Consider the following 44398-nt stretch of genomic DNA (forward strand, 5'->3'; position numbering starts at 1 on the left):
TGCCTGGGCTGGCCTCATCGCCGGCAAGCCAGCTCCCACAGGTACTGCACAGGGCTTGAGGCCTATGCGGTCGAGGTGGGAGCTGGCTTGCCGGCGATTGGCCCTAACAGGCAACTACACGTACCGCAGCCTGCACTCACCGCTGCGACTTCTACAGGGCTTCGCCTGACGGCCCTCCATCCAATGCCTGCAGGGCCTGGCGCGCATGGCCGCCTTCCAGATAGCGCCCTATCAGCAACGCCAGCTGCCCGCCATTCAAGGCCTTGCCATCCACGCTCCAGCGCCCCAACGCCAGGGTCACCTGCCGGGTCCGCGTATCGAACTTGGCATCGGGCTCCCAGAACCTGCGCTTGTGGAACATCGGTAACGGCGCATCCTCGGCCAGTTGCAACACCACCGCCAGGCCCGGCGAAACTTTGACCTGGTATTGATCGAAGCAATGCAGCGCGATCGGCTCCGAGGCATTGGCAAAGCGCACCGTGTCCCGCGTCAGCACCAGCGCGGGGGTGGCCGCACGCTTGATGAAGCGCCAGCCGAACACGCCCAGCATGACCCCGGTGCCGGCAATGGCCACGGCCAGCACGCGGAAGAAGGTGATCAGCCCAGGCTTGGCGCCGTGCACGTCCACGCCCAGGAGCAGCCACGCCGCCGCGACCATGCAGCCGAGCGCCACCACCAGCAGAAACCGACCGCGCAACTGTGCACCCTCGCGCACGATACTTTCGCTCGGCACCGCGTGGGCACGTTCTTCCAGCTCGCGGCGGATGTCCTCGCGCTGGCGCGCCAGGAAGTCGCCGAGGGCCGTCGTCAGCATGCCGGACAACCCCGGTACGTCCGGGACATCCTCGGCCAGGCGGGCCAGCGCCTGATCGACCAGCACCGGCCGCAGCGCCTGGCCATGCCGCGCATCCTCGGCGGACATGCCCAGCGCCTGGATGCGCTGCAAGGTCGGTGGGTGGGTATCGGTGGGGTGGGGCAGTTCATCCGCCAGCTCGGCGTCCGGCAGGACGATAGGCTGCTGCGCCAGGTGCGTCAGCACCGAGCCCAGCAAGTCTTGCGGCCACAGTGCCGGCTGGTCGCACAGGTGCCGGTGGTGTTCATCGATCAACGGCTCCAGCGCACTGATCCGTACCAGCGAATCGACCACCGCCTGTGGCCCGTCGATCCGTGCGCCTGCGGCATCGGCCAGCAGTTCGCGCTCGCGGCTCCAGTGGCTGACGGCATGGTCGAAGCGCTGCATCGAATACACCGCCAGCGCGTAGGCCGGCAGGGTCAGCAAGCCACGCAGAAAGCCTGCTTCCATATGCTCGCCAAGCACCCCGATGCTGCGCCACACCCCTTGGTAGATGGGGGCGAAACGCATGCTGTAGGCGGTGTCCTCGCCCGAGAAATGGGCCAGCTCATGTGCGATCACCGCATCGCTTTCTCGGCGGCTGAGCACCGCCAGCAACGGCAAGGGCAGGTACAAGGTGCGCCCCTGCAGGCGACGCTCGCCCGGCTGCAGCAGGACCTCGGCCGAGGTCACGTAAAAGCCTTCGAGGCAGCCGACCACGATGTTGTCCGGCTCCAGTGCATCGAGCCGTCGCGCCAGCGAGCGCACCCGGGCCCACAAGGCAGGCGCCTGCTGCTCGGTCAGCGGCGTGCCGAAAACGTCGTGGGGTTCGGGCTTGAACAGCTGCAGCATGGTTTTCAGCTGCCCAGGCAGGCGGTACAACGGCCAGAGCATCGCCAGCATCAGCAGGCCCACCAATAGCTGCAGCTTGAGCACCCCGGCCGAAGTTTGTTTCAGGGCGAACAGCCAGAGCGCCTCGTAGGCGATTTCCAGCACGGCGGTCAGGGTCAGCAGCACCATCAGCGCGGCCAGCGCCAGCGGCAACAACTGCCGCACCCGGTGGAACAACCGCACCAGTCGGGCCCGCGAGGCCAGTGCGGCCTTGCCGGCCCAGTGCAGGGTCACCAGGGCAGCGACGCCCAGCAGCGTGAGCACCGCCGCCAAGGGCAGCGACCACTGCGCCAGCACGGAACCGATGCGGGCGAAGGTCAGCTCACGCTCGGTCTCGTTCAGGCGCAGCACCGCCATGCTGTTGGCCATGTAGGGGTCGACCGAGCGCCCGTTGAACTGCACGTCGCGGTGGTCGCGCACGCGCTGCATCTCTTCCACCTGGGCGATGAAGACGTGCAGTTGGCCGCGATCCTCCAGCAGCAGGGTGCGGTGCTCATCGGCGCGCTGGCCCTGCCAGAGGGCCATGGCCCATAGCAGCAGTGGCAGCAGCACCAGCCGCCAGGCAAGAATGCGCGTGTCGCGCGAGGTCATATCAGGCTCTCCATGCCAATGCTCGAGGGCGCTCATCCTAACCGACAGGAGAGTGCTTCGAAAGCGCGGCCCGACTCAGTCGCGCTTGACCAGCCCCGGCAACTGCGCCACCAGCTTCTGGTTGTTGAACGGCGCCCGAATGAACCCCCGCTGACGCCCATCCGGCCCGATAACTGCCAGGTTGCCGCTGTGATCCACGGTATACCCCGGCTTGCTGGTATCCGCTGGAATGAACGGAATGCTCAAGGCATTGGCCAGCTTCTGGGTATCCTCGATCGACCCCGCCACCCCGACAAAGTCCTTGTCGAAATAGCCCAGGTACTGCTTCAGCTGGTTCGGCGTGTCGCGGTTCGGGTCCACACTCACCAGCACCACCTGCAGCCGATCCAAGGCCTCCTTGGGCAGCTCGCTCTTCACCTGGCGCAGTTGGGCCAGGGTGGTCGGGCAGATGTCCGGGCAGTAGGTGTAGCCAAAGAACAGCAGCGACCATTTGCCCTTCAGGTCATCCAGCTGCACGGGTTGGCTGTCCTGGTCGGTCATGGTCACGTCGGCCACGGCGCGGCTCTGCGGCAGCAGGATGATGCCGGCATCGATCAGCTCGGCCGGGTTGAGCTGGTCGCGGCCATTGAGCACCTTGTTGACGGTCAGGCCCAGGATCAACGCGACCAGGGCGACGAGGATGAAGACGGTTTTCTGGGTTCGGGTCATAGGTTCAGCAACAGGTAGTGGTCAAGGAGCAACGCGATGAACAGCGCGAACAGGTAGCCGATAGAGTACTTGAAGGTGCCGATCGCCGCGTGCGGCCGGCTGCCACGGTACAACACCCAGGCCCATCGCAGGAAGCGCAGGCCCAGCACCAGGGCACAGGCCAGGTACAACGGGCCGCTCATGTGGATGGCATACGGCAACAGGCTCACCGCCAGCAAAACCAGGCTGTACAGCAGGATGTGCAGCTTGGTGTAGCGCTCGCCGTGGGTCACCGGCAGCATCGGGATATCGGCCTTGGCATACTCCTCCTTGCGGTGGATGGCCAAGGCCCAGAAGTGCGGTGGGGTCCAGGCGAAGATGATCAGCACCAGCAGCAAAGGCTCGGCACTGACGTGGCCGCTTACCGCAACCCAGCCAAGCAGTGGCGGTGCGGCGCCGGCCAGGCCGCCGATGACGATGTTCTGCGGCGTGGCTCGCTTGAGAAAGCCGGTGTAGAGCACCGCATAGCCAAGCAGCGAGGCCAGGGTCAGCCAGGCGGTGAGGGCGTTGGTGAACACTAGCAACAGGGCCATGCCCAACAACGCCAGGGCCAAGGCGAACAGCAGGGCCGCTAGTGGCTCGACCCGGCCCTGGGCCAGCGGGCGCTTGTGGGTACGCGCCATCAACGCATCGATGCGCCGGTCCACCACATGGTTGACCACCGCCGCAGCGCCGGCGCACAAGCCAATACCCAGGTTGCCGAACAGCAGCACGCCCCAGCTGACACCCGCACGGGTGGCCAGGAACATGCCCGCCAGCGAGGTGATCAGCATCAGCACCACCACCTTGGGCTTGGTCAGCTCCAGGTAATCACGCCAACTGGCCCGTCGTACGCTCAGAAGCGTCGCCACGAATCGTTCCTCATGTGATGGGAGACGCCGACACCAGCCACCGGCCGCAGGCGCCAGCCGTGGCCGACACCCACGCGTACCTTGTCGACCACACGGATGCGATAGTTCACCAGCACCATGCTCAACAGCAGCAGCGCGCCACCGGCGTTGTGCGCCACGGCCACGGCCAACGGCAGGTGGAACAGCACGTTGCTGATGCCCAGGCCGACCTGCACCGCCAGCGCCAGCAGCACCAGCCGCGCCAGGCCGGGCAGACCGCAGCGGTGCAGCTTCCAGCTGAGCATCAGCAACACACCGGTCACCAGCAGCGCACCCAGGCGGTGGCTGATGTGGATGGCCGTACGTGCATCGCTGTCCAGTTGCCCCCCCAGGTAGTTGGGGCCGACGTGCTGGGTCAGGTGGAAGCCGTTGCTGAAGTCCGCCGCCGGCCACCACTGGCCGTGGCAGGTGGGCAGGTCGATACAGGCCACGGCCGCGTAGTTGGCGCTGACCCAACCACCCAGGGCGATCTGGCCGATCACCACCAGCAAGGCCAGTGCGGCGATCCGGCGCAGGCTCAGCGGCAGTTTTGGCAAGGGCGCAAAGGCGCGGGATAGACGCAGGGACAACAGGAACAGCAGGCTCAGGGTAGTGAAGCCACCGAGTAGATGCGCGGTGACCACCTGCGGCCACAGCTTCAGGGTGACCGTCCACATGCCAAAGGCCGCCTGGGCTAGCACCACGCCCAGCAACAGCACGGGCAAGCGATAAGGCTGGCCATCGCGGGCATGCCGGCGCACCGCCTGCAAGGCGAGCAGGGCGATCACCACGGCCAGGGTACCGGCGAAGTAGCGATGGACCATCTCGGCCCAGCCCTTGGCTGCTTCCACCGGGTGCTCAGGGAAGTGCAGTTCGGCATGGGCCAGCTGCGCTTCGCTCTTGGGCACGCTGATGAAGCCATAACAGCCCGGCCAGTCGGGGCAGCCGAGGCCGGCGTGGGTCAGGCGGGTATAGGCACCGAGCAGGACGACTAGCAGTGCCAGCAGGGTGGCGAACACAGCGAGGCGAAATCCGGGTCTGGCCATGGCAGGCTCCTAGCCGATGTTGGACAGCTTGAGCAGGTGGCGCAGGTCGTCCAGCACGTGCTTGCCGGTGACCTTGCCGTCGTAGCGCAGCACCAGGTTGCCGTGCGGGTCGACGATCCACAGCTGCGGGCCGGGCTCACCGACCTTCTCCAGGTAGCGTTGCGCATCCAGCGGGTAGCGTTGCAGTTGCGGATACTCGCGGCCGAGCAGCGCCTGGTAGTCCGCGCTCAGCGGTTGGGCGACGGCCAGCGCATGGCTGGCACGGCTGGCATCGCGGCCCAGGCCGACCTGGATCTGCCGAGCCAGGTACACCAGGCGTTGACAGTCCTCGGCACAAGCCTCGGGCGCGCTCACCAGTAACTGCCAGTGCTGGTCCTGCCCAGCCACGCCGATATCGGCACGGCTCTCACCATTGCCGATCATCGCACCGTGGTAGCTGCGGCCTTCCGGCACCCAGAACTTGAGCTTGTACATGCTGGTGGCCAGGAGCATCGGCCCGAGCACCACCAGCAGGATCAGGATCAGTTGCAAACGCCCGCGGGCTCTGGGTTTGCTACGTTCAGGCACTTCCAGTGGAGTGGCGGTGGCCATGGCGTTTCTCCTTGTTGTGGTGCCAGCCGAAGTAGAGGTAAAGCAGTACCAAAGCGGTCGCCAGGGCAAACCACTGCACGGCGTACCCCAGGTGTTTTTCCGGGCCCATGGCGACGACCGGCCAGTCCAGGCGGTAGGTCGCCGGGCCGGGTTCCAGGCGCAATTCATGGGCGAAACCTTCGCGGTCGAGCTGTTGCCAGAGCTGCGCGGCATCAATGGCAGTGAGCAGGTGGGGCCATTGGCCGCCGACCGGGTCAGGGTGCAACTGGAAGGGACTGCCCGGCGCGACATACACCGAAGCGTCCAGCGCCAGCGGCTGGGCAGGGGTATCGAATTGCACCGGCACCCGGCGGTCTGGCCAAGGCAGCCAACCGCGATTGACCAGCAGCCACAGGCCACTGGGCTGATCATGGAACGGTTGCAACAGCTCGACCCCGGCCTGCCCATCGCGCATGCGGTTGTCCAGCAGCAGGCTGTGCTCGGCGTCGAAACGGCCATACAGGTGCAGGCGGCGGAAGGCATTGTCCTGGTTCGCGGCCAGCTGGGTCGTGGCCAGGGGCGCCTCGATCCGCCGCTCGGCGTAGGTGGCCAGCAGTACGCGCTTTTCCTCGGCACGGCCGAGTTGCCAGCAGCCAAGCGCGATCAGCCCCGGCAGCAGCGCAAGCACCACCAGGGTCGGTACCCAGCCCGGGCGAAACGGCCTCATCGGAGCCTCGCCAGGTCAGTCGCTATACTTATCCACATCACCGCATCCCCCCGGAGTATCGCCATGCTCAAGGCCGCGATTGTCCTGATGCTGTTGGCCACGATTGCCAGCCTGTTCAGTGGCCTGGTATTTCTGGTCAAGGACGATGAAAGCTCGACCCGTCTGCTGAAAGCGCTGACCGTGCGGGTGACCCTGGCAGCCCTGACCATCGGCCTGGTCGCCTGGGGCTTCATCAGCGGTCAGCTGGTTTCACATGCCCCTTTCTGAATCTTCATTTGCTTTGATGGCCTCATCGCCGGCAAGCCAGCTCCCACAGGTACAGCGCCAGCGTCAGGCCTTGTGAAATCCCTGTGGGAGCTGGCTTGCCGGCGATGAGGCCCTAGAGCACATACACAAAGATGAACAGCCCCACCCACACCACATCGACGAAGTGCCAATACCAGCTGGCCGCCTCGAAGCCGAAGTGTTTCTCCGGGTTGAAGTGCCCGCGCAAAATGCGCACGAACATCACGATCAGGATGATCGTGCCCAAGGTCACGTGGGCACCGTGGAAGCCGGTAAGCATGAAGAAGGTCGCGCCATAGATCCCCGACCCCAGCGTCAGCCCCAGCTTGGTATAGGCCTCGTGGTACTCGAAGGCCTGCAAGGCGATGAAGCTGACGCCCAGCAGGATGGTCAGCGCCATCCAGAATTTAAGCGGCCCACGGTGGTCACGACGCAGCGCATGGTGGGCAATGGTGATGGTCACGCTGGAACTGACCAGCAGGATGGTGTTGATCAGCGGCAGGTGCCACGGGTCGATCACTTCCTTGGGCGGCGGGAACAGTTTCGGGTCGGGTGTGTGCAGCAGGGGCCAGGTGAACTCGAATGTAGGCCACAGCATGTGTGCGACCCCTTTGGCGCCTTCGCCACCCAGCCACGGCCCGGCCAGCACCCGCACGTAGAACAGCGCGCCAAAGAACGCCAGGAAGAACATCACCTCGGAGAAGATGAACCAACTCATGCCCCAGCGGAACGAGCGGTCCAGCTGCGCGCTATACAACCCGGCGCGGCTCTCCTTCACCACCGCGCCAAACCAGCCGAACAGCATATAGGCGAGGAACAGCGCGCCGATGAAGAAGATCAGCGGCCCATGCGACTCCGGGTGGCCGGCCTTCATGTCGTTGAACCAGGTACCCAGGCCGAACACCGTGATGAACATGCCGATGGTGGCGATGATCGGCCACTTGCTCTGCGCCGGGACGTAGTAGTGCTCATGACTTGCCATTGCTGTTCTCCTTCCCTTAACGGGCGCCCTGGACGTCCTGGGCCGCGACATGCGCGACCGGCGGGTGGCGAGCGGTGATGTCGAACAAGGTGTAGGCCAGTGTCAGGTGCTTCACGCTGGCCGGCAGGTCACGGTCGACGATGAAGCGCACCGGCATCTCGATGCGTTCGCCAGGCTGCAGTACCTGCTGGGTAAAACAGAAGCACTCGGTCTTGTGAAAGTACGCCGCGGCCTCGGCCGGGGTGATGCTGGGGATGGCTTGCGCACTCATCGGCCGGTCGGTCGGGTTGTGGGCGATGAAGATCATCTGGTTCACCGCCCCCGGGTTGACCTCCAGCTGGTCGGCGGTGGAGTAGAAGTCCCAGACCATGTCGCTGGCGTTGGTCGACATGAACTGCACCCGCACCGATCGCGTCGGGTCGCTGACCTGGCTGCCCTGGTACTGCCCGCCGGTCTTGCCATTGATGCCGAAGGCCTTGCACATCACGTCGTAGATCGGCACCAGGGCGAAGCCGAAGGCGAACATCACCACCGTCAGCATCAGCAGGCGCGTTACCAGGCGTTTCAGCGACAGGCCGTTCATGGCAGGTTACCTATTTCACTTCCGGTGGCGTCTGGAAGGTGTGGTAGGGCGCAGGCGACGGGATCGACCACTCCAGGCCCTCGGCACCATCCCAGGGTTTGGCCGGTGCCGGCGCGCCGCCGCGGATGCACTTGATGACGATGAACAGGAAGAAGATCTGCGTGGCGCCGAACATGAAGGCACCGATCGACGACACCATGTTGAAGTCGGCAAACTGCAGGTTGTAGTCGGGGATCCGCCGGGGCATGCCGGCCAGGCCCACGAAGTGCATGGGGAAGAAGGCCATGTTCATGCCGATGAACGACAGCCAGAAGTGCAGCTTGCCAAGGGTTTCGTCGTACATGTGGCCGGTCCATTTCGGCAGCCAGTAGTAGGCCGAGGCAAAGATGCCGAAGATCGCCCCGGGCACCAGCACGTAGTGGAAATGCGCCACCACGAAGTAGGTGTCGTGGTACTGGAAGTCCGCCGGGGCGATGGCCAGCATCAACCCGCTGAAACCACCGATGGTGAACAGGATGACGAAGGCGATGGCGAACAGCATCGGCGTCTCGAAGGTGAGCGAGCCCTCCCACATGGTGCTGACCCAGTTGAACACCTTCACCCCGGTGGGCACGGCGATGAGCATGGTGGCGTACATGAAGAACAGCTCGCCGACCACCGGGATGCCGACCACGAACATGTGGTGGGCCCAGACGATGAACGACAGGAAGGCAATGGCGCCGGTGGCGTACACCATGGAGGTATAGCCAAACAGCGGCTTGCGCGAGAACGCCGGGATGATCGAACTGACCGCGCCGAAGGCCGGCAGGATCATGATGTACACCTCGGGGTGGCCGAAGAACCAGAACACATGCTGGAACAGCACCGGGTCACCGCCGCCGGCGGCACTGAAGAAGCTGGTACCGAAGTGGATGTCCATCAGCATCATGGTCACCACACCAGCCAACACCGGCATCACCGCAATCAGCAGGAACGCGGTGATCAGCCAGGTCCAGACGAACAACGGCATTTTCATCAGGGTCATGCCCGGCGCACGCAGGTTGAGGATGGTGGCGATCACGTTGATCGCGCCCATGATCGAGCTGATGCCCATCAGGTGGATGGCGAAGATGAAGAAGGTGACACTGGCCGGCGCATAGGTGGTGGACAGCGGGGCGTAGAAGGTCCAGCCGAAGTTGGGCCCGCCGCCGGGGCTGAACAGGGTCGAGACCAGCAGCAGGAAGGCTGCCGGCAGCAACCAGAAGCTGAAGTTGTTCATCCGTGGCAGGGCCATGTCAGGCGCGCCGATCATCAGCGGGATCATCCAGTTGGCCAGGCCGACGAAGGCCGGCATCACCGCGCCGAACACCATGATCAGGCCATGCATGGTGGTCATCTGGTTGAAGAACTCCGGCTGGACGATCTGCAGGCCGGGCTGGAACAACTCGGCGCGGATCACCATGGCGAACGAGCCGCCGAGCAGGAACATGATGAAGCTGAACCACAGGTACATCGTGCCGATGTCCTTGTGGTTGGTGGTCAGCACCCAGCGCATCAGGCCCTTGGCCGGGCCGTGGGCATGGTCATGGCCGTGGGCGTGGTCGTCGATCACTGCACTCATGTCCTGTCTCCTGCAATCCATTGATTGCCGCGAGTAACCCGGTTCATTGCGCTTCTGCCTGCTTCAGCGCCAGCACATCCTTCGGCGTGACCATGTCACCCTTGTTGTTGCCCCAGGCGTTGCGCTCGTAGGTGACCACGGCGGCGATGTCGACTTCCGACAGCTGCTTGCCGAACGCTGCCATGGCGGTGCCCGGCTTGCCGTGGTAGACGATGCCCAGGTGGTCTTCCTTCGGCCCGGTGGCGATCTTCGAGCCTTTGAGCGCCGGGAACATCGGCGGCAGGCCCTGGCCCTCGGCCTGGTGACAGGCCACGCAGGTGGTGTGGTAGACCTTGTCGCCACGCTCCACCAGCTCTTCCAGAGTCCACTCCTTGCTGGTCAGCTCCTTGAGCTTGGCGGCTTCAGCCTTGCGCTCGTCCAGCCAGGTGTCGTAGTCGGCCTTGGACTTGACCTCGACCACCACCGGCATGAAGCCGTGGTCCTTGCCGCACAGTTCGGTGCACTGGCCACGGTAGATGCCGGGCTTTTCGATACGGGTCCAGGCTTCGTTGACGAAGCCGGGGATGGCGTCGCGCTTGACCGCGAAGGCCGGCACCCACCAGGAATGGATGACGTCGGCGGCAGTCACCAGGAAGCGCACCTTGGCGCCCACCGGCAGCACCAGCGGCTGGTCGACTTCGAGCAGGTAGTGCTCGTCCTTGGGTGCCTTGTTGTGGATCTGCTCGGCGGGGGTGGCCAGGTTGCTGAAGAACTCCACGTCCTGGCCCAGGTATTTGTAGTGCCATTTCCACTGGTAGCCAGTGACCTGGATATCGATGTCCGACTCGCTGGCATCGTAGATATCGATCAGGGTCTTGGTGGCCGGGATGGCCATGGCCACCAGGATCAGGAAAGGAACCACGGTCCAGAGGATTTCCACCCAGGTGTGCTCGTGGAAATGCGCGGCCTGCTGGCCGGTGGAACGGCGGTGGATGACCATCGACCAGAACATCGCGCCAAATACAACTATGCCGATGACCACGCAAATCCAGAAGATGGTCATGTGCAGGTCGAAGACGGCGTTGGAGACTTCCGTCGCCCCTGGGTGCATGTTCACGGTCCAGGCGGCGTTGGCCTGACCAAAAACTGACCACAACAGCAGGCCCATCCAGACATGTGGATGTCGCATCATTGCGGGTTCCCCTTCTCGTTCTTGTTGTCCCGGAGGCGTGGCCTGCGGCAAGAGGAACGGCGGTCAAGACTGCCTGGCTTCGACGACCGAGCCCCTGCTAAAAGCAGTCGGGCCTCATCAACGAATCACGTTCACCGGGAGTATAGACAGCGACCAACGGCACGCAATGAAGCCTGTGAAATGAACTTCACCAAATGGCTGAAGGCCCTGAAAACCGCGCGCTTGACCGGGTGTGGCGCAATAATGGCACTTCGATATATCTGCGCATGCACACGTTTGCGTGGCTTATAACAAATACGTCTTAGGTATTCTGTATACCGAGCTAATTTAGTGTCTTCCGTTTGAAACGTAATGTCCCTGGAGTTGTCATGAACATCGCTGCTGTACGCGAGCAGGTAAGCCAAGCCCATCAACACGAAGGCCAGACTGGCCAATTGAAACAGCGTCTCGAGCTGCAACTGCCCCACCTGCACCCCTCGATCCAACTGCCTGAGCAGGACGCCCAGGGTACTTTGGCGCGCTTCGTCAGCGCCTACATCGATCAGGTTCCGGAATTGCTGGAGGCCGCGCACGAGGTCGCCCGCGAAGCCGGCATCGAATCGCAGATCAAGCCGGTACTGAAGATCGCCGAGGCCTACTTCCTGCAGCCGCCTAGCGTGATGCAAGGGCATGTAGGCCTGGACTGCCTGCTGGATGAGGCCTACCTGGCGCACCGCCTGGTGGAGGAGGTGAACGACCTGTACATCCGTCATTTCCAGCAGCCACTGATCCCGGTCGACACCACCGTCGCCAACCTGATTGCCCACCAGTTGATTGGCGAAGAGTTTGCCAACCAGCTGGATGAAGTGGTGCATCACTCGGTCGATGAAATGCTCAATGACGAAAGCTTTGCGGTGGAATCGGTGGAGGCTTACCGCGAAAAGCTGAGCAGCCCGGAAACCGGCGCCGCCTGGAAGCGCTGGCCGTGCCTGTCGCGGCAGCTGGGTGTGGAGCTGAGCCAGCCGGCCTGATACTCCTGTCCCCGCCTCTTCGCGGGCAAGCCCGCTCCTACAGGTACAACACAGGTTTCAAAGCCTGCGCAGTACCTGTAGGAGCGGGCTTGCCCGCGAAGAGGCCGGTTCAGGCCATACAACATTCGATTTCAGGCCCCAACCCCCGCCGTGGTCCGCATCCGCCCCTCGATCCGCCGCTTCAAGCGCCGCTGCTCGATCAGCAACCGCGCCCCATTGACCGAGTTGCTGCGCCCCCAGTCCTCCAGCAGCTCCAAGCACGAGTGGTCGATATAGCTCAGGTTGCCCAACGGCACATGCAATGTGGTCCCCGCCGGCACGGTATCCAGCACCTGGGTCAGCGCCGGCACCTTGAGGAAGGTGGCCGCACCGCTAAGCCGCAGCTCCATATGCCCAGCCTTCTCCAGGCTGACCAGGTTGATCCTCAGCCGCGCCGCCTTGAACGCCAGCTTCAGCACGGTCAGGGCAAAGCCCAGCAGCACGCCGGTCAGCAGGTCGGTGAAGATGATCGCCAGCGCCGTCGCCGCGTAGGTGAACATCGGCATGCGGCCATAGCGGCCCAGGCCACGAAATGCCTTGAAATCGACCAGCTTGACCCCGGTGAATACCAGCACACCGGCCAGGCTCGCCACCGGGATCTGCTGCAGCACGCTGCTCAACGCCACCACGAACGCCAACAGCCACAGGCCATGGAAGATCGCCGAGGCGCGGGTCTGCGCACCCGCCTGCACATTGGCCGAACTGCGCACGATCACCCCAGTCATTGGCAATGCGCCCAGTACTCCACACAACATGTTGCCGATGCCCTGGGCCGACAGCTCACGATCGAAGTCCGAGCGCTGGCCGCTGTGCATGCGGTCGACCGCCGCGGCCGACAACAAGGTTTCGGCGCTGGCGATGAAAGCCAGGGCAAAGGCGGCGACCAACAGGGCAGGGTCGGCCAGTTGCATCAGGTCGTCCGGGCGGATCCAGTCGATGGCCTCGGACAGGTCTGCCGGCACCTGCACCCGGTTCACCGGCAGGGCCAGCCACAGGCTGATGGCAGTCATGGCCGCCACGCCCAGCAGGGCGCCGGGGATGAAACGTAGCCGTTGTGGCCGCAGGCACTCCCAGCCCCACATGATGGCGATGGTGCCCAGGCCCAGCGCACCGGCCTGCCAACCCGAGCCTGCGCTTTCCAGCGGCAGCGCCGCGGCCACGGTCGCGGGAAACGCCAGCAGGTTTTGCATGCCGGAAGGCTGCGGCGCGGTGTCGAACAGCACATGCACCTGCGACAGCACGATCAGCACGCCAATCCCTGCCAGCATGCCGTACACCACCGCCGGCGCGGTGACACGGAACCAGCAGCCCAGGCGCAGGCGCCCCGCCAGCAACTGCAAAAGCCCCGCCAGCAGCAGGATCGGCCCGAGCATCGCCATGCCATGGTGGCGCACCAGCTCGAACACCAGTACCGCCAGGCCGGCCGCCGGACCACTGACCTGCAGCGGCGAACCGGCAAGGAAACCCACGACAACGCCGCCGATAATGCCGGTAATCAGGCCTTTGGCCGGTGGCATGCCCGAGGCGATCGCAATACCCATGCACAACGGCAGGGCCACCAGGAAGACCACTACCGACGCCAGCAACTCACGCGGCAGGGCCGCTTTCAACTGTGTAATGTTCACCGTGTTTCTCCTTTCTCTGTCACACGGCCATTCCCCTGGCCGTGGGCACGTTGGCCCCTGACGAGCGCGCAGGCGCGGGCCGCCAGCGGGCGGGCCGGCAGGGCAGTCAGGGAATTCAAGGCAGCCGAAGGCCGCGCCACACCCCTGCAGGGTGCAGCCGGCTATCAAGGTTCTAGCGGTGGATGGGTCGCTTAGTAGCGGCCTCTCGGTGTAGCGCAGGGGACCGGCTCGCCAGCAGCCAGGGGCAGGAAGCTGTCGCTGGCGGCGTCATAGGCTTCGATCTTGCTGGTCTCGATGTCGTAGACCCAGCCATGGATGTACAGCTCACCGGCTGCCAGGCGCGAAGCAACCGAAGGGTGAGTACGCAGGTGGTGCAGTTGGGCAATGACGTTTTCCTTGGTCAGCACCTGCATGGTTTCGTGCTCGCTGCCGCACGAACAGTTGTTCTCGACCACGGTGCGGGCCACTTCGGCGTGGCGCAACCAGGCGGAGACGGTCGGCATCTTGGTCAGCGATTGCGGGTTGAGCACCGCACGCATGGCGCCGCAGTCGGAGTGGCCGCACACGATGATGTGGTGCACGCCCAGTGCCAGCACCGCGTATTCGATGGCGCTGGAAACGCCGCCGTTCATCTGCCCATAAGGCGGTACCACGTTGCCCACGTTACGGGTCACGAACAGATCGCCTGGCGAGCTTTGGGTGATCAGTTCGGGGACGATGCGCGAGTCGGCGCAGGTGATGAACATGGCGCGTGGCGTTTGCGCAGTGGCGAGCTTCTTGAACAGCTCTTGCTGCTCGGGGAAGACGTCATGGTGAAAGCGCAGGAAGCCGTCGACGATGTGCTTAAGGGCGGCATCGGCGCTCTCGGCGGGTACATCCGGAACGACCTTGGATGGGTCCTTGACGGGCATGATTCATCCTCTTGACGGTGTGTAGGTAAATCCATTTTACCGGTGAAAGATTCTGGCTATGCAGGGATTTAGATGACACGCACGGGCCATAGATCACAGTCGGTGTGGACTGATTGCCTACGCTAGCGAGGAAAACTTAACTGAAACTTAATTCGAAGGCTCTAGAACGGACGTTCCAGGCCGGAAGGGCAGAACTGGATAATAGCAAAAAAACATCAACTGCCAATATATATTAGCGTGATTATTGGCTGCCATTAGTTGAGCTATAAGCAAAGCGCGGACTTTGTAGGAGCGGGTTTACCCGCGAATGCGTCGGTGGCTTCACAAATGCATTCGCGGGTAAACCCGCTCCTACACCCTTCGAACATCAAAACAGGGCCATCTGCCCACCCGGCGGGCAGAACGCCGAGCAATCCAGCACCTGCGCTTCCCGGCCAGCAAAATCCAACCGCTTCATCGCCTTGGCAAAGCGCTGCGCCAGCAGCTCGGCAAACACACCCTCACCACGTATGCGCGCCCCGAACCGGCTGTCATACAGCTCGCCGCCGCGGCTCTGGCGGATCAGGCTCAATACATGCGCCGCCCGCTGCGGGTAATGGTCCTGCAGCCACTGCTCGAACAACGGCGCCACTTCCAGCGGCAGGCGCAACATCATGTAGGCTGCGCTCTGCGCGCCAGCCTCCCTGGCCGCTTCCAGCAGGCGCTCCAGCTCACTGTCGTTGATCATCGGAATCATCGGCGAACACAACACGCCCACCGGCACACCCGCCTCGCGCAATACGCGAATCGCCCTCAAGCGTGCCTTGGGCGACGCCGCACGCGGCTCCAGCACCCGCTTGAGGTCGTCGTCCAGCGTCGTCAGGCTGATCATCACCCGCGCCAGGCGCTGGCGGGCCATTTCGGCTAGCAGGTCGAGATCGCGCAACACCAGCGAACCCTTGGTAACGATGGTCACCGGGTGACGAAAACGCAGCAGCACTTCGAGCAGGCGCCGGGTCAGCAACTGCTCGCGCTCGATCGGCTGGTACGGGTCGGTGTTGGAGCCCAGGTTGATCGGCGCGCACACATAGCCCGGTTTGCTCAACTGTTGGGCAAGCACTTCGGCCGCATTGGTCTTGGCGATCAGCTTGGTCTCGAAATCCAGGCCGGGGGAAAGGTCCCAGTAGGCATGGGAAGGGCGGGCATAACAATAGATACAGCCATGCTCGCAGCCGCGATAGGGGTTGATGGAACGGTCGAAGGGCAGGTCAGGTGACGTATTGCGAGCGATGACGGTCTTGGCAATTTCCACCCGAACCTCGGTGTTTTGAGTGACCGGCACCTCCTGATACCAGCCATCATCTTCAACCACCGACTGTCGCGCAGCGAAACGATTGTGTGGATTATGAGGGGTACCACGACCGCGAACGGGAAGCATGACTTTGGCCCTGAATACTGTTTTTTCATACAGTACTCCAGTGCGCCCCATGCCCTCAAGGGCATCTCGGAGAAATAGCTCAGGGAGCTGACGCTTAATCAACCCCCTTGCCCCAATGAGAAGCCCTATATAACGCCCGACCGTTTACTCCGTTGGTTTCTTCAACTTCGGGTTAGGGAAGAACTGCACCGTCTGCACCTTGGCCGGCGCGGCTTTCGGTGCCAGATGGTTGACCCGGGTGCCGAGTTCCTTCGGCACCGACAAGCCCTGCTCGTTGAGGGTGTCGGTGAAGCCGCAGGCCACGCACTCGCGGTGCGGTACGCCATCCTCGTTCCACATCATCAACTTGTCCGCTTCGCTGCACGCCGGGCATACCGCCCCGGCGATGAAGCGTTTCTTGGTCTTGTTCACGGCTACCTCGCTCATGCTGCAGCGTCCTCGCTCAGGCCACTGTGGCGCAGCAAGGCATCGATGGAAGGTTCACGGCCACGGAAGTCGACGAACAGCACCATCGGCTCGCGAGAACCACCACGGGCCAGGATCGCCTCGCGGAAGGCACGGCCGGTCTCGGCATTCAGCACGCCTTCTTCCTCGAAGCGCGAGAAAGCGTCAGCCGACAGCACTTCGGCCCACTTGTAGCTGTAGTAGCCCGCCGCGTAACCGCCAGCGAAGATGTGCGCAAAGCTGTTGGGGAAACGGTTGTACGCCGGCGGACGCATGACCGACACCTCGTCGCGCACGCCTTCGAGCACCTGCAACACGCTGCGGCCATCGCCATGGCTGGCGTGCAGCTCGAAGTCGAACAGCGAGAACTCCAGCTGGCGCACCATCATCATGCCCGACTGGAAGTTCTTCGCCGCCAGCATCTTGTCCAGCAGGTCCTGAGGCAGAGCCGCGCCGCTTTCATAATGGCCGGAAATCAGCGCCAGGCCTTCGGGCTCCCAGCACCAGTTTTCCATGAACTGGCTGGGCAGCTCGACCGCATCCCAAGCCACGCCATTGATGCCGGAAACACCGGCATGCTCGATGCGGGTCAACAGGTGGTGCAGGCCGTGGCCGAATTCGTGGAACAGGGTGGTGACTTCATCGTGGGTCAGCAGCGCAGGCTTGCCGGGCGCGGCCGGGGTGAAGTTGCACACCAGGTTGGCCACCGGGCTCTGCAGCTCGCCACCTGCTGTACGGCGACGGTCGCGGGCGCCGTCCATCCAGGCACCGCCACGCTTGTTGGCGCGGGCGTAGAGGTCGAAGAAGAAGCGGCCGACATGCTGGCCATTTTCCTTGATCTCGAACAGGCGTACATCCGGGTGCCAACTGTCGAAGCCCTTGAGCTCGGCGATTTCGATGCCGTACAGACGCTGCACGATGCTGAACAGGCCGCCCAGTACCTTGTCGATCGGGAAGTAGGCGCGCAAGGCTTCCTGCGACACGCTGTAGCGCTGCTCACGCAGCTTCTCGCCAAAGTAACCGGCGTCCCAGCTGGCCAGCTCGGCGCAGCCCTGCTCGGCGGCGTAGGCCTTGAGCTGCTCCAGGTCCTGGGCGGCGAACGGCTTGGAACGCTTGGCCAGGTCACGCAGGAAGCTCAGCACCTGGTCGCTGGACTCGGCCATCTTGGTGGCCAGACTCAGCTCGGCGTAGTTCTGGTAACCCAGCAGTTCGGCCAGTTCCTGACGCAACGCGAGGATTTCCTGCATGACCGGACCGTTGTCGTTCTGGCCGGCGTTCGGGCCCTGGTCCGAGGCGCGGGTGCAGTAGGCAGCGTACAGCTCTTCGCGCAGGGCGCGGTCGCTGGCGTAGGTCATTACCGCGTAGTAGCTGGGGAACTCCAGGGTGATCAGCCAGCCGTCGAGGCCCTTGGCCTGGGCAGCGGCCGCCATCTGCGCCTTGGCGGAATCGGTCAGGCCGGCCAGCGCGGCCTCGTCGGTCACGTGCTTGGTCCAGGCCTGGGTGGCGTCGAGCAACTGGTTGGAGAAACGGCTGCCCAACTCGCTGAGCTTGCTCTGCACTTCGGCATAGCGCTGCTGCTTGTCCGCCGGCAGGTCGATACCCGACAGGCGGAAGTCACGCAGGGCATGTTCGAGGATAGTCTTTTGCGCCACGTCGAAGTCGGCAGCCTCAGGGCTGTTGACCAGCGCCTGGTAGGCTTCGAACAGCGCACGGTTCTGGCCCAGTTCGGTAGAGTAGGCACTCAGCGCCGGCAGGCACGACTCGTAAGCCTCGCGCAACTCCGGGCTGTTGCACACCGCATTGAGGTGGCTGACCGGGCTCCAGGCGGCGCCCAGGCGGTCGTTCAGTTCATCCATGGCCAGCACCAAGCCAGCCCAGGTAGGGTTCTTGCCCTGCTGTTCGAGGATCTCGGCAATGGCTTTACGGTTGTCGGCCAGGATCGCTTCGATCGCCGGCAACACGTGTTCGGCACGGATTTGCGAGAAGGGCGGCAGATCGTAGGACTGCAGAAGCGGGTTGTTCGCACTCACGGTTTGGATACCTTGGCAGAAGAAACACTGCCCCATCTTAATTACAATCGACGCCGACCGCAGCAGGCAGCCTGCCTATCGGCACAGATGAGAGACGCTATCATGGCCATCCGAAGCTTCCAGCAACACACTCCGAAAGTTGGGCCCAGGGCCTTCGTCGACCGATCGGCGGTGGTGCTGGGCGACGTGGAGATCGGCGAAGACAGTTCGGTCTGGCCGTTGACCGTGGTACGCGGCGACATGCACCGCATCCGCATTGGCGCGCGCACCAGCGTGCAGGACGGCAGCGTACTGCACATCACCCACGCCGGCCCGTTCAACCCTGACGGCTTCCCGCTGATCATCGGCGACGAAGTGACCATCGGCCACAAGGTCATGCTGCATGGCTGCACCCTGGGCAACCGTATCCTGGTCGGCATGGGCAGCACCATCATGGACGGCGCCATCGTCGAAGACGAAGTGATCATCGGCGCCGGCAGCCTGGTGCCGCCGGGCAAGCGCCTGGTCAGTGGCTACCTGTACATGGGCAGCCCCGTGAAGCAGGCCCGGGTGCTGAACGACAAGGAGCGCGCGTTCTTCTCCTACAGCGCCGGCAACTACGTGAAGCTCAAGGACCAGCACCTGGCCGAAGGCTACGACCAACCGGAATGACCCTGTGGGAGCGGGCTTGCCCGCGAAGAAACCCACGCAAGACTCGAGTGGAACCTCTTACATGCACCAGCAAAACATCCTCTTCGACCTCGACGGCACCCTGACCGACCCGCGCCTGGGCATCACCCGCTCGATCCAGTACGCCCTTGCCAAACTGGGCATCGACGAGCCAGACCTGGCCCGCCTCGAACACTTCATCGGCCCACCCCTGCTGCAGGCCTTCATGCAGTTCTACAGCTTCGACGAAGCCAAGGCCTGGGATGCGGTGAACTTCTACCGGGAGCGCTTCCGCGTCACCGGCCTGTACGAAAACCTTGTGTTCGAAGGCGTGCCGGAGTTACTCGAAGCGCTGAACGGCCAAGGCCGTACGCTGTACATCGCCACCTCCAAGCCATGGGAATTCGCCCGCGAAATCGCCCGGCATTTCGCCTTCGATCGCCACTTCAAGGTGATCTACGGCAGTGAGCTGGATGGCACCCGCACCAACAAGGTCGAGCTTATTCGCCACCTGCTGGATGAAGAAGGGCTGGACCCAGCGCAGACGCTGATGATCGGCGACCGCAAGCATGACCTGATCGGGGCGCGCAGTAATGGCTTGCAGGCAGTGGCGGTGGGGTATGGGTTTGGTAGCCGGGACGAGTTGATGGCGGAAGAACCCGCCTACCACTTTGCTACCTTGGCCGAGATGCATCAGGCATTCATCAAGGCTTGATGGCCATTGGGGCTGCTCTGCAGCCCATCGCCGGCAAGCCAGCTCCCACAGGTACCGCATCGATTTCAAACCTTGTGCAGTCCCTGTGGGAGTTGGCTTGCCGACGATGGGCCGCAAAGCGGCCCCAAAATCTCACTGGCTTGCCATCAACCGCTGCAACGCCGCCTTCCTGTCAGCAATCGGCAACCGCCCCAGTTGTTCGACCCGCTCATAAAACCGCAGCCAATCCCCGCCAACTTCCCTGAACACCGCCGCAAACGCCGGCACCCACTGGTCATACAGCCCGAACGGCAACAACTTGGCATTGTTCATCGGCCCATACATCCAGGCGTCATAGCGCTTGTCTCCACCCCACTGGGCATCACGCAGCTGCTGGTATTCCCGCCTCAAGCGCTCGAACTCCGCCTGCTTGGCCTGCCGCTTGTGCGCATCATCCAATGGCCCGGCATACAGCGCCTGCAGCCGCTCGCGGCTGGCCAGCACCAGGCGGATGAACTGGTCCCGTTGCGGCCCATGATTCTCGCCAACCGCAGCAAGCCCACGCGCCACGCGCCATTGCCGCGTACCTTCCTGTTCGACGAAGGTGGCAAACGACTCGTTGAACTCGGTGTCGTCCTGCACATAGAAGCGCTGGTGGGCCAGCTCATGAAAGATCAGGGTGGCCAGCCGCTCATCGCCCCAGCCGACCATCGACGACAGGATCGGGTCGTCGAACCAGCCCAGGGTCGAGTAGGCTTCCACACCGCCCACGTAGACATCCATACCGTGCTGGCGCATCAGCGCCGCCGCCCCCCGCGCTGCCCCCTGCTGGTAGTAGCCGCGATACGCGACGCACCCCGCGATCGGGAAGCAGTGCGTCACTGGCTGCAACGACAGCTCAGGCGTGGCGAACACATTCCACACCACGTAACGCCGGCCAAGGTCGGCGTAAACCCGGTAGCTGCGGTTATCCGGCAGTTTCAGCTGCTGACTGGCGAACGCCCGTGCCTGCTCGGCATGTTCCAGGCGCACACGCAATTGCGGGGAAGTGGCCGGGTCGGCCATTACCTGTGCCACTGGCTGGCGCGCCCGCAGCAGCTGCCACTGGCCTTCGGCCAACTGTCCATAATAGGCGGCGCTGCTGCAACCGTTCAGCAGGAGCGCCGCCAGCAGCGGAACCAAACCGGTAAAAATGCGGTCGAGTGGCCCAGGGCCTGAGCGCTGAATAAGAAAAAGTCGAAGCATCCGGGACTGTCTGACTCGCTCAAGGCCGATTCGCTCCAAGACTATCTCGCCAAGGGGGAGTTTCGCCATGCGTGCATTGTTGGTCGCCGGCTCACTGTTGCTGATATCCGCCTGTTCGACCTTGCCAGACCCAGACCCGAACCAGGCCTGGATCGACCTCACCCCCTACGACAACACCTCGCTACACGCCGTGCAGGTAGACGAGCGCGACTGGGCCGATAACCGTTATTTCGAGGTGCAACCCGGCAGCCACGAGTTGACCGTGCGCTACCAGTTCCCGGTTACCCCCAGCAATATCGGCCCGGTCGACCAGCCACTGTGGCGGGATTGCCAGGTCAAGCTGACCTTCAAGGATTTCAGCGCCGGGCAGCGCTACCAGTTGCAGGCCGGCAGCATCGGTTTCCGCCCCTGGATCAAACTCTACGACCACCAGCAGAAACTGCTCGGCCAGGGCCTGCCAGCGGGCTGCCAACGCACCTGAACCGTGCAAACGGCGCTATGCTTATAGCTTGTAAATCGCAAGTGGGAGTTTTGCCATGCGCCAGCCCATGATGCTGATCGCCCTCAGTACGCTGGGGGCTTGCGCCAGCCCCTTGCCGCCCGTCGACCCCAAGCAGGCCTGGGTCGATCTCTACACCATGACCCCCGGCAGGGTGATCATGGCCGACCGCCTCGACGGCAAGCGCCTGGATGACGGCCGTTACTTCCAGGTAACGCCAGGCAAGCATGAACTTGTGGTGCGCTTCGATTACGAGATCTATGCGGGCGGCATCATGAGCGAGCCCCGGGACCGTACCTGCTACCTGACCGTGCGCTTCGACGACTTCAAGGCCGGTGAGCGCTACCGCCTGGAGGCACGGGCACCCGTAATGGAACCGCAGGTGCTGCTGTATGACGCCAACCGCAAGGTAGTGGTGAACGAGCCTAGCGAAGTGTTCTGCATACCGTGAGCCTGGGGCTGCTGCGCAGCCCATCGCGACACAAGGCCGCTCCCACAGGGGATCGCATACTTCCTGTGGGAGCACCTTGTGTCGCGATAGGGCCGCAAAGCGGCCCCAAAACCTCAAACCCTATCGATCATTCTTCTGGTAAATGATCTTCTTGGTCCCGCCATCACAGGACCCGACGACCATGTTCTGGTCCTTGACCTCACTGTTGGGCACGATCTCCAAGGTGTAGGACGTGACCCCTTGGGCCTGGATCTTGGCCTCGATCTCGGCTTTAAGCTCTTCGCACGGCTTGACCGCCGCCAGCGCAGACGTGGCGACCAGGGAAGCCAATACGGCGACTGCTACGCGAATCATGGAACGGCTCCGGAAAGGGCAGCGTGCTGCCGACGCTGTTTAGACTACAGCAAACCGCCGCCGTTGCGCCGCTTCAGCCCACCAGCGCCGCATCCAGGGTGATCTTCGCGTTCAGCACCTTGGACACCGGGCATCCTTCTTTGGCCTTGTTGGCGATTTCCAGGAACTGCGCCTCGCTCGCCCCAGGGACCTTGGCCCTGAGCACCAGGTGCACGGCCGTAATGGCAAAGCCATCTGGCTGCTTGTCGAGTGTCACTTCGGCAGCTGTGTCGATCCTGTCCGGCGTGAGCCCTGCCTCACCCAGCATCATCGACAGCGCCATCGAGAAGCAGCCGGCATGCGCCGCGCCGATCAGCTCCTCCGGGTTGGTCCCGGAAGCGCCCTCGAAACGGGTGTTGAAGCCGTACGGGTTCTGCTTGAGCGCACCGCTTTCGGTAGAAAGCAGGCCTTTGCCATCCTTCAGGCCACCTTGCCAGATCGCCGATGCTGTCTTTTTCATGATGCCTCCTGGTCACTCGGTTACTTACCTACCGGTTCAGAGGCCTGCTGCTCGCAGCAAGTTCAGAGCAATCTGACTTCAGGCATTGAATCCAACGAATACGCCCATACAGAATCAAAAAGGCCTCTGGCCAACCACCTTTGCGGAGGCTCCATGACGCAGCTGCGTGACCTGAAGATTTCCACCCTCGACCTGGTACCCGTGCGCGCCGACGCTGGCCCCGCGCAGTCCCTGCGCAACTCGCTGGACCTGGCGCAGCACGTCGAGCGCTTCGGCTACAACCGCTTCTGGGTGGCCGAGCACCACAACATGGACGGCATCGCCAGTTCGGCCACCTCGGTGCTGATCGGCTACCTGGCGGGGGGTACTTCGACCATTCGCGTGGGTTCTGGCGGGGTCATGCTGCCCAATCATGCGCCGTTGGTGATCGCCGAGCAGTTCGGCACCCTGGCCAGCCTGTACCCGGGGCGTATCGACCTGGGCCTCGGCCGCGCGCCGGGCTCGGACCAGATGACGGCCTATGCCCTGCGGCGTGACCGTGCTGGCGGCCCGGACGACTTTCCGGACGATGTCGAAGAACTGTCGCGCTACCTCGGCCCACGTACCGATGATCAAAAAGTGATCGCCGTGCCAGGGCACGACACCGACGTGCCGATGTGGCTGCTCGGCTCCAGCCTGTTCAGTGCCCAGCTGGCCGGTATGCGCGGCATGCCCTATGCGTTCGCCTCGCACTTCGCGCCGCGCTACATGCATGAGGCGATCCGCGTGTACCGCAACCACTTCAAGCCCTCGACCACCCTGGACAAGCCGTATGTGATGCTGGGTATTCCCATGGTGGTGGCCGCAACCGACGAGAAGGCCGAGTATCTGGCCACCTCGGTGTACCAGCGCATCCTCGCGCTGATTCGCGGGCAGAGCCTGATGCAAAAGCCGCCGGTGGCAAGCATGGATGGCTTGTGGCTGCCCCATGAGCGCGATGCGGTGGGCAGCTTCCTGGGCCTGGCGATGATCGGCAGCCCGCAGAAGGTGCGGGCCAAGGTGCAAGTGCTGCTGGAGCAGACCGGGGCCGATGAGCTGATCTTTACCTGCGACCTGTATGAGCATGCGGACCGGATTCGGTCTTATGAACTGATGGCGCAGGCCCTGAAGACCGAGTGACCTTCTTCGCGGGCTTGCCCGCTCCCACAGGGACTGCACAAATGCTGAGACCTGTGGTGTACCTGTGGGAGCGGGCGAGCCCGCGAAGAAGCCAACACATCAGCCACGGCGGTACACAATTTCCTTGGTACCACCCTCGCAGCTACCAATCACCTTGCCCGCCGGCTCGCCTTTGTTGACGATTTCCAGGGTGTAACCCTTCACACCCTTGGCATCCAGCTTGGCCGCAATCTCCGCCTTGAGTTCCTCGCACGGCTTGCCCGCCGCCAGCGCACCACCAGCCAGGCTCATCAGGCCCAGCGCCAGAATCAGTTTGTTCATCGATCGCTTTCCTTGTACAGATGAAATCAGCAAGGGCGCCCGCCAAGGCGCCCCTTTCCTAAATACCCCATCACGCCGGGCTCATCCAGCCCGTCGATGTTTCAACTGTTGGCGATACGGAAGCCAACCTTCAGCGTCACCTGAAAGTGATCGACCTTGTTGTCACGGATATGCCCGCGGGTATCGACCACTTCGAACCACTCCAGCAGCTTGATGCTCTTGGCCGCTTCGGCCAAGGCATTGTGGATCGCATCTTCGATACTGGTGGTCGACGAACCTACCAGCTCGATCTTCTTGTAGGTGTGATGATCGGACATATGCTCTCTCCTTGGATGACGGTGTCATTGAGCCTAGCAGCGCAGGCGTGGTTTACCTGCGAGCGGTCAGCGCCGAGGAAAGTTCGATCGCACTTTCCCGCAGCCCCGCAGTCGCAATCCTTACAGCCCATACTGCAAAGGAGAGTCAACATGCACCGCAACTCGCTGCGTAAAACGTCCCTGGAAAGCATGGAAGCAGAGATCGAAAGCCTTCTTAAAAGCCTGGAGAACCTCAAGCACGATGCCTCCGAGGAAACCCAGAAATCGGTGAAGGCGATGCGCAGCAACGCCGAAAGCGCCCTTCGTCATTCGCGCAGCCTGCTGAGCGATGCCTACGAAGAAGTGAAGCAGCGCACCCGCCAAACAGGCCTCGCCACCCGCGACTACGCCCAGGAGCACCCGTACACCACCGCAGGCGTGGCCATCGGCGCACTGGGCCTGCTGGCGGCGTACCTGATCTGCAAGCGCAACTAGGCGCTTTGCCGCGCCAGCTCCGCCCGTAACCACTGCGCCAACTGCTCGGCGCGCCCGTCCGCGGCGCGCCGGGGCACCCACAACGCCAGCGCCGCAGGGGTAGGTGAAAAGCCCCACGGCGCACTCAAACGGCCCGCCCGCAGGTCATCGGCGACCAACGGCTGCGGCGCGATGGCCACGCCCAGCCCGGCTACGGCGGCTTCCAGCAAATAATAGAGATGCTCGAAAGCCTGGCCATAGTGGATGGCAGCCGGCTCCAGCCCCTGTTGCAGCGCCCAGGTCGGCCAGGCCTGCGGCCGCGAGGTGGTATGCAACAAGGCCTCGCCCAGCAAGGCCTTGGCAGGCGCGCCCTGCAAGCGCTCGAAGCCAGCGAAATGCGGGCTGAGCACCGGCCCGATACGTTCCTCGGCCAGTACATGCACCTGCATGTCTGCCGGCCAGGGTGGCTCGGCATACACCAGCAGCGCATCCAGCCCAGGCCGCCGCGGGTCGAGGTCACCTTCACCCGCCGACAGATGCAGGCGCAATTCGGGCAAATCCGCCTTCAGCCGCCCCAGCCGGGGGATGAACCAGCGCGCCAGCAGGCTGCCCGAGCAACCCAGCACGAACGGCGCCTCGCTCACATCGCGGCTGAGCTCGGCACACACGCTGCGCAGCCGGTCGAAGGCTTCGCCACTGGCGTCACGCAGGCGCACGCCGGCATCTGTGAGTTTGATGCCGCGCCCGTCCTTGACGAACAGGGCCACGCCCAAGTGCTCTTCGAGCACCTTGATCTGCCGGCTGACAGCACCATGGGTGACATGAAGCGCTTCGGCCGCCTGGCTGACACTGTTTAGCCGGGCAGTGGCCTCGAAGGCCCGCAGGGCGTTGAGGGGAGGGAGGTCGTGGGCCATTTTACCTGTGAGTTTTTCTGACAAGTTTGCGCAATCTTATCGGTTTTCAGCCGGGCTTGCCGTGGTTAGAGTAAAGCCCATCACTCATTCATTACGCCCTGGAGCGCCCCATGACCCAGTCCCAATACCGCCCCGGCCCCGACGCCAACGGCCTGTTCGGCTCGTTCGGCGGCCGCTATGTGGCCGAAACCCTGATGCCACTGGTGCTGGACCTGGCCCGCGAATACGAAGCGGCCAAGGCCGACCCCAAGTTCCTCGAAGAACTGGCCTACTTCCAGCGCGACTACATCGGCCGCCCCAACCCGCTGTACTTCGCCGAGCGCCTGACCGAGCACTGCGGCGGCGCGAAGATCTTCTTCAAGCGTGAAGAGCTCAACCACACCGGCGCGCACAAGGTGAACAACTGCATCGGCCAGGTGCTGCTGGCCAAGCGCATGGGCAAGAAACGCCTGATCGCCGAAACCGGCGCCGGCATGCACGGCGTGGCCACCGCCACCGTCGCCGCGCGCTTCGGCCTGCCTTGCGTGATCTACATGGGCGCCACCGACATCGAGCGCCAACAGGCCAACGTGTTCCGCATGAAGCTGCTGGGCGCCGAGATCGTCCCGGTCACCGCCGGCACCGGCACCTTGAAAGACGCCATGAACGAGGCCCTGCGCGACTGGGTCACCAACGTCGAAGACACCTTCTACCTGATCGGCACCGTGGCTGGCCCACATCCGTACCCGGCCATGGTGCGCGACTTCCAGTCGATCATCGGCAAGGAAACCCGCGCCCAGCTGCAAGAGAAGGAAGGCCGCCTGCCGGACAGCCTGGTGGCTTGCGTCGGCGGCGGCTCCAACGCCATGGGCCTGTTCCATGAATTCCTCGAAGAACCGAGCGTGCAGATCATCGGCGTCGAAGCCGGCGGCCACGGCGTACACACCGACAAGCACGCCGCCAGCCTGAACGGCGGGGTACCGGGCGTGCTGCACGGCAACCGTACCTACCTGCTGCAGGACGAAGACGGTCAGATCACCGACGCCCACTCGATTTCCGCAGGCCTCGACTACCCGGGCATCGGCCCGGAGCACGCCTACCTGCACGAAGTGAAGCGTGTGGAGTACGTCAGCATCACCGATGACGAGGCGCTGGATGCGTTCCACGCCACCTGCCGCCTGGAAGGCATCATCCCGGCCCTGGAAAGCTCCCATGCCCTGGCCGAGGCGATCAAGCGCGCACCGAAGCTGCCCAAGGACCACCTGATGGTCGTGTGCCTGTCGGGCCGCGGCGACAAAGACATGCAAACCGTCATGAACCACATGGCCGCCCAGGAGAAACAGGCATGAGCCGTCTTGAACAACGCTTCGCCGAGCTGAAGGCCGAAGGCCGCTCGGCACTGGTCACCTTCGTCACCGCAGGCGACCCGGGCTACGACGCCTCGCTGCAGATCCTCAAGGGCCTGCCGGCCGCTGGCGCCGATGTGATCGAACTGGGCATGCCGTTCACCGACCCGATGGCTGATGGCGTGGCCATCCAGCTGGCGACCCTGCGCGCCCTGGAAGCCGGCCAGACCCTGGCCAAGACCTTGCAGATGGTGCGTGAATTCCGTGTGGATAACCAGGCCACGCCGATCGTGCTGATGGGCTACTACAACCCGATCCACCGCTTTGGCGTGGAGAAGTTCGTGGCTGAAGCCAAGGAGGCTGGCGTCGATGGCCTGATCATCGTCGACCTGCCGCCAGAGCATGACGCCGAACTGGCCACCCCGGCCCAGGCCGCGGGCATCGACTTCATCCGCCTGACCACCCCGACCACCGACGATGCACGCCTGCCACGCGTGCTGGAGCGCAGCTCCGGGTTCGTCTACTACGTGTCGGTGGCCGGTGTGACCGGTGCCGGCTCGGCAACTACCGAGCATGTGACCGAGGCCATTGCCCGCCTGCGTCGGCATACCGCTTTGCCGATCAGCGTTGGCTTCGGCATTCGCACGCCGGAACAGGCTGCGAACATCGCCCGCCTGGCCGATGGCGTGGTGGTGGGCTCGGCGCTGGTCGACAAGATTGCCCAGGCCAAGAATGCTGATCAGGCGGTGGCTGATGTATTGAGCCTGTGCTCGGCACTGGCTGAAGGGGTGCGCGGCGCTCGCCGCTGAACCGCGTCGCCTGCTTCGCGGGCTTGCCCGCTCCCACAGGGACCGCGCCGCTCTCCAGGGCTGTGCAGTACCTGTGGGAGCGGGCAAGCCCGCGAAGAGGCCAGCACAGGCTACCGCGATCTACCCCCCAAAAATCGACAGATCCAAGGGCCTCACAGCCCCCATCCAGATCGCATGATCGCGGTGGTCCGCCAGTTCATCCCCGGTCAGCGGGTGCATGAACACCACCAACCCCTTCCGATACAATGCCAACCAGGGCAACACCACACCCACCACCTCCGGCCCGAACGCCAGCTGGCAGCTCCAGTCCGGGTGCGGCCCCACCGGTTTCTGGTGCATGCGCCCCATGGTCACGGGGAACAGCCGCGAGGCCTCCTCGCACAGTTCACGGGCCTGCTCCATGGTCGCTGCGTCGTAGTACACGTGGGCGTGGTAGCCCTTGATCATCTGCACGATAACTCCTGATTGCGGTCCAACCATCACCACCTGTGAAGGAAGCGATGCAGTGAAAAACGCCGAAACCCCAGTGTTCAAACTGGTCCTGTTCGGGCCTGAAAGCAGCCTGGGCAATGCCCTGATGGTCGAGCTGCTATCGCGTCAGCACGAAGTTACCGCCGTGGTCGATGACCTCAACCGCCATGCGCCGCGCCCCGGGCTGCATTACAAGATAGGCGGGCTGGGCGATGCCGACCAGGCCGAGCAGGGGGCGGCAGGCGGTTCGGCAGTAATTGCCTTGTTGTCGGCACTGGCGCCGAACGACCTGACGCGCCAAGCACGCATGAGCGAGGCGCTGATGGCGGGGCTCAAGCGTACGACTATACGCCGGCTGCTGCTGGTGGGCGATTTCGATGTGCTGGACGAGCCGGGCAAGTACAGCGAATTGGAGCGGGAATGCGTGGATCAGGTAGTCGATGGGCTGCAGCGCAGTACCTTGCACTGGACCCTGATCAATGCTCCACAGGAACTGGCTGGGTTGGGGATGGAACATTTTCGCAGTACCGAGGGTACTTTGGAGCCGGGGTTGGCTGAGCCGTTGCGGCGGCTTGCCAGGGTGGCGGCGGGGATGGTGGATATGCTGGAGCTGGATCTGCACCGGGGCGAGCATCTGAACTTCGTGGTCTAGATTGCCGGGGCTGCTGCGCAGCCCTTTCGCCTGTAGGAGCGGGTTTACCCGCGAAGAATGCAACGCGGTGTGTGGCACCGGCTACGCCGGTGTTCGCGGGTAAACCCGCTCCTACTGGGATCACGCCGCGAAGCGGCCCCGGGGATGTCAAAGGCTGCGCTCGTGCTCCAACCAATCCACAAACCGCTCGATCAACGCCCCACGCCGCTTGCGCGGAGGCAGCACCACGTAATACCCCCGCGCCGAACGCAAGCTCCCCTCCAACGGCCGGCACAGCAACCCTTGCTCCACCAGCCCATCCACCAGGTGCCCCCAGCCAATCGCCACCCCCTGCCCGGCAATCGCGGCCTGAATCAACAGGGTGTAGTTATCGAACCGCAACTGCCCCGGCGGCGGCGGGCTGGCCACGCCAAACCCGCGAAACACCCCCGCCCAGTCAAACCAGCGGCTGGCCTGCTCACCCTTCAAATGCAGCAACGGCAAACGTTGCAAAGCCACGGCTGACAAGGGTTTGCCATGAATCAGTCGGGGGCTGCAAACCGGGAAAACTTCCTCATCGAACAGCCAGCGGCTCTCACCCTGGTGGAAGCGCCCATCGCCAAACAGCACCGCCACATCGATATCCGGGCGCAACATGCCCTGGCTGCGCTCACCGGTCACCAGGCTCACATCCACCTGTGGATAAGCTTCGTGAAAACGCTGCAAACGTGGCATCAGCCAGAACGCCGCAAAGGCAAAGTCAGTGGCAACCTGCAGCACTTCGCGTTGGCCACGGCCACTGGCCTGGGCGATGCCGTCATCCATGGCCTGCAGGCCCTGATGCACCTGCTCGAACAGCACCTGGCCGGCCTCGGTCAGCTCGATACCGCGGTAAATGCGGTCGAACAGGCGTGTACCCAGCTGTGCTTCCAGGCGTTTGACCTGCTGGCTCACCGCCGGCTGCGTGGTACCCAGCTCCAGCGCCGCAGCGGTAAAGCCACGCAGACGCGCCGCGGCCTCGAACACGCGCAAGGTATCCAGCGACAGCTCGGCAAGATGGTCAAACATAAGCTCAGCTAATCCCAGTCATTGCCCGCCATGGGCTTTACCCATGTTATCCACAGTCGCATCTTGGTAGGCAAGCGGTTCGCATAACCCTCAACGATGGAAGCCACCATGACGCGCCCGAATATCCTGTTCATCATGGCCGACCAGATGGCCGCGCCCTTGCTGCCGATCTACGCCTCTTCGCCGATCCAGATGCCGCACCTGAGCCGCCTGGCCGAACAAGCCGTGGTGTTCGACTCGGCCTACTGCAACAGCCCGCTGTGCGCCCCTTCGCGCTTCACCCTGGTCAGCGGCCAGTTGCCCAGCCGCATCGGTGCCTACGACAACGCTGCCGATTTCCCCGCCGACGTGCCGACCTATGCCCACTACTTGCGCCGCCTGGGCTACCGCACCGCGCTGTCGGGCAAGATGCATTTCTGTGGCCCGGACCAGTTGCATGGCTACGAAGAGCGCCTGACCAGCGACATCTACCCGGCCGACTATGGCTGGGCGGTGAACTGGGATGAACCGGATGTGCGCCCGAGCTGGTACCACAACATGTCCTCGGTGCTGCAGGCCGGGCCCTGCGTGCGCACCAACCAGCTGGATTTCGACGAGGAAGTGGTATTCAAGGCGCGCCAATACCTGTACGACCATGTGCGCGAAAACGATGGGCGGCCGTTCTGCCTGACCGTGTCCATGACCCACCCGCACGACCCGTACACCATCCCCAAGCGCTACTGGGATCGCTACGAGGGTGTGGATATCCCCATGCCCCGCGCCGAATTCGCCCAGGAAGCGCTCGACCCGCACTCGCAGCGCCTGCTCAAGGTCTATGACCTGTGGAACAAGCCGCTGCCTGTGGACAAGATTCGTGATGCCCGCCGCGCCTACTTCGGGGCCTGCAGCTACATCGACGACAATATCGGCCAGCTGCTGCAGACCCTGGAAGAATGCAACTTGGCCGACGATACCCTGATCGTGTTCTCCGGCGACCACGGCGACATGCTGGGCGAGCGTGGCCTCTGGTACAAGATGCACTGGTTCGAGATGTCGGCACGGGTGCCGCTGCTGATCCATGCACCGAAGCGCTTCGCCGCGGGCCGGGTCAGCGCCTCGGTGTCCACCTGCGACCTGCTGCCAACCCTGGTCGAACTGGCCGGCGGGGCTGTGGATAAAGACCTGCACCTGGACGGCCGCTCGCTGCTCGGGCACCTGCAAGGGCAGGGCGGCCACGACGAGGTGATCGGCGAGTACATGGCCGAAGGCACCGTCGGCCCGCTGATGATGATCCGCCGCGGGCCGTACAAGTTCGTGTACAGCGAAGACGACCCATGCCTACTCTATGACCTGAGCCGCGACCCGCACGAGCGGGAGAACCTCACCGGCAGCCCGGACCACCAGGCGCTGCTGCAGGCATTTGTCGATGAAGCCCACCAGCGTTGGAATATCCCCAACCTGCGCCAGCAAGTACTGGCCAGCCAGCGGCGCCGCCGCCTGGTGGCCGAGGCACTGGCCATCGGCAAGCTGAAAAGCTGGGACCACCAACCGCTGGTGGACGCCAGCCAACAGTACATGCGCAACCATATCGATCTCGACGACCTCGAGCGCAAGGCACGTTATCCACAGCCCGCCCCCATGGATTGACAAGAGAGGCCGCCATGCACAAGTTCTCCATCGCCGTGTTCGCCCTGGCCCTGAGCCTGGGCATCACCACGGCCCACGCCGCCGACAGCGACGCACAATGCAGCACCGTAAAAATGGCCGACCCCGGCTGGAGCGATATCGCCACGACCAACGCCGTGGCCCGCCTGCTGCTGGAAAGCCTGGGCTACCAGGTGAAGATCGACAGCCTGGCCGTGCCGATCATCTACGGCGGCCTCAAGGATGGCCGGGTCGATGCCTTCCTCGGCAACTGGATGCCGGCGCAGCAAGGCTTTCATGACAAGTTCATCGCCAATGGCGATGTGCAGCAGCTGTCGCGCAACCTGGAAGGAACCGAATTCACCCTGGCAGTGCCCGACTATGTGTGGAATGCCGGGGTGAAGGACTTCGCCGACCTGCAGAAGCACGCCGACCAGTTCGACAAGAAGCTGTACGGGATTGGTTCTGGTGCACCGGCCAACCTGTCACTGAAGGAAATCATCGACAAGAATGAATTCAACCTCGGCCAGTGGAAGCTGGTGGAGTCCAGCGAACAGGCGATGCTGGCCCAGGTCGATCGGGCGGTGAAGAAGCAGCAGTTCATCACCTTCCTTGGCTGGACTCCGCACCCGATGAACGTGAAACTGAAGATGCATTACCTGACGGGCGGGGAAAAATGGTTTGGCAGCAAGGGCGAGGTGTACACGCTGACCCGCAAGGGTTATCCACAAGCCTGTCCGAATGCGGCGAAGCTGCTGGGTAACCTTAAGTTCACCCTGGACATGGAAAACACCATCATGGCCGAGGTCGTGGACAAGAAGATCAGCTTCGATGAAGCGGCCAAGGCCTGGGTCAAAGCGCATCCCGAGTTGCTGGAAGGGTGGTTAGCGGGTGTGACTACCAAAGCCGATGGCGATGCCCTGGAGGCCGTCAAAGCCAAACTATGAACTCACCAGCAACACACCTACCCTGTGGGAGCGGGCATGCCCGCGAACACCGGCAAAGCCGGTGCCATCTACCGCGGTGGCTTCTTCGCGGGCATGCCCGCTCCCACAGGGTCTGCATTACATCAAGGATTGTGGATAACCCATGCATCGCCTCATTCACCTGCTGCCCTTCCTCACCTGGCTCCCCCGCCAATCGGGCCGCAGCCTGCGCCAGGACCTGCTGGTCGGCCTGAGCGGTGCCATCCTCGCCCTGCCGCAATCCATCGCCTATGCCCTGATCGCCGGCCTGCCCGCCGAATACGGCCTGTACGCCGCCATCGTGCCGGTGCTGATCGCCTGTCTGTGGGGCTCGTCCTGGCACCTGATCTGCGGCCCCACCGCCGCCATATCCATCGTGTTGTACGCCAGCATCAGCCCGCTGGCCGTGGCCGGCAGCGCCGATTACATAACCCTGGTGCTGCTGCTGACCTTCCTCGGCGGCATCTTCCAGTTGCTGCTCGGGCTTTTGCGCTTCGGCGCACTGGTCAATTTCGTCTCCCACTCCGTGGTGCTCGGCTTCACCCTCGGCGCCGCCATCGTCATTGCCCTGGGTCAACTGCCCAACCTGCTGGGCATGGACCTGCCCAGCCAGGCCACGGCGCTGAAGACCGTGCAAGACCTGGCCAGCCATGCCGGCGAGGTCGACCTGCCGTCGCTGATCCTGGGCCTGGCCACCGTGGTGATCGGCGTGGCCTTCAAACTCTGGCGCCCACGCTGGCCGAGCCTGTTGATAAGCCTGATCCTGGTCAGCCTGCTGGCCTGGCTGTTGCCGGGCTACTTCGGCCATGTGCCGCGGGTGGCGGCGTTCAGCGGGCAACTGCCGCCCTTCAGCCCGCTGCCGTTGCTGGACGTGGAACTGATGCTGCGCCTGCTACCAAGCGCCGTGGCGGTGGGCATGCTGGGGCTGGTCACCAGCCTGTCAATTGCGCGCTCGTTGTCGGCACGCTCGGAACAGTTGATCGATCCTGACCAGGAAATACGTGCACAGGGGCTGTCGAACATTGCCGGCGCATTTTTCTCCGGTTACCTGTCTGCCGGCTCCTTCACCCGCTCTGGCCTGAGCTATGAAGCGGGTGCCCGCTCACCCATGGCCGGGGTGTTCTCGGCGCTGTGGGTGGCGTTTTTCGCTGTTGCCGGGGCCGGTTTGATCGCGCACCTGCCGATTCCGGCCATGGCCGGCAGCATCCTGTTGATCTGCTGGGGGTTGGTGGACCGCCAGGGGATCCGCGCGCTGTTCCGGGTCAGCCGCTCGGAGTTTCTGGTGATGGCGCTGACGGCGGCGGCGACCTTGTTGCTGGAGTTGCAGACGGCGATCTATGCCGGGGTGCTGGCGTCGCTGTTCTTCTACCTGAAGCGCACCTCACGGCCACGGGTGCAGCAGAGCCGTGAAGGAGAGACCGATGTGCTGCGGGTAGGCGGCTCGATATTCTTTGGTGCCGCGCATTACCTGCAGGTGCGCTTGCAGCGCTGCCAGGGGCCGCATGTGGTGATCGATGCGCGGCAGGTGAATTTTATCGACTATTCGGGTGTGGACATGTTGCACCGCGAAGCGCGGCGGTTGCGGCGGATGGGGGGGAGCTTGACCTTGCACCGGGCCAGGCCGCAGGTGATCGAGGAACTGCAGAAGCTGGAAGGGGTGGAGCTGTGCCCGATCAGGTTTGAAGATTGATATGGGTCACGATTTTTGGGGCTGCTTTGCAGCCCATCGCAGGCAAGCCAGCTCCTACAAGTACAGCGCCGACCTCAGGCCTTGTGATATCCCTGTAGGAGCTGGCTTGCCTGCGATGGGCCGCAAAGCGGCCCCAAAATCTCAGCCCCGAGCGAGTTGCCGGCGAAGCTCGGCCAAAACCGGCGCCGTATCCGGCCGCACCCCACGCCAGATAAAGAACGCCTCAGCCGCCTGCTCAGCCAGCATCCCCAAGCCATCCAGCACCTTGGCCGCGCCCAGCTTTTCCGCCCACTGGCAAAACGGCGTCGGCTCCTTGCCATACATCATGTCGTAGCAAACCGTACGCCCCGCCTCGACCAGGCTATCGGCAATCGGCGGCAGTTCCCCGGCCAGACTCGCCGAGGTGGCATTGATGATCACATCCACCGGCTCCTGCAACCAGGCAAACCCGCTGGCCGCCACTGGCCCCAGCTCATCGAACTCACGCGCCAGCTGTTCGGCCTTTTCCACAGTACGGTTGGCGATCACCAGCGATTGCGGCTTGTGCGCCAGGATCGGCTCCAGCACACCGCGCACAGCGCCACCGGCACCGAGAATGAGAATGCGCTTGCCGGCCAGCTCGACCCCGGCATTCACCGTCAGGTCACGCACCAGGCCAGCGCCATCGGTGTTGTCACCCTGCAAGGTACCGTCAGCCAACTTGCTCAGCGTATTCACCGCGCCAGCGCGCTGGGCCCGTGGGGTCAGGCTGTCGCACAGGCGGTAGGCTTCTTCCTTGAACGGCACGGTGACGTTGCCGCCGCTGCCTTGCTTGAAAAAGCCGCGCGCGCAGTCGCTGAACTCGTCCAGCGGCGCCAGCAGGGTGGTGTATTCCAGGTCCTGGCCGGTCTGCTCGGCGAACAGGCGGTGGATCAGCGGCGACTTGCTGTGGCCGATGGGGTTACCGAAAACAACGTACTGGTCCATGGCGATTCCTTGTTTGTGCAAAGGCTTACTGGCCGAGCCAGTCACGGTCCTGCAGGAAGTACTCGGTCAGGCGCGCTTCCTCGCTACCGGGCGCGGCCTTCCAGTCGTAGCCCCAGCGCACCTGCGGCGGCAGCGACATGAGGATGGACTCGGTGCGGCCACCGGACTGCAGGCCGAACAGGGTGCCACGGTCGTAGACCAGGTTGAACTCCACGTAGCGGCCACGGCGGTATTCCTGGAACTCGCGCTGCTGCGGGGTGTAGGGCGTGTCCTTGCGGCGCTGGACGATCGGCAGGTAGGCGTCGACGTAGGCATCGCCGATGGCGCGGATGAAGGCGAAGCAGGTGTCGAAGTCCCACTCGTTCAGGTCGTCGAAGAACAGCCCGCCGATGCCGCGTGGCTCGCCACGGTGCTTGAGGTGGAAGTAGCGGTCACACCAGGCCTTGTAACGCGGGTACACGTCGGCGCCGAATGGCGCACAGGCCTGTTCGGCCACACGGTGCCAGTGAATGCAGTCTTCTTCATTGCCGTAGTACGGGGTCAGGTCAAAGCCGCCGCCGAACCACCACACGGCTTCCTCGCCTTCCTTTTCGGCGATGAAGAAACGCACGTTGGCGTGGGATGTGGGCACATGCGGGTTGTGCGGGTGGATCACCAGCGACACGCCCAGGGCCTCGAAGCCACGGCCCGCCAGTTCGGGGCGGTGGGCACTGGCCGATGGCGGCAGGCCGGCACCGAACACGTGGGAGAAGTTGACCCCGCCTTTCTCGATCACCTTGCCTTCGCCGATCACCCGCGTGCGGCCCCCGCCACCGGCTTCGCGCACCCAGGCATCCTCAACGAAGCGGGCGCCGCCGTCTTCAGCTTCGAGGGCAGAGCAGATGCGGTCTTGCAGGTCGAGCAGGTAGGCTTTCACGGCCTCGGTGCGGCTAGTCATCGGGTCACCAGGAACGGGCAGGGAAGAATTCGCCGCGTAGCATACCACCGCCAGCCCGCGCGCCGCAGTTGACGGCGATCAAGCAAAGGCGTCCGATAGAAGGCCTTTCCCGATCCCGACTACAGGAGTGCGAGATGGCCAAGCGTATCCAGTTCAGCCAGCATGGCGGCCCGGAAGTGCTGCAGTTTGTGGAATTCGAACCCGCCCCGCCTGGGCCGCAGCAAGTGCGTGTGCGTAACCATGCGATCGGCCTGAACTTCATCGATACCTACTTCCGCAGCGGGCTGTATGCGCCGCCGTCCCTGCCTTCGGGGCTGGGCACCGAAGCGGCGGGGGTGGTCGAGGCCGTGGGCGAGGGTGTGACCCGGCTGAAGGTCGGTGACCGCGTGGCCCATGCCGGCGGCCCGCTAGGGGCGTACAGCGAGGTGCATACGTTGCCCGAAGCCAACCTGGTGAAACTGCCCGACAACATCAGCTTCGAGCAGGCAGCGGCGGTGATGCTCAAGGGTTTGACCGTGCAGTACCTACTGAAGCAGACCTACCAGGTGAAGGCGGGTGATGTGATCCTGTTCCATGCCGCCGCCGGGGGTGTGGGTTCGCTGGCGTGCCAGTGGGCCAAGGCCCTGGGCGCCAAGCTGATCGGCACCGTGAGCTCTGCCGAGAAGGCCGAGCGAGCCAAGGCGCTGGGCGCGTGGGCGACCATCGATTACAGCCATGAAGACGTGGCCAAACGGGTGCTGGAACTGACCGACGGCAAGAAATGCCCGGTGGTGTATGACGGCGTCGGTGCCGACACCTGGCTGACCTCGCTGGACTGCCTGCAACCGCGTGGGTTGATGGTGAGCTTTGGCAATGCCTCGGGGGCGGTGAGCGGGGTGAATTTGGGGATTCTGGCGCAGAAGGGGTCGCTGTATGTGACCAGGCCGACGCTGGCGAGCTATGCCAACAATGCCGAGAACACCCAGGCGATGGCGGATGACCTGTTCGCGATGATTGGCAGTGGCAAGCTGGTTGTGGATATCCAGCAGCGGTATCCGCTGAGCGAGGCGGCCAAGGCACAGGCGGAGCTGTCGGCGCGGCGGACGGTAGGGTCTACCGTCCTACTGCCCTGAGCCCGCTCGTACAGGTATTGCACCGTTCTTAGGTGCGGCGCCAATCCTTGTGGGAGCGGGCATGCCCGCGAAGCAGGCACCGCGGTGAATGGCACCGGCTTCGCCGGTGTTCGCGGGCACGCCCGCTCCCACAGGTACTGCGTAGACCTCGAGTACAGCGCTATCCCTGGGGGAGCCGGCTTGCCGGCGATGGCGATGGTGCCGACTCGATGCCATCGAGAATCGCCTCCACCAATCCCTCCGCCAGTTCAATCGAATGCAGACTCGACCAATACATACCGCGACCTTCTTCGCGCAGGTATTCGAGGGCTTTGGAGCCCGTCTCATAGGCGCCACGCAGGTACAGGGCTACATGGACCAGAGCGTCTTCGGCGGAAATGTTCGGGTTGACGGTGAAGAGGGGATCATGGCCAGCATCGCAGCGGCCAAAGGGGCGGGTGGAGGTGCAGGGTAGGGGTGGGTCTGGAACAATTTTCTTCATCATTAGATCTCACTTCATGGCCCCGCCCAGTCGTTACCACACGAATGGGTGGCAGCTGTACGCAGGGTGGTAAACCGGGTGGGAGATCTAAAACCCAGCAGGCACGAAGCCTCCTGCGAACAGCCGCCATGGACTGCCAAGATCACCCTGAACCCGGGTTACCACACCCGATCGCCAAGTTATTCGGCGACGGTTTAAGGCTAAGGGCAGAGGTTCCCACTGAGAAGGTGATGGCAGGGGACGCGGCTCGTAGGATATTTCCCAAGCCGCAAGCTGGACAGCCATTTTGGCAAAATCAGAAAAACCTGACTCCAACGGCGAACTAACATCAAGTGCTGCGCAGCAAGGGGAGAAGGGTCCCCGCTTGACCATGAATGCTCGGAGGCGTAGCCTTTCTCCCTGAGGTTGTGCTGGTGCGCCGGTTGAGTTTCAAGTTATCCGGGCGAGTGCATCCTTACTATTCAGGCCGCTCAAGCGGCCTTTATTTTTTGGGCTTGTTTTTGTCCCCTTTAGGGATAATCGAATAGAGCTCTGCCTTGGGCTTGCGAGCCGTCAGCTCAAATATCGCCTCATCAAAAATTTCATTTCCATAGCCATCGTCACGACCAATCGTGCTGCGAAGAGCGGTCATGCGCGTAGCGCTTTTCCAGATCGACGTCGCCGCCAGCGCTGCCTTGATCTGCAGAACCATGTCATCGATGGTATATCCATCCCGTATCACCCGGCTTCTGTAGGCATGGCTGCCTATGAAGACGATCCCGGGGTCCTCCAACAGTGGCAAATCCTGCGCCTCTTTCTGCCTATTGATCGCTTCGAACTGTTTTGCGGTGAGCCTACCAATTTCCACTGCTCTGACCCGGCTGTTGGAGGCGAGCTGCTCGAGATTGGCCCTTATGAGGTATTCGGCATTTTCGAATAGCGGCATTTTCCCAGTGCTACCGCCGACATTCGACGGCTCTCCCTAGCTACAAAGACCGAACGCCGACGATGCGACGCATGGCTAGCAAGCTAGAGGCTGGGGTTTCTTCAGGGAAGGTGACGGCTTAGGACATGGGCAGTAGGAAGTTTCCCAAACTGTGCACCGGACAGACATTCGAGACAAAATCAGAAAAATCTGCAGGATTCTGGGGCCGCTTTGCGGCCCAATCGCCGGCAAGCCAGCTCCCACACCGACCGCGCCGATTTCAAGCCATGTGCAGTACCTGTGGGAGCTGGCTTGCCGGCGATCAACCGGGGCGCGCACGCCGGCGAAGCCCTCGCCAGCGATATCAGCCCGGGCGAACGACCTCGCCAGTAGCCAAATTACGAATCACACTCGGATTCTTCCGCCCCCCCAACGCCCCACCCAACACCAGATCCAGCTGACCATGGAAGTACTGCTCCACCCGCAACCGGGTCTTCGCCGCCGGGCGCCCGCCTGGGTTGCACGAGGTGGAAATCAACGGCCCGACCAATGCACACAGATCGCGCACCACCGGATGGTCGCTGACCCTCAGCGCCACGGTGTCATGCTGCCCGGTCACCCACTCGGGCAACAAGTCCTGGTGCGGCACCAGCCAGGTGTTCGGCCCCGGCCAGGTGCTGCCCATGCGGTCGATCCAGTCCTCGGGGAAATCCTCGAACAAAAAGTCGAACTGGCGGATGTTGTCGGCGATCAGGATCAGCCCTTTATCCACAGGCCGCGACTTCAGCGCCAGCAGGCGATACACCGCGTCTTCGTTCCACGGGTCGCAGCCCAGGCCCCAGACCGCTTCCGTCGGGTAGGCGATCACTGCGCCCGCGCGGATCTCACGTGCGGCTTGTTGCACACGAAAACTGCTTACCATTTCTGTTTCTCCGCCTATATACCTTGCCTGTGCGCAGTGTACTTAGCCCGTGCGGGCAAACCAACGCCCGGCTTCATTGCTGACCCGGCCTTCCAGCTCAAGCTCGGTAAGCTGCGCCAGCACTTCGGCCAGCGGCAGCTCGCTACAATGAGCCAGGCTTTCGCTGGTCTGGGGCGCGGCATGCAGCAAGGCAAGCAGCGGATGGTCGAATTTATCCACAATTGCGGGCGGCAGGTTCTGCCAGCCCTGCAAGCTTTCAAGGATCTGTTCCACGTTTTCCACCAGCAACGCGCCGTCCCGGATCAACTGGTGGCAGCCCTTGGCCCCCGGATGGTGGATGGACCCCGGAATGGCATACACCTCACGGCCTTGCTCGGCCGCCAATCGCGCCGTGATCAGCGAACCACTGGCCAAACTCGCCTCGACCACCAGCACCCCCAATGACAAACCACTGATGATGCGATTGCGTCGGGGAAAGTTGCCGGGCAGTGGTCCGGCATCCAGCGGGTACTCCGAAACCAGTGCGCTGCCGCTATCGATCATCGCCTTGGCCAGTTCGCAATGGCGCTGTGGATAAAGTTTTTGCAACCCCGTGCCAAGGACGCCGATCGTGCCCCCTCCAGCCTGCATCGCCGCCCGATGAGCGGCGCCATCGATGCCCACGGCCAACCCGCTGGTAATGATGAAGCCTGCCTGTGCGAGGTAGCGGGAAAATGCTCCAGCCGTATCCAGCGCCGGTGGTGTGGCACGCCTGCTACCCACAATTGCCAACTGCGGACGGTTTAGTAGCGCCGGTTCTCCGGCAACGAAAAGCAGCGGCGGGGCATCGTCGATTTCCGCCAGCAGTGCAGGGTAGTCCGGGTCGTCCCACATCAGTAATTGCTGGCCCGGACGCTCTAACCAGGCCATTGCAGCCAATGCGCCATCGCGCACCTCGGCACTGCGCCGGGCATCGATGGCAGCTTGGTTGATACCCAGCGCTCGCCAGGCAGAAGCCGGTGCACATAGCGCCGAAGAGGCACTGCCAAACGCATCGATCAAGTTGCGAAAGCGTCTCAACCCGGTATCGGGAAGGCGGTGAAGACGTAACCGGGCTTCTAGCTCGGCAGGTGGGCAAGGCGACGAATGGTGAATCGGCATGGAGATCATCCTTGATCAAAACAGGGCCATTTACGTGGCACAAGCTGTGGATAACTTTGTGGGTAATACTTTGAAAAGCTGTCCATTGACTGGGGGCTATCAGGCCCATAGACACCCTAGATGACCTTGCCAGGTGCCGAAATCCCCGTTTCCCTTTATTATGTGTGCTCAGTTTTCAACCGAACGCACAGTGACTGCCTGACCTTATGGCCATCTTGAACATTCTCGAATTCCCGGACCCGCGCCTGCGCACCATCGCCAAACCGGTGACGGAGTTCGACGACGCCCTGCGTCAGCTGATCGACGACATGTTTGAAACCATGTACGAAGCCCCTGGCATCGGCCTGGCCGCCACCCAGGTCAACGTGCACAAGCAGGTCGTGGTCATGGACCTCAGCGAAGACCGCAGCGAGCCACGCGTCTTCATCAACCCCACGGTCGAAGAGCTGACCCACGACATGGGCCAGTACCAGGAAGGCTGCCTGTCGGTACCGGGCTTCTACGAGAACGTCGACCGCCCGCTGCGTGTTCGGGTCAAGGCCCAGGACCGCGACGGCAAGCCGTACGAGCTGGAATGCGAAGGCCTGCTGGCAGTGTGCGTGCAGCACGAATTCGATCACCTCAACGGCAAGCTGTTCGTCGACTACCTGTCGCAGCTCAAGCGCGACCGGATCAAGAAAAAGCTGGAAAAGCAGCACCGCCAGCAAGCCTGATCCCCACTTCCCAGAAGGCTTGCTCCGGCAAGCCTTTTTCTTTTTGAAGCGAGAACTCCATGCGCATCGTCTTTGCAGGCACTCCAGAGTTTGCCGCCGAACACCTCAAGGCCCTGCTCGACAGCCCCTACGAGATCGTGGCCGTCTACACCCAGCCCGACCGCCCTGCCGGGCGTGGCCAGAAGCTGATGCCAAGTGCGGTCAAGGCATTGGCCGTGGCCCATGACATCCCGGTGCTGCAGCCGCAAACCCTGCGCAACGCCGATGCCCAGGCCGAACTGGCCGCGCTGAACCCCGACCTGATGGTGGTGGTCGCCTACGGCCTGATCCTGCCGCAGGCGGTGCTGGATATTCCGCGCCTGGGCTGCATCAACAGCCACGCCTCCCTGCTGCCACGCTGGCGTGGTGCGGCGCCGATCCAGCGCGCCGTGGAAGCCGGCGACGCCGAGAGCGGGGTGACCGTGATGCGTATGGAAGCAGGCCTGGACACAGGCCCGATGCTGCTCAAGGTGGTGACCCCGATCAGCGCCGACGACACCGGTGGCAGCCTGCACGACCGCTTGGCCGAAATGGGCCCGCCCGCAGTAGTCCAGGCCATCGCCGGCCTGGCCGACGGTTCGCTGCAAGGCGAGGTGCAAGACGATGCCCTGGCCACTTATGCACACAAGCTGAACAAGGACGAGGCCCGTATCGATTGGAGCCGCCCGGCCGTCGAACTGGAGCGCCTGATCCGCGCCTTCAACCCGTGGCCGGTGTGCCACAGCACTCTCGATGGCGAAAGCGTGAAGGTGCTGGCGGCCAACTTGTCCACAGGCCATGGCGCCCCAGGCGAGATCCTTTCCGCCAGCAAGGACGGCCTGGTGGTCGCCTGCGGTGACCAGGCGCTGAGCCTGACCCGCCTGCAATTGCCCGGCGGCAAGGCCCTCAACTTCAGCGACCTGTTCAACAGCCGCCGCGAGAAGTTCGCCACTGGCAAGGTGCTGGGCCAATGAACCCACGCCTCGCCGCCGCCCGTGCCCTTGCCGCTGTGCTCAGTGGCAAGGCTTCGCTGAACAGCTCACTGCCGGCGCAATTGGACAAGGTCGATGAACGCGACCGTGGCCTGACCCAGGACCTGGCATTCGGCACCGCGCGCTGGCAGCCACGCCTCGACCTGCTGGCCGCACAACTGCTGCAGAAGCCGTTCAAGGCCGCCGACGCCGATGTGCAGGCGCTGCTGCTGGTCGGCCTGTACCAGCTGTTCTACACCCGTATTCCGGCCCACGCCGCCATCGGCGAGACCGTCGGTTGCGCCGACAAGCTGAAGAAACCGTGGGCCAAGGGCCTGCTCAATGCCGTGCTGCGTCGCGCCCAGCGCGAAGGTGAAGAATTGCTCGCCGGCATGGAACGTGACCCGGTGGTACGCACCGCTCACCCGCGTTGGCTGCAGAAGTCGCTGAAGGCCTTCTGGCCAGAGCAGTGGGAAGCCATCTGCGCCGCCAACAACGCCCACCCGCCGATGATCCTGCGGGTCAACCGCCGCCACCACAGCCGCGATGCCTACCTGGCGCTGTTGGCCGAGGCGGGCGTCGGCGCCAGCGCCTGCCAGTACAGCCGTGACGGCATCGTGCTGGCCGAAGCCTGCGACGTGCGCGGCCTGCCAGGCTTCGCCGAAGGCTGGGTGAGCGTACAGGACGAAGCCGCGCAGCTGTCCGCCGACCTGCTCGAACTGGCCCCCGGCCAGCGCGTACTCGATGCCTGCTGTGCACCGGGCGGCAAGACCTGCCACCTGCTCGAAGCCGAAGCCGGCCTGGCCCACCTGGTGGCCATCGACCTGGAAGCCAAGCGCCTGACCCGCGTGCGCGAGAACCTCGACCGCCTCCAGCTCGACGCCGAGCTGATCGCCTGCGATGCCCGCGATACCGCCAGTTGGTGGGACGGCAAGCCATTCCAACGCATCCTGCTCGACGCACCGTGCTCGGCCACCGGTGTGATCCGTCGCCACCCGGACATCAAGCTGACCCGCCAGGCCGACGACATCCCGGCCCTGGCCGCGCTGCAAGGCGAGCTGCTCGATGCCCTGTGGCCGACCCTGGAAGTGGGCGGCATGCTGTTGTACGCCACCTGTTCCAGCCTGCCGACCGAAAACACCGAAGTGATCGATGCCTTCCTCGCCCGCACCCCGGGCGCCCGTGAGCTGGACCTGGCCACCGAAGCCGGCCTGCGCCAGCCCCACGGCCGCCAACTGCTGGCCCAGGAAGGCGGCCACGACGGCTTCTACTATGCCAAGCTGATCAAGATCGCCGCCTCGCGCGGGTAAGCACAAAAGGGTAGGGAGTAGCGGATGAAGATCATCATCCTCGGCGCAGGGCAGGTAGGCGGTACGCTGGCGGAGCACCTGGCCAGCGAAGCCAACGACATTACCGTGGTCGACACCGATGGCGACCGCCTGCGCGACCTCGGCGACCGCCTGGATATCCGCACCGTGCAGGGCCGTGGCTCGCTGCCCACGGTGCTGCGCCAGGCCGGTGCCGACGACGCCGACATGCTGGTGGCGGTGACCAACAGCGACGAGACCAACATGGTCGCCTGCCAGGTAGCCTATTCGCTGTTCCACACCCCGACCAAGATCGCCCGGGCGCGCGAGTCGGCCTACCTCACCCGCGAGGAGCTGTTCCATAACGACCATATCCCGGTCGACGTGCTGATCAGCCCCGAGCAAGTGGTGACCAACTACAT

Annotated in this window: 48 protein-coding genes; 19 read left to right on the top strand and 29 right to left on the bottom strand. The window is 63.6% G+C overall.

The annotated features are described in order from the left end of the window. Positions 1-151: 151 nt before the first annotated feature. The 6 genes from TZ03_RS11870 to TZ03_RS11895 all read right to left on the bottom strand — a co-directional run bounded on the left by TZ03_RS11870 (position 152) and on the right by TZ03_RS11895 (position 6273). Positions 152-2314: a M48 family metallopeptidase gene (locus TZ03_RS11870; protein ID WP_051097797.1), complete on the bottom strand. Its 2163-nt coding sequence runs from the start codon at positions 2312-2314 to the stop codon at positions 152-154. 75 nt (positions 2315-2389) lie between these two features. Continuing rightward, the gene (locus TZ03_RS11875; protein ID WP_051097798.1) at positions 2390-3022 is read right to left on the bottom strand and encodes an SCO family protein; all 633 of its coding nucleotides are present in this window, start codon (positions 3020-3022) and stop codon (positions 2390-2392) included. Next, entirely contained in the window at positions 3019-3912 is an 894-nt protein-coding gene (cyoE, locus tag TZ03_RS11880; protein WP_051097799.1) for a heme o synthase, read from the bottom strand. Before cyoE ends, TZ03_RS11875 begins: the two co-directional genes overlap by 4 nt. Beyond that, positions 3897-4976 carry a COX15/CtaA family protein gene (locus tag TZ03_RS11885; RefSeq protein ID WP_051097800.1) on the bottom strand — a complete coding sequence of 360 codons (1080 nt, stop codon included), beginning with the start codon at positions 4974-4976 and terminating at the stop codon, positions 3897-3899. The genes cyoE and TZ03_RS11885 overlap by 16 nt, the downstream gene beginning before the upstream one ends. A 9-nt stretch (positions 4977-4985) precedes the next feature. Then, a complete protein-coding gene (locus tag TZ03_RS11890) occupies positions 4986-5567 on the bottom strand; it encodes a hypothetical protein (protein WP_051097801.1) in 582 nt (193 codons plus the stop codon). Further along, a complete protein-coding gene (locus tag TZ03_RS11895; protein ID WP_051097802.1) occupies positions 5536-6273 on the bottom strand; it encodes an SURF1 family protein in 738 nt (245 codons plus the stop codon). Before TZ03_RS11895 ends, TZ03_RS11890 begins: the two co-directional genes overlap by 32 nt. 63 nt (positions 6274-6336) lie before the next feature. On the opposite strand from TZ03_RS11895, the gene TZ03_RS11900 reads away from it, so the two are divergent. After that, a complete protein-coding gene (locus TZ03_RS11900; RefSeq protein WP_025337210.1) occupies positions 6337-6540 on the top strand; it encodes a twin transmembrane helix small protein in 204 nt (67 codons plus the stop codon). Positions 6541-6652: 112 nt separating this feature from the next. Here the strand turns inward: TZ03_RS11900 and TZ03_RS11905 are convergent, their stop codons facing one another. Genes TZ03_RS11905 through coxB form a run of 4 tightly spaced genes read right to left on the bottom strand, consistent with a single transcriptional unit; the run spans position 6653 to position 10894 of the window. Further along, positions 6653-7540: a cytochrome c oxidase subunit 3 gene (locus tag TZ03_RS11905; RefSeq protein ID WP_051097803.1), complete on the bottom strand. Its 888-nt coding sequence runs from the start codon at positions 7538-7540 to the stop codon at positions 6653-6655. Positions 7541-7556: 16 nt separating this feature from the next. After that, the gene (locus TZ03_RS11910) at positions 7557-8123 is read right to left on the bottom strand and encodes a cytochrome c oxidase assembly protein (RefSeq protein ID WP_051097804.1); all 567 of its coding nucleotides are present in this window, start codon (positions 8121-8123) and stop codon (positions 7557-7559) included. A gap of 10 nt (positions 8124-8133) precedes the next feature. Beyond that, positions 8134-9723 carry a cytochrome c oxidase subunit I gene (ctaD, locus tag TZ03_RS11915; RefSeq protein ID WP_013970300.1) on the bottom strand — a complete coding sequence of 530 codons (1590 nt, stop codon included), beginning with the start codon at positions 9721-9723 and terminating at the stop codon, positions 8134-8136. Between the two features lie 43 nt (positions 9724-9766). Continuing rightward, positions 9767-10894 (bottom strand): cytochrome c oxidase subunit II, encoded by a 1128-nt coding sequence (gene coxB, locus TZ03_RS11920; RefSeq protein WP_051097805.1) that lies wholly within the window; start codon positions 10892-10894, stop codon positions 9767-9769. Between the two features lie 368 nt (positions 10895-11262). On the opposite strand from coxB, the gene TZ03_RS11925 reads away from it, so the two are divergent. Continuing rightward, positions 11263-11904 carry a hypothetical protein gene (locus TZ03_RS11925; protein ID WP_051097806.1) on the top strand — a complete coding sequence of 214 codons (642 nt, stop codon included), beginning with the start codon at positions 11263-11265 and terminating at the stop codon, positions 11902-11904. Between the two features lie 131 nt (positions 11905-12035). Here TZ03_RS11925 and TZ03_RS11930 read toward each other — a convergent pair whose 3' ends face one another. The 5 genes from TZ03_RS11930 to prlC all read right to left on the bottom strand — a co-directional run bounded on the left by TZ03_RS11930 (position 12036) and on the right by prlC (position 18370). After that, positions 12036-13568: a SulP family inorganic anion transporter gene (locus TZ03_RS11930; protein WP_051097807.1), complete on the bottom strand. Its 1533-nt coding sequence runs from the start codon at positions 13566-13568 to the stop codon at positions 12036-12038. Between the two features lie 191 nt (positions 13569-13759). After that, positions 13760-14479, bottom strand: coding sequence for a carbonic anhydrase (locus tag TZ03_RS11935; RefSeq protein WP_027591999.1), 720 nt, complete (start codon positions 14477-14479; stop codon positions 13760-13762). 367 nt (positions 14480-14846) lie between these two features. Next, on the bottom strand, positions 14847-15896 hold the full coding sequence (locus TZ03_RS11940) for a PA0069 family radical SAM protein (protein ID WP_051097808.1): 1050 nt from the start codon (positions 15894-15896) through the stop codon (positions 14847-14849). Between the two features lie 144 nt (positions 15897-16040). Further along, the gene (locus tag TZ03_RS11945; protein ID WP_051097809.1) at positions 16041-16322 is read right to left on the bottom strand and encodes a YheV family putative zinc ribbon protein; all 282 of its coding nucleotides are present in this window, start codon (positions 16320-16322) and stop codon (positions 16041-16043) included. Then, on the bottom strand, positions 16319-18370 hold the full coding sequence (gene prlC, locus TZ03_RS11950; RefSeq protein WP_236692819.1) for an oligopeptidase A: 2052 nt from the start codon (positions 18368-18370) through the stop codon (positions 16319-16321). The genes TZ03_RS11945 and prlC overlap by 4 nt, the downstream gene beginning before the upstream one ends. A gap of 102 nt (positions 18371-18472) precedes the next feature. Between prlC and TZ03_RS11955 the strand changes: the two genes are divergently transcribed. Further along, positions 18473-19021 (top strand): gamma carbonic anhydrase family protein, encoded by a 549-nt coding sequence (locus tag TZ03_RS11955; protein ID WP_051097811.1) that lies wholly within the window; start codon positions 18473-18475, stop codon positions 19019-19021. 61 nt (positions 19022-19082) lie between these two features. Next, complete coding sequence (locus tag TZ03_RS11960; protein ID WP_051097812.1) at positions 19083-19733, top strand: HAD family hydrolase; 651 nt, start codon at positions 19083-19085, stop codon at positions 19731-19733. A 132-nt stretch (positions 19734-19865) separates the two neighbouring features. Here the strand turns inward: TZ03_RS11960 and TZ03_RS11965 are convergent, their stop codons facing one another. Then, positions 19866-20939: an aminopeptidase gene (locus TZ03_RS11965; protein ID WP_051097840.1), complete on the bottom strand. Its 1074-nt coding sequence runs from the start codon at positions 20937-20939 to the stop codon at positions 19866-19868. Positions 20940-21024: 85 nt separating this feature from the next. Between TZ03_RS11965 and TZ03_RS11970 the strand changes: the two genes are divergently transcribed. Together TZ03_RS11970 and TZ03_RS11975 are read left to right on the top strand one after the other, a co-directional pair. Further along, on the top strand, positions 21025-21438 hold the full coding sequence (locus TZ03_RS11970) for a hypothetical protein (protein WP_051097813.1): 414 nt from the start codon (positions 21025-21027) through the stop codon (positions 21436-21438). Positions 21439-21493: 55 nt separating this feature from the next. Continuing rightward, on the top strand, positions 21494-21907 hold the full coding sequence (locus tag TZ03_RS11975) for a hypothetical protein (protein WP_051097814.1): 414 nt from the start codon (positions 21494-21496) through the stop codon (positions 21905-21907). 120 nt (positions 21908-22027) lie between these two features. On the opposite strand, the gene TZ03_RS11980 is transcribed toward TZ03_RS11975, so the two are convergent. Continuing rightward, on the bottom strand, positions 22028-22261 hold the full coding sequence (locus TZ03_RS11980; RefSeq protein ID WP_051097815.1) for a DUF1161 domain-containing protein: 234 nt from the start codon (positions 22259-22261) through the stop codon (positions 22028-22030). A 73-nt stretch (positions 22262-22334) separates the two neighbouring features. Beyond that, complete coding sequence (locus TZ03_RS11985; RefSeq protein ID WP_051097816.1) at positions 22335-22760, bottom strand: OsmC family protein; 426 nt, start codon at positions 22758-22760, stop codon at positions 22335-22337. 153 nt (positions 22761-22913) lie between these two features. Between TZ03_RS11985 and TZ03_RS11990 the strand changes: the two genes are divergently transcribed. Continuing rightward, complete coding sequence (locus tag TZ03_RS11990) at positions 22914-23918, top strand: LLM class flavin-dependent oxidoreductase (RefSeq protein ID WP_051097817.1); 1005 nt, start codon at positions 22914-22916, stop codon at positions 23916-23918. A gap of 99 nt (positions 23919-24017) precedes the next feature. Here the strand turns inward: TZ03_RS11990 and TZ03_RS11995 are convergent, their stop codons facing one another. Continuing rightward, positions 24018-24239, bottom strand: a complete 222-nt coding sequence (locus TZ03_RS11995; protein WP_051097818.1) for a DUF1161 domain-containing protein — start codon at positions 24237-24239, stop codon at positions 24018-24020. Between the two features lie 101 nt (positions 24240-24340). Beyond that, positions 24341-24556, bottom strand: a complete 216-nt coding sequence (locus tag TZ03_RS12000; RefSeq protein ID WP_051097819.1) for a dodecin — start codon at positions 24554-24556, stop codon at positions 24341-24343. 150 nt (positions 24557-24706) lie between these two features. Here TZ03_RS12000 and TZ03_RS12005 point away from each other — a divergent pair, with 150 nt between their 5' ends. Continuing rightward, the gene (locus tag TZ03_RS12005) at positions 24707-25030 is read left to right on the top strand and encodes a DUF883 family protein (RefSeq protein WP_051097820.1); all 324 of its coding nucleotides are present in this window, start codon (positions 24707-24709) and stop codon (positions 25028-25030) included. Here TZ03_RS12005 and TZ03_RS12010 read toward each other — a convergent pair. After that, positions 25027-25923, bottom strand: a complete 897-nt coding sequence (locus TZ03_RS12010; RefSeq protein WP_051097821.1) for a LysR family transcriptional regulator — start codon at positions 25921-25923, stop codon at positions 25027-25029. The genes TZ03_RS12005 and TZ03_RS12010 overlap by 4 nt on opposite strands. 110 nt (positions 25924-26033) lie before the next feature. Here TZ03_RS12010 and trpB point away from each other — a divergent pair, with 110 nt between their 5' ends. Both trpB and trpA read left to right on the top strand, forming a co-directional pair. Next, the gene (gene trpB, locus TZ03_RS12015) at positions 26034-27251 is read left to right on the top strand and encodes a tryptophan synthase subunit beta (RefSeq protein WP_015268451.1); all 1218 of its coding nucleotides are present in this window, start codon (positions 26034-26036) and stop codon (positions 27249-27251) included. Next, on the top strand, positions 27248-28057 hold the full coding sequence (gene trpA, locus TZ03_RS12020) for a tryptophan synthase subunit alpha (RefSeq protein ID WP_051097822.1): 810 nt from the start codon (positions 27248-27250) through the stop codon (positions 28055-28057). The genes trpB and trpA overlap by 4 nt, the downstream gene beginning before the upstream one ends. Positions 28058-28177: 120 nt before the next feature. On the opposite strand, the gene TZ03_RS12025 is transcribed toward trpA, so the two are convergent. Then, entirely contained in the window at positions 28178-28510 is a 333-nt protein-coding gene (locus TZ03_RS12025) for a DOPA 4,5-dioxygenase family protein (protein ID WP_051097823.1), read from the bottom strand. Positions 28511-28562: 52 nt separating this feature from the next. Here TZ03_RS12025 and TZ03_RS12030 point away from each other — a divergent pair, with 52 nt between their 5' ends. Next, positions 28563-29180: an NAD(P)-dependent oxidoreductase gene (locus TZ03_RS12030; protein WP_051097824.1), complete on the top strand. Its 618-nt coding sequence runs from the start codon at positions 28563-28565 to the stop codon at positions 29178-29180. Positions 29181-29327: 147 nt separating this feature from the next. Here the strand turns inward: TZ03_RS12030 and TZ03_RS12035 are convergent, their stop codons facing one another. Continuing rightward, the gene (locus TZ03_RS12035) at positions 29328-30227 is read right to left on the bottom strand and encodes a choline sulfate utilization transcriptional regulator (protein ID WP_051097825.1); all 900 of its coding nucleotides are present in this window, start codon (positions 30225-30227) and stop codon (positions 29328-29330) included. 108 nt (positions 30228-30335) lie between these two features. Here TZ03_RS12035 and betC point away from each other — a divergent pair, with 108 nt between their 5' ends. The 3 genes from betC to TZ03_RS12050 all read left to right on the top strand — a co-directional run bounded on the left by betC (position 30336) and on the right by TZ03_RS12050 (position 34505). Then, positions 30336-31853 carry a choline-sulfatase gene (gene betC / locus TZ03_RS12040; protein WP_051097826.1) on the top strand — a complete coding sequence of 506 codons (1518 nt, stop codon included), beginning with the start codon at positions 30336-30338 and terminating at the stop codon, positions 31851-31853. Positions 31854-31867: 14 nt separating this feature from the next. Further along, a complete protein-coding gene (choX, locus tag TZ03_RS12045) occupies positions 31868-32797 on the top strand; it encodes a choline ABC transporter substrate-binding protein (RefSeq protein ID WP_051097827.1) in 930 nt (309 codons plus the stop codon). Positions 32798-32939: 142 nt separating this feature from the next. Further along, entirely contained in the window at positions 32940-34505 is a 1566-nt protein-coding gene (locus TZ03_RS12050; RefSeq protein WP_051097828.1) for a SulP family inorganic anion transporter, read from the top strand. Between the two features lie 141 nt (positions 34506-34646). On the opposite strand, the gene aroE is transcribed toward TZ03_RS12050, so the two are convergent. After that, complete coding sequence (aroE, locus tag TZ03_RS12055; protein ID WP_051097829.1) at positions 34647-35471, bottom strand: shikimate dehydrogenase; 825 nt, start codon at positions 35469-35471, stop codon at positions 34647-34649. A gap of 25 nt (positions 35472-35496) precedes the next feature. Then, the gene (gene hemF, locus TZ03_RS12060) at positions 35497-36408 is read right to left on the bottom strand and encodes an oxygen-dependent coproporphyrinogen oxidase (protein WP_051097830.1); all 912 of its coding nucleotides are present in this window, start codon (positions 36406-36408) and stop codon (positions 35497-35499) included. 134 nt (positions 36409-36542) lie between these two features. Between hemF and TZ03_RS12065 the strand changes: the two genes are divergently transcribed. After that, a complete protein-coding gene (locus TZ03_RS12065) occupies positions 36543-37520 on the top strand; it encodes an NADPH:quinone reductase (protein WP_051097831.1) in 978 nt (325 codons plus the stop codon). A gap of 160 nt (positions 37521-37680) precedes the next feature. On the opposite strand, the gene TZ03_RS12070 is transcribed toward TZ03_RS12065, so the two are convergent. From TZ03_RS12070 to dprA, 4 genes are all read right to left on the bottom strand, one after another. Beyond that, entirely contained in the window at positions 37681-38004 is a 324-nt protein-coding gene (locus TZ03_RS12070; RefSeq protein WP_051097832.1) for a hypothetical protein, read from the bottom strand. Between the two features lie 478 nt (positions 38005-38482). Continuing rightward, complete coding sequence (locus TZ03_RS12075; RefSeq protein WP_051097833.1) at positions 38483-38926, bottom strand: hypothetical protein; 444 nt, start codon at positions 38924-38926, stop codon at positions 38483-38485. 343 nt (positions 38927-39269) lie between these two features. Further along, on the bottom strand, positions 39270-39827 hold the full coding sequence (locus TZ03_RS12080) for an L-threonylcarbamoyladenylate synthase (RefSeq protein WP_051097834.1): 558 nt from the start codon (positions 39825-39827) through the stop codon (positions 39270-39272). A gap of 42 nt (positions 39828-39869) precedes the next feature. Beyond that, a complete protein-coding gene (gene dprA / locus TZ03_RS12085; RefSeq protein ID WP_051097835.1) occupies positions 39870-40967 on the bottom strand; it encodes a DNA-processing protein DprA in 1098 nt (365 codons plus the stop codon). A gap of 206 nt (positions 40968-41173) precedes the next feature. On the opposite strand from dprA, the gene def reads away from it, so the two are divergent. From def to TZ03_RS12105, 4 genes are all read left to right on the top strand, one after another. After that, complete coding sequence (def, locus tag TZ03_RS12090; RefSeq protein WP_051097836.1) at positions 41174-41680, top strand: peptide deformylase; 507 nt, start codon at positions 41174-41176, stop codon at positions 41678-41680. Positions 41681-41739: 59 nt separating this feature from the next. After that, complete coding sequence (fmt, locus tag TZ03_RS12095; RefSeq protein ID WP_051097837.1) at positions 41740-42672, top strand: methionyl-tRNA formyltransferase; 933 nt, start codon at positions 41740-41742, stop codon at positions 42670-42672. Beyond that, entirely contained in the window at positions 42669-43979 is a 1311-nt protein-coding gene (rsmB, locus tag TZ03_RS12100) for a 16S rRNA (cytosine(967)-C(5))-methyltransferase RsmB (protein ID WP_051097838.1), read from the top strand. Before fmt ends, rsmB begins: the two co-directional genes overlap by 4 nt. Before the next feature lie 24 nt (positions 43980-44003). Beyond that, positions 44004-44398, top strand: a 395-nt coding sequence (locus tag TZ03_RS12105; RefSeq protein ID WP_051097839.1) for an NAD-binding protein, incomplete at its 3' end; no start/stop codon positions are given.

Source organism: Pseudomonas sp. 10-1B, from assembly GCF_000935045.1.
Lineage (GTDB): Bacteria > Pseudomonadota > Gammaproteobacteria > Pseudomonadales > Pseudomonadaceae > Aquipseudomonas.

Excerpts from the sequence above, each read along its gene's own strand:
- TZ03_RS12065 (WP_051097831.1), top strand. The coding sequence starts at position 36,543 with ATGGCCAAGCGTATCCAGTTCAGCCAGCATGGCGGCCCGGAAGTGCTG.
- TZ03_RS11960 (WP_051097812.1), top strand. The coding sequence starts at position 19,083 with ATGCACCAGCAAAACATCCTCTTCGACCTCGACGGCACCCTGACCGAC.
- ctaD (WP_013970300.1), bottom strand. The coding sequence starts at position 9,723 with ATGAGTGCAGTGATCGACGACCACGCCCACGGCCATGACCATGCCCAC.
- TZ03_RS12080 (WP_051097834.1), bottom strand. The coding sequence starts at position 39,827 with ATGGTAAGCAGTTTTCGTGTGCAACAAGCCGCACGTGAGATCCGCGCG.
- TZ03_RS11910 (WP_051097804.1), bottom strand. The coding sequence starts at position 8,123 with ATGAACGGCCTGTCGCTGAAACGCCTGGTAACGCGCCTGCTGATGCTG.
- dprA (WP_051097835.1), bottom strand. The coding sequence starts at position 40,967 with ATGCCGATTCACCATTCGTCGCCTTGCCCACCTGCCGAGCTAGAAGCC.
- trpB (WP_015268451.1), top strand. The coding sequence starts at position 26,034 with ATGACCCAGTCCCAATACCGCCCCGGCCCCGACGCCAACGGCCTGTTC.
- TZ03_RS11955 (WP_051097811.1), top strand. The coding sequence starts at position 18,473 with ATGGCCATCCGAAGCTTCCAGCAACACACTCCGAAAGTTGGGCCCAGG.
- betC (WP_051097826.1), top strand. The coding sequence starts at position 30,336 with ATGACGCGCCCGAATATCCTGTTCATCATGGCCGACCAGATGGCCGCG.
- TZ03_RS11980 (WP_051097815.1), bottom strand. The coding sequence starts at position 22,261 with ATGATTCGCGTAGCAGTCGCCGTATTGGCTTCCCTGGTCGCCACGTCT.
- TZ03_RS11875 (WP_051097798.1), bottom strand. The coding sequence starts at position 3,022 with ATGACCCGAACCCAGAAAACCGTCTTCATCCTCGTCGCCCTGGTCGCG.
- TZ03_RS11995 (WP_051097818.1), bottom strand. The coding sequence starts at position 24,239 with ATGAACAAACTGATTCTGGCGCTGGGCCTGATGAGCCTGGCTGGTGGT.
- TZ03_RS11990 (WP_051097817.1), top strand. The coding sequence starts at position 22,914 with ATGACGCAGCTGCGTGACCTGAAGATTTCCACCCTCGACCTGGTACCC.
- TZ03_RS11985 (WP_051097816.1), bottom strand. The coding sequence starts at position 22,760 with ATGAAAAAGACAGCATCGGCGATCTGGCAAGGTGGCCTGAAGGATGGC.
- TZ03_RS11900 (WP_025337210.1), top strand. The coding sequence starts at position 6,337 with ATGCTCAAGGCCGCGATTGTCCTGATGCTGTTGGCCACGATTGCCAGC.
- TZ03_RS12005 (WP_051097820.1), top strand. The coding sequence starts at position 24,707 with ATGCACCGCAACTCGCTGCGTAAAACGTCCCTGGAAAGCATGGAAGCA.
- TZ03_RS11890 (WP_051097801.1), bottom strand. The coding sequence starts at position 5,567 with ATGGCCACCGCCACTCCACTGGAAGTGCCTGAACGTAGCAAACCCAGA.
- TZ03_RS12070 (WP_051097832.1), bottom strand. The coding sequence starts at position 38,004 with ATGATGAAGAAAATTGTTCCAGACCCACCCCTACCCTGCACCTCCACC.
- TZ03_RS12075 (WP_051097833.1), bottom strand. The coding sequence starts at position 38,926 with ATGCCGCTATTCGAAAATGCCGAATACCTCATAAGGGCCAATCTCGAG.
- hemF (WP_051097830.1), bottom strand. The coding sequence starts at position 36,408 with ATGACTAGCCGCACCGAGGCCGTGAAAGCCTACCTGCTCGACCTGCAA.
- TZ03_RS11895 (WP_051097802.1), bottom strand. The coding sequence starts at position 6,273 with ATGAGGCCGTTTCGCCCGGGCTGGGTACCGACCCTGGTGGTGCTTGCG.
- def (WP_051097836.1), top strand. The coding sequence starts at position 41,174 with ATGGCCATCTTGAACATTCTCGAATTCCCGGACCCGCGCCTGCGCACC.
- TZ03_RS11925 (WP_051097806.1), top strand. The coding sequence starts at position 11,263 with ATGAACATCGCTGCTGTACGCGAGCAGGTAAGCCAAGCCCATCAACAC.
- TZ03_RS12000 (WP_051097819.1), bottom strand. The coding sequence starts at position 24,556 with ATGTCCGATCATCACACCTACAAGAAGATCGAGCTGGTAGGTTCGTCG.
- coxB (WP_051097805.1), bottom strand. The coding sequence starts at position 10,894 with ATGATGCGACATCCACATGTCTGGATGGGCCTGCTGTTGTGGTCAGTT.
- TZ03_RS12050 (WP_051097828.1), top strand. The coding sequence starts at position 32,940 with ATGCATCGCCTCATTCACCTGCTGCCCTTCCTCACCTGGCTCCCCCGC.
- TZ03_RS11970 (WP_051097813.1), top strand. The coding sequence starts at position 21,025 with ATGCGTGCATTGTTGGTCGCCGGCTCACTGTTGCTGATATCCGCCTGT.
- choX (WP_051097827.1), top strand. The coding sequence starts at position 31,868 with ATGCACAAGTTCTCCATCGCCGTGTTCGCCCTGGCCCTGAGCCTGGGC.
- TZ03_RS11935 (WP_027591999.1), bottom strand. The coding sequence starts at position 14,479 with ATGCCCGTCAAGGACCCATCCAAGGTCGTTCCGGATGTACCCGCCGAG.
- TZ03_RS11905 (WP_051097803.1), bottom strand. The coding sequence starts at position 7,540 with ATGGCAAGTCATGAGCACTACTACGTCCCGGCGCAGAGCAAGTGGCCG.
- TZ03_RS11940 (WP_051097808.1), bottom strand. The coding sequence starts at position 15,896 with ATGCTTCCCGTTCGCGGTCGTGGTACCCCTCATAATCCACACAATCGT.
- fmt (WP_051097837.1), top strand. The coding sequence starts at position 41,740 with ATGCGCATCGTCTTTGCAGGCACTCCAGAGTTTGCCGCCGAACACCTC.
- TZ03_RS11975 (WP_051097814.1), top strand. The coding sequence starts at position 21,494 with ATGCGCCAGCCCATGATGCTGATCGCCCTCAGTACGCTGGGGGCTTGC.
- TZ03_RS12035 (WP_051097825.1), bottom strand. The coding sequence starts at position 30,227 with ATGTTTGACCATCTTGCCGAGCTGTCGCTGGATACCTTGCGCGTGTTC.
- rsmB (WP_051097838.1), top strand. The coding sequence starts at position 42,669 with ATGAACCCACGCCTCGCCGCCGCCCGTGCCCTTGCCGCTGTGCTCAGT.
- TZ03_RS11885 (WP_051097800.1), bottom strand. The coding sequence starts at position 4,976 with ATGGCCAGACCCGGATTTCGCCTCGCTGTGTTCGCCACCCTGCTGGCA.
- TZ03_RS12010 (WP_051097821.1), bottom strand. The coding sequence starts at position 25,923 with ATGGCCCACGACCTCCCTCCCCTCAACGCCCTGCGGGCCTTCGAGGCC.
- TZ03_RS11945 (WP_051097809.1), bottom strand. The coding sequence starts at position 16,322 with ATGAGCGAGGTAGCCGTGAACAAGACCAAGAAACGCTTCATCGCCGGG.
- aroE (WP_051097829.1), bottom strand. The coding sequence starts at position 35,471 with ATGGACCAGTACGTTGTTTTCGGTAACCCCATCGGCCACAGCAAGTCG.
- TZ03_RS11870 (WP_051097797.1), bottom strand. The coding sequence starts at position 2,314 with ATGACCTCGCGCGACACGCGCATTCTTGCCTGGCGGCTGGTGCTGCTG.
- trpA (WP_051097822.1), top strand. The coding sequence starts at position 27,248 with ATGAGCCGTCTTGAACAACGCTTCGCCGAGCTGAAGGCCGAAGGCCGC.